A 57671-nucleotide genomic window follows, 5' to 3' on the forward strand; every position below is an offset into this window, starting at 1 on the left:
CCAATGAACGTGTACAAAGAAGGTGCTATTGACTTTAAAAGTCAGGCGCAAAAAACATTGCAGGTTGCATGACATGTATAGGAATAAGAATTTTTAAAAAACTGTATTGACACTTTGGGGTAGAATATTACATGCTGTTCTGGATAAAGACCTATCTGAAGTCTGGCGTTTGTATCTAACCAAGGTAAAATAGCATCCTGCTGCCTTTGTAGTTCATCAAATGTAATTTTAACTCCTTTATTTTCGTAGTTACTATCATCTGGAATTTTATAAGGTTGAAAAAACTCAACTTTATGCCACGCCCTTAATATTGCTATTGAATTATTAATTTGTTCTTGCTTTGTTACATCTACTAATTTTGTCATATTGATTATCTACTCAAATCCATCAAAAAATGAGGGGTATCTTGCCAATTATTAACCACATCAACACCCCACACCACTTAATACACTTTTCCCGCCTGAGATTGGAGTGACCTTAATCTGTGAGCTAATGCGCTCTTTAAGTGCTGGGACATGCGAAATCACTCCGATTAATTTACCATCTTGCTGCAAATGTGATAGTGCTTCCAACGCCATCTCTAGCGCATCTTCATCCAATGTCCCAAAACCTTCATCTAAAAATAAAGAGTCAACACGAACTTTTTGACTTGCCATTTTGGATAAACCAAGTGCCAAAGCTAGGCTCATAATAAAACTCTCACCTCCTGAGAGGTTTTTTGTCGTGCGTATTTCTCCTGCTTGATAATTATCAATCACATTTAACTCTAAAGGCTCATTGCTATCACGCACTAACAGATAGCGATCACTCATCTGTTGTAATTGCTGATTGGCATAATTAACCATCAGCTCAAAAGTTAAGCCTTGGGCAAAGTTGCGATACTTTTTGCCATCTTGTGAACCAATCAAAACTCTAAGATTTGCCCATTTTTGTGCTTGTGTTTTTTGCTTATCAACACTCGCTAGCTTATTTTCAAATGCCAGCACGGCATTATCATGTGCTTGTAATTGTGTGTTTAATGACCCTAAGCTCTCATACGTTTGTTGCTTTTCATTTTGGATAAACTGTTGCTGCTGCAGCAAATTTTCCAGTTTTTCCTCTGTCAATGGCGCATTATGAAGTTGGTTATACTCATTCCTTTTAACGTTCAATTGACTATCGATATCACGCCAATGATTTTGTAATTGCTCCGCTTCCTGTTGCAATGGTTTGATTTGATCTATTTGCTTTAAAAGCTCTTTAAAGGCATCTTCATCCATCATATTGTATGACTTTAGCTGCTCATAAAAATCTTGTTGCCGCTGCCTATACTCATTATCTTTTTCTATTTGCAATGCCTGATAGGTACTTAATTGAGTATTCAATTCAAGTATTTTATCATCAATCGCTTTTACCTCTTTAGCAAAATGATCATATTGCTTTTGAGCCTGATCAACTGCTTGTTGCAATTGCTGCTCATAATCATCGGGATTTTTATCTGCAAATAACTGTTGCCGATCTTGGACAAGCACTTTCTTTTCTTCACTGAGATTAGCTATTGCTTCTTGCTCTTGTCGTATAGACATATTGCTCTGCTTAATTTGCTGTTCAACAAGATTTAGTTGCTCAGTAGACTGTTGTTTTTGTTGTTCATAGTTTTGCAGTGCCTGTTGCGTTTTTTGCCATTGATTCAAACGTTGTTGCAGCTGATCATTGACTTCAGAGAGTTGCTTAACATGTGTTACTACCATGCCATATTTATTTAACACTTCATTAAATTGACACATTGCCTTTGATACGCTTTCTTGCGCTAGTGACAGTTGCTCTTTTGCTTTAGCTAATGCTGATTTGGCATTTGTTACTTTTTCATCTGCCACACGTAACTGTGTCGTTAAATCACCATGCACTTGCCGCTTTTGAGCGACCTGCTTCTCTTGTTCAGCAACTTCTTTTTGCGATGCTTTTATTTTTTTAATCTGTGATTTTAATGCTTTAATGTCATCATCGGCATCAAAGACTGGTAAGCCCTGTGTATAAGGATGATCCAATGCACCACACAAAGGACAAGCCTCACCATCAATGAGCTTGTGGCGCTCTTTCTCTAAATGAATAATGACTTTTTGCTGCTCTTGGATATGCAGTTTAAGCTCCAAAATTTCCTCATAATCTTCAAGCTGCTTACCTACCAATGCACTTTCAAGATTAAGACTTAATGTTGCCAAATAGTGCTTAGCTTGATCTAAATCATTATTAGCAATATTCTCCGTTTGTTGGCATTGATCTTGTTGCTGCACAGCTTGATCTAGTTGCTTTTGCGTCTTTTCAACTTCAGTATGATAATCATTAAGTGCATTGTGCTTATCTGTAATTGAACTGATTTGTAATTGAACACCTTGAAAATCAGCGATTAAATCTTCATCTACCGCATATTGCTGAGTGTATAGCGTATTGGTTTGATTGGCTTTATCAAGCTTAATGATATCTTGTTGGATACTTTCTCTCTGCTGCTGTTGGTTCGTCAAGCCAGTATTTAATGCATTAACTCTCTTTTCAAGCTGCTGCAATTGATCTTGTTTATATTGAATATTATGATCAAGCTTGCGCACGTCTTTAATGATTGGAGTTTGTTCTCCTTGAGCTTCTTTAGCTTGCTGCCAAGCTGCTTTTGCCTCATTAGATTTTTCTACAAATTTATCCGCATCTTTTTGTAACTGTGGATGCTTAAGCTGCAAAGCACCAATCTGATCTTTCACTTTGTTTAGCTCAGCATAAACACTCTGATAGGCCTCATAAATTGGATTAATCTCTTTGACTTGTTGTAAACGGATCAATTGCTGCTGCTTTGGTTTGAATGCGTCTTGCTGTTGCTGTATATGCTCATATTGCTTTTGTAGTTGCGACACCTCATGTTGAAGCTTCTCAATGGTTTGAAGCCAATTCACTTTATCACTCAAGACTTTTTCGCTAATATCTAATCGCTCAATCAATGACTTATTAATGACAAGATCATTATTTAGCTGTGTCAGCTTCTCTTGTGATAATACCTGAATACCCTCTAGCTCTTTCTGTAATAATATGACTTTATCTGTTTCCTGCTTATCACGCGCATACACCATTTTGGATATATCACTATAAATTTCAGAACCCGTCATTTGCTCTAAGATTTCAGAGCGCTCATCTGATGACGCTTTTAAAAAGGCAGTAAAGCCGCCTTGTGCTAACAAAATCGATTTACAAAAGCGCTTAAAGTCCATTCCTGTTTTTTGTTCAACGAGTTCTTTAACTTTTTTAATTTTTGTTTCTAATACTTTAGCTTTATTATAATCACTGATTTCATGCTTTGGTGATTGCAACTTTCCATCTGCTTTGCCTCGCGCTTTGCGTTGACTCCAATGACATTGATACACACCTTCATTCGTCTGAAATGTAATTTCTGCAAAACATTCTCCTGTTTGGCGTGACATCACCTCATTGACCGACTCAGAGATAATTTTCAATCGTGGTGTTTGCCCATAAAGTGCCAAACAAATTGCATCTAATATGGTTGATTTACCCGCTCCCGTTGGGCCTGTGATTGCAAACAAGCCATTATCTAAATAATCAGGATCAGTAAAATCAATTGACCATTCACCATATAAAGAGTTCAAATTTTTGAATCGTAAGTTGAGGATTTTCATGGTTTATCCTTAATTATATTACTGCTTCGTATAATTAGCTTTGCCCTTAACTCGTCATATTCCTAAAATTAGGCTTTGGGATATTAAAAGCATCATTTGGAGATTCAATATGTTTTAGCAAATTTTTGACCTTAGCTTCATTTAGTGGATTCTTTTTAGCAACCTTTTCTAAGGCAGGCTTAATGGTTGCGTTAAAAAAGTTTGTAGCCTGATCATTAACACACCACAACACTCTAGAAAATTCAACATCACATATTACGCTATCACTTAAAAATAAAGTAATGTAGTCATATTCTTTATAAAGTCTAAAGCTAGTAAGCTCAAAAATCCGACCTTGAGTTGTTATTGATTCATTTATAAGTTGAGTTAGTGGTTTTTTGTTAGTCTGCCAATACTTTTCAGATGATCCCTCTAATGCTTTCTTTAGCTCCTGACTTTTTATGCCGCCCATCGGTGTGGGAGGACAAACACTAAGGTTGTTCTCATAAAAATCCACCAACTGTTTAATTAACTGTTCACTAATCTCTTGACATTGCACACTATCAACGAATGCAAGATGACTTAACAACTCATCAACCTGAGCAATAGCGTAAGATGGTAATTGACTAAATTGCTTTTGAAACTCAACTGATAGACTAATAAATTCCTCGCACTTATTGATAAGCATTTCTTCTGTTACGTTAAAGTTACAAAAGAAATAGCTTTTTATTTTCTCTTGCAAATTATTAATTTTTGTTAGCTCAATGCTATATTTAATATCACCTTTAATGGAGTCATTAAGATATGCTTCATCCTCAATATAACCATCTTCTACGGCTTTTCTCAGTAAATTCAATAACGTCCTCTCTTGGTGTGGTAGAACGTGATATTGATATTGTTGCAAAAATTCATAAAATCTTTGATTTATCCACTGAACTTTTTCTTGGCTGGGTTCATCAATAATTCTCTTTGCTACTTCATTACTTAAATGCCTTGCTTGATCCTGCTGATAGTCCTCAAAGATATATTTTAAGCTTGGAATATTATCATCATGCTCAGAATAGTAGCAGTAAGCATATAACGTAAATAGCTTGATAAACTCATCACGAGTATCTTCATCAAAGTCATTAAGTATTTTTGAAAAAAGGTCGACAAATAATTGCGTTATTTTAAATATTATTCTCACATTTTTTATCTCTAAACTACCAATATATTTCCGTATTGCTTTTTTATAGCCTTCTTCAAGATCAGTATGATCAAACGCAAAATCTATATTATCTATACTTCTCTTTAATCGAATATGTCTATCAATTACTTTATCTAAGTAATTAGCGTATGTTTTTGATTTTGTATCATCTAAAATTATAAAAATCTGACAATTGGATTGCCTAAGCTTCTCTACAAGCCCCATAAATAAATTTAAGCTACCTGAAGCCGTATCTTCATTAGTCCTTTGAGTAAAACGCTCAAGATCATCAAAGACAATTACACGATCTTGAATGTTAGTCTGATAATATATTTCCTCCCAAAGCTTACCATATGATCTAACTTGTGGTAAAAGCTTAATATAATATAGAAGCTTAGATAGCCACGACTTTTGCTGATAGTCTGCTGCAATTATTTCTGTTTGCAGCTCATTAACAGTTGCTACACCAAATAGAGAAATATAAATCCATTTGTCTTTTTTATAAGCCATGTGATTTTTTATAAAGTGAGTTTTACCTACACCAACTAAACCCGTAAGTGCACAAACAAATGGCTGGTGACTTTCAAGTATTTTATTAAAACGTTTAATAAAAGCTTGACCACCTATAAATTCATCAACCACTTGTTTCTTTTGAAATAGCCTGACTCCATAAATAATTATCGCCAACAAGATAACCGTAATTAGCCACCAATAAGATAAAATTACTTCACGGAATAGCCAAGTGGATATATTCAATAAGCTTTGTTTAATTCCCCATATCCAAGCAAACACAGTGATGGAAACTATCAGACATAACCATACCTTAACTCTATTATAAAGCTTCAAACTCCACTCCTTTCAATAACCTCAAACAACTGATAAAAATTTGTCATCTGTAGTGCTGTATTATCAAGCATATAACCAATTAGCTGAGCATTATCATATTGCTTAACATCTTGCGGCATCAACTTTATTGAGCTATCAATGGCTATTTGATGCTGTTGAGCAATACCCTCAACGACTGTTGTGTTTGTCTTTTCAAACTTAGGACAAACATCTTTAATTGATTTCTTTTTATCCTCGGTATAATGCAAAGTCAACCAACGCTCAAAGTTTGGCACTGACACAATAATCAAGAAGTTTTTTGCTGATTGAAAAATCTTCTTTTTTTGAGAAAATTCCTTAATTTTCTGCTGATCTCGATCGCCATCAATAACGACAATCACGCTTTGGCTATCATTAAAATCAGTTGTTCTCACTCTATTTTCAATATTCTGAATATTTGCTTTATCATTGCCTTTCATTGGAAAAATTCTTTTTGCATCTATATCTAACTGTTTAAAAATAGATTCAATATAAATCTCTTCTGTCTTACCCTCCACAAAAAACACAAACTGGCGGGTTATTGGCGTCCGTTTATTTGATCTTGCTAAGCGTTTTGTCCTTGCCATCTTCTATGTCCTTAGCTATTAAATAAATGGGGTACCGCCCAAACTGCCACTGAGATAGTATTTACTTAACTTTTTATCAGATTTTAAAATAAATTCATCAAATGCAACAAGTTTAGCACCATTATCTTCTTTCTGAACTAACCAAAACTCATCTTTACGTAAGAACGATAAATCCAATAAATGGGTATCATGTGTGGTAATAATCAACTGACTTTTTGCATTATGATCTAATACTGCCAATATATGTTCACGGATCAACTCCTTGGCTAGTTGAGTATGCAAGCTTCGATCAACCTCATCAATAATCACAACAGTATTTGGGTCATGCTTTAGCTTTAATAGCAAAGGAAGCAGCTCAATGATACGCCTTGTGCCATCAGACTCATCATTAAACTCAAAATTAAGATATTGTCCATCATCTGTTTGATGACGTAACATGATTTTATGCACATCAAGACTATCTGAGTCTATTTTTTTTGTGACATAAACTAAAGAACGGTCTGGGAGAGCTAACATCATTGGGCGATTATTTCTTATATTTTCGACTATAAAGTCATAAAAGGATCGGGGCAACTCCTCCTTTAAAGTTCGCTCTGAGGCAATCTCAAGTTCTATGCTATCGATCCCCAAATCAAATTGTTTTATTGATGCATTTATCTCTTCCAGTTTTAAAGGAATATCATTCATTCCATCTCGAGTGTCTGGACTTACTAAAATCAACTTATCATCAAACCAGTCATAAACTGCCTCAAAATGCTCTTTATTATCGATAGCTTGCTCTACCATATGAGAAACAAATAACTTATTCGTAGGCATCCGCTTAATAAGCGTCATAAACTCTCTATCGCCTTCTAAAAGCGCCCCTGAATAATCACCATCAGCAACATCTCTGACAAATAGTATCTGTTCCGTTGTTGGTTTTAGCAGTAACAATTTTTCATAATAAATTTGAGTTTTATCCAGCGTAAATTCATATTGATATATTTTGTCATTCATAAAAAAGATAAAACTAAAAAAGCTTTTTTCAGTGTGTTCTCCTAAGCAATAGGCTTTTAAGTCACGTATATCGCCATGTTTAAAACATATTAAACGCTTACAAAAAGCTATCGCATCGACAAATGATGTTTTGCCTGAATTATTAGCTCCATACATTGCAGAAAATGGCAATACTGCCTCATGTGACTTACCGGTTTGCTGGTATTTCACCGTTAGCAAATGCTCTTTATTATTTTTAAGACGTGTATTGGCATCCATTGAAAATGTATTTAATTCTTTAAAACATTTCCAATTTTTAAAGGAAAACTCTAATAACATCGCTATATACCACCCAGATAATCACTTATAACAATAATTTTTTATGAAACAAACCTGAATCATACACACATTTTTACCATTTAAAAATCGATTTTTTCGATTTTTAAATAATTTTAGTCTTAACTTGGTCATGTGGCTTTCACTGCGCTTGCACATCTTCCTCAACAAGCTGCATCATAATCTCCTGATAACAACCCATCAAAACAGCTTGCTGATCTTTTGGAATATCATGCGCAGCTAAGCAGCGCTCAAATACTTCTATTTCATCGAGGTCCTCTAGTGTTTCACTACTTTGAGATTGGCTTATTGCTTTATCAATTATGCGTTTGTTTTTGATGCGTCTGATCTCAAGTTCACTGCCTTGAATGTGAGCATTAATTTGCTCTGTCAGATCACTGATGATTTCTTTACCTATATATTCAATCTCAAGCCAACTATTACTTTTATCAGTGATTAACTGTGACAAGGGTGCCAAGATACCTTCCAGATTACCTTTAATGCTAACTAACGGTTGAAAGCATGGAACAGCAATAGGTGTAATGACGCTATTGCCATCTTCAAAGTCGATCATTAACACCTGCTTTTGCTGCTTAGCCTCACCAAAGCCCATAGCAATCGGGGAGCCGCTGTAGCGAATATGATCTTTTTTAGCAACCATTTGCGGCACATGCAAATGCCCCAAGGCAACATAATCAAGATAATCAGGAAATACACTCGCATCAACATGTGCTAACGAGCCAACATACAGCTCACGCACACCATCATCAACTTCAGTCTTGCCTCCGGCGGCAAACAAATGTCCCATACCAATCATTGGCAAGTGTTCAAGCTTATGTGTTTTGCAAAGCTTAATCTGCTTCTCTTTGGCGTACTTACACACCTCATGATAATGCTGCTTAATGCCTGATATTAATTTCTTATTCTTATCATCCAACGTTTCACTAGCTTCAACCTTTCTGATGTCACGATCACGCAAGTAAGGTACCGCACAAATGATTGCTTGAGGAATGTGGCTGTCATTTTTAAGGACGATTACTTCATCTTGTAGGTTGTCACACGCGGCTCCTACCACATAGATATTAAGCGCTTTTAACACACTTTTGGACGCCTCAAGCAAACTTGGTGAGTCGTGATTACCACCAATCACTACGACATGTTGGCAATCCGTGTTTTTAGCGACATCACTTAAAAACTGAAAATACAGCTCTTGAGCATAATTACTTGGCGTTGTTGTATCAAAGACATCACCAGCGATTAATAAGATATCAATCTCTTGCAATTTAATGGTTTCAATTAACCAATTTAAAAATGCTTTAAATTCAGGATAACGCTTTTTGCCATAAAGCATGCGCCCTAAATGCCAATCGGAGGTGTGGAGGATTTTCATGGTGTTATAGCTTCTTGACTTATATTAATAGGGTCATCTTGTTTATTATTAATACCTAACATCATATCAAAATGCTTTTTATGTCCTTCATTAATAAAGATTTGTTTAAAAACTTCAAAGTATCTCCCAATAGTATTTTCTAAACCAGAGATGTATAAGTCATCATAAATAGTATGCGAACCATCATTTATCCATGAAAGCAATGATCGACAGATTTGTTGATCCTGATAGTTTTCAAATCGAGAAATTAAATTTTTATCTTCAAAACCTCCTAAAACCTTAAAATAATACTCTATAATTCTGCGCATCGTGTTTTGAAGAGTTATGCTAGAGAGTTTATCTCGATCTTTTAGCTCATCCCATAACAATTGATAGGAAGTTTGAATAGGGTTTATTTGTTTATATGCCTTAAGCATGGTTTTTTTATCCTGCTTTTTCAAAACCCAAAAGTTTGTATGTTTACAAGTCTCTTGCCCACTCCCATTATATGAAACCTCTTTATGAAAGTAGATATTATGCGTCAATAAAATTAACTGCTTAATTGGGTATTTATTTTCTTGTCGCCTTAAGTCATGAATAAAATCTTTCAATAATGTGCTTACTACAAAAAGAACATCACTGTCCAAACTAGAAATCGGGTCATCAATAACTAAAATGCGCTTCTCAGAAACGTCAGTCTTTTCAACAGAGCCTTTGGCTAGCTGTAAAAAATATAAAAAAGTAATAAATGTCATTTCCCCTTCACTGAGTGTCTCGGTTGCAAGCTCACCATTTTCTCTCTGGATCTGATAGTGATTTTTTTGCTCTCTTGCTGAAACCAATTGAAAGTTCTCAAAACCCATATTTCTTAATAGCCTATTAATTTCATCAACGGTTGGCTGTACACTGGTAATATTTTTTTCTAAATTTTTGATCTCAGCTTTTAACTCAGAATATGCTTTCCTTTTATTATTTAATTGTTCCTCTATTGACTCAATTGCTTTTTTCAAGCCGTTTTTCTTGCCTATATAACTTCTAATTAGGGACTGGTTAACACTTATAATATACATCCACACATCTAAAATTAAACTTTCTTTTTCACGTTCATAATTTTGTACAATATCATTATGCTGTTTAATTTTTTCATTTGTCTTAATAATCAATTGATTCATGTTATATATTACTAAAGAAGGAGTCTCTAAAGATATCAACCTGCTTGGTTCAGTTCTTTTGTTTACCATAGCAGACCCTATATTTCTCAACTTTGCTTCTAACCCCAGCTGATAAGAAGAAAAGATATCTTTATCGAAATAGTCACTATACTCCGTCTCCTGTTGTGTAATTGAATTGAGCTTTGAGAGCAAATTATTACAATATTGCTCAAAACGGTCATATAACTGCACTATTGTATCGATATTCTGCTTATATTCAGTATCAAAATAGTTTTCTAATTTCTTTTTAAATTGATCATCTACTGTATCTTGTTGGCAAAATGGACAAGTATTTGAACTTTCTAACAAATATTCACGTCCTTTATCTACCCAATCATTCATATTAAGTTGTTGGATTAATTTAGCAATATCAACATCACCTTTACCAATTACCCTCTTTTGCCATATCCCATTTTCAATAATAGCAATACCCTCATCAAAGTTAATCGTTATCAGTTCATTTATGTGCTGCGGCGATACATCATTAAAAACAGTCTTTGCTCTTGCCTGTAGTTCATCCAATTTAATATCTTTTAGTTCTCTTATAAACTGATCATATTTACGCACGACTTCCAAACTAAATACTTTTTTGTTTTTGATATGCCCACGAAATGCTGGTTTAAAATCTTGTTCATATTTACGATATGCTAATTGCCAGATTTTATCTGAAAACTCCCCTGTTAGGCTATCTAATTCGCCACCAGAGCCTTTCTTATCATCAAGCGTTTTTTTCTGTTGCTTAGCTTTCCCCTCTAAATCCTCAAGCTCTTTTTGTTTAGCTTGAATCATCTCAATATCTTCTTTAGCTGATTTCCCCAGCGTGAAAACACCTTTAATAGAGCCTTTAAAATTTTCTTCTCGAAATTTTTTATTATACACTAAACATTGATACGGTTGATTATGCTGCCAAACTATATGACAGTATGAATAATCATCATTACTTTGATCTGCTAAATAATTAGAAATAGTTGTCTTACCAGTACCATTAGCACCATAAATAAAGTTGATTTTTTTAAGTCCTGCTAACTCAACACCCTCATCTGTATAGCTAGCAATATTTTTAATGATTAGTTTTTCAATCATGTTACTTCCTTTATTAACTCAACACAGACTCATGAAAATTATACTGGTGAAAAAACCGTCCCTGAATGAGGAATAAACATATTTTTGTATAACAAACTTGCCTCATTATCAGTCATTGACGCCAAATAATCACAAATAACACGACAACTATCTTCTTGCTCTAGCCTCGAATGTAAATTAACAGGTAAAAAACCTTTAGGATTACTTTCTAGTAAGTCAAATAGTTGCTCAAGCATGCGCTTATTTTTATGCTCCAGTCTTTGAACTCTGGGATTAGCTATCACAGTGTTGTATACAAAGTTTTTAATCGTATTTAAAGCTTGTGCTTTTTGGCTTTCTTTTGTCATTGACACGTTGAATCTAAGTAATGGCTCATCAAATTCTATTATTTCTATTATTTCCAATGACCTAATGAGCGATTGAACAGCATTATTAATTCCTTTTTTCATTGTTGACAGATTATCACTACATAAATCTTGAAAAATTCCTAGATTTTTATCATCAATGATTTGTAAGTCATCTTCTAATTCTTCAAGTTTATTTTTACTGATCAACCCCATAGCTAAAGAGTCTTCAAGATCATAAATACCATAGGCGATGTCATCTGCTAATTCCATAATGCTACAGTCAAACGATTTATAAGAAGTTTTCCATTTTTCACCAGACTTCTTTATGCTATTGAATTGTTTTTTATCTTTATAAGCTAATGGCTCGAGAACCCAATCAAATATCTGACTTTCAGTATCATGAATACATTTAAAGGCTCTTTGCTTCACTAATAAGTTTTTCTGCATCCATTCTTGCTGCTCTTTTTTGCATTTAACTTTATCTTTGTCTTTAGACCATTCTTCTCCATCTGATAAAACTGCATTTAAAAATTGAGCGTGTTTTGCTGGGTATTTCATAACCCCTAGTAAAGCTCTTCGAGTTAAGTTAAATCCATTATTTTCATAATACTCTCCAAGTTTTGTAAGCACTCTAAATGTTTGACCATTACCTTCAAAACCTCCTTTTAAAAGCATTTTATCTTGCAAAACTTGCTCACCTGCATGTCCAAAGGCAGGATGACCAATATCGTGAGCCAAACAAATTGATTCAATTAGTTCAATAGATAAATTTGGCGTATCTTTAAATCGTATCTTATCGTTATTTTCTAAATCACGAATAATACGCATGCCAACATCCGCCACCTCGATTGAATGAGTCAATCTAGTTCTAAAAAAATCATGCTCATTTATATTAAATACTTGAGCTTTTGCCTGCAATGCTCTAAAAAATTTTGAGTGCACAATTCGACTTTTATCAATGCCATAATTAGTAATATCAGCATTACCCTGAGTATACTCTCGACCTATGTTCCTACTCCACCAAACATTACTCGTCATAATTAACTCCCTTTACAATTGATTTCCAATAAGGATTTTACCACATATAACGATTATTTATAACCATGATTGCCCATCGCTAAAGTCTAGTATCGAAGAAATTTTTGATGCTTTTAGGTAAGTGATCAGCTTGTAGGTAATAGCAGCTATTAGCAGTTGAAATTATTAGCAACAATCAGCTGATCTAGATTATAACCTTGTTGAATGGCTATCTTTTTCATCAAATCTAACTGCTGTTGACTAATATTTTTTGTGCGACTTAGAAACCACAGATATTCTCTGGAGGGTTCACCAATCACAGCATACCGATAATCATCAGAGACGTATAAGATCCAATACTTACCAGTAAATGGCCAAAAGAACCTAACCTTAAGCTTACTATTATCATCGGCATTGGATCGCCAAGCAGTTGCTGTGGCTTCTTTTAACTTGCCATCTTTATAGCACGTATTGGTAACTGAGATTGTATCTTTATCTAGTACCTTATATTCAGCAGTAGAGCAATGACAACCTTTTTGGAAGCTATTAGGCAGGCGAGCTATCTCATACCACTTACCCATATACTTTTGCAGATCAACACTCTTTGCTGTCTGCATGGGGTTATACGTCGCACATCCGGCAACTAACAATACCATTGAGACCAACCACCACTGCTTTATCCTTTTCATAATGCCGCTTCCTTATAATACTTTTTCAACGCACCAACCACATCTTCCATCTGATTAGCACGTGAGCCCTTAACTAAAATGCGTGAAAGTATATTTTGATTGTTGTTAAGATCATTTCGTAACGCTTCAATTAAAGCATTCTTATGCTCAAAGTATCGTGCATATCCTCCTGCTTCTTGAGCCAGTAATGTCATCCATGCTTTATTGCCATACAAATAGACATAGTCAATACTTGATTGCTTAATCAAGCGCCCAACCTCTTGATGATAATGCTCCGCATGCTCGCCAAGCTCGCCCATATTGCTAAGCACAAGATACTTGTCACCCTTAAATGTCGCTAAATCATTAATTGCCGCTTTAACCGATTGAACACTGGCATTATAAGTATCATCAATCAGTGTCACATAATCATTTAAAGTTACTAAAGAGAAGCGTCCTTTATAAGGTTGATAATTTGCTAATGCATTAAGTGATGACTGAATATCTAATTGCAAGGCATAGATAAACGAAAGTGCTGTTAATGTATTTTGAATATTATGCTGACCAATGACATTCAATCGTGCTTCATAGCGCTTCTTTGCCACGCTCACTGTAAAGCTCAATGCGGTTATTGACTCTTGTTGCGCATATAAATAAATATCAGCAGCTGTGTTATTCATCGAGAATGTGACTTGATCAACCGCTAAAGCTTTAGCAAAAGCATTAATTCTTGGATCATCTAAATTAATAATTGCTTTGCCCTGCGGCTGTATCCCTTGGAGCAAGGCACCCTTTTCAATCATTACACCATCTAAAGATTTTAGCTTTTCTAAGTGTGATGCTGACACATTGGTAATGCCGGCATAATCTGGCTTGATTAACTGTGTTAAATGCGGGATCTCACCTGGTGCATTGGTGCCCGCTTCAATCACTACAAAATCAACATCTTGCGGGGTTGACAACACTGTCATCGGTACACCAAGATCATTATTAAAATTACCATGACTATAATGCACCTTACCAAATGCTTTAAGCATAGACACCAGGATTTCTTTGGTAGTTGTTTTGCCGCAACTGCCCGTTATTGACAACACTGGCAGATTCAGTGTTTTGCGATATAAAAGGGCTAAATCAAACAGCGCTTTACGCGTATCTTTGACGATAATTTGCGGCACGTTAAGATCAGCTTGTTGCTGTGTCACTAGAGCGGCAACAGCCCCATTTTGTATGGAATGTTCAATAAAATCATGCCCATCACGCTCACCTTGTAATGCGACAAAGAGTTGCCCTTGACTAATCTCTTTTGAGTTAATATGCGCGCCAGTAATTGCCACATCTTGTCCAACATACTGACAATCATTTAATTGCAAAGCCAATGACTTTAATGACTTAATCATTTTTTCTCCAAAACTCCAATACCACTTCACGTTCATCAAAATGTGTCTTTTGATGGTTTTTATCTAAATAGGTTTCATGCCCTTTACCGGCAAGCAAGATAACATCATCCGCCTTTGCAATGCTTAATGCATACTCTATCGCCTGTTTACGTTCTTCAATCACAACAAACTCAGTAAATCCATCATTAAATCCCGATGTGATATCTTGAACAATATCTTTAATATCATCGGTGCGACTATTATCCTCTGTCACGATCACAAAATCAGCATATTGTTGTGCTGCTTTTGCCATCAATGGACGTTTGCTATGCTCGCGTGAACCACCACAACCAAACACGCAATAAAGCTTGCCCTTTGTTTGCACACGCACGGCTTGTAAGGCTTTGGCTAAAGCATCTGCAGTATGTGCGTAATCGATAACAACGGTTGCTTTTCCATCATGTATAAGCTTTTCAAGCCGCCCTTTGGGATTATGTAAATCATTCACAGTTTTCAATACGTCGGTAAAAGGATAAGCGTTTGCCAATAAAGCGCAAACTACCGCGGCAATATTGCTGACATTGTATTCACCCATAATGGGGATCGTAATAGCTAATTCCTTGTTATTTTTAAAAAATATATCAACTACAAAACCTTGTGGCGATATCGATGTTATTGGCATATAACAATCAGCTTTACTATTAACAAGGCTAAAACTAAAAACCTCTTTCTCTTGTTGTTCAGTCAACTCAGCATACAAACGACTACCATAGTCATTATCAATATTAATCACACATTTCTTGACACTTGCTAATTTAAATAACTGGCGCTTGGCTTGGAAATATTGCTCCATCGTCTGGTGATAATCCAAATGATCAATATCCAGATTACTGAAAATCGCCGTTTGAATATTGACGTTGAGAATACGTCGCTGACTAATGGCATGTGATGACGCTTCCATGGCAACCGTGTCAGCGTCTTGATCATAAAAGTTTTTAAGCATCCGCTGTAGGCTTAGATTATCCAAAGTCGTTAAAGCGGAATCTTCAAGCTTTGGAAATACACCATTACCAATAGTTCCAAGCACACCGACCTTATGCTTAAGCCTTGACAAGCTTTGCGCCAAGAAATGGCAAATTGAAGTTTTACCATTAGTACCAGTCACTGCAAAGATATTTTGTTGCTCGGATGGGTAATCATAAAACCAACTTGCTAAGCTTGCGGGAATTGATTTTAAATTCCGAATCTCAATAACAAAAGGGATGTCCTGTGGATCGATTAAACTGACGTCTTCAACCAAAATTAAGTTAACGCCTTGGGCTCGCAACTGATTGACATAACGATGCCCATCATGCACTTGTCCTTTAAGCGCAATAAAGCCATCGTTTTTTGTGACCAATCGATGATCTTGATAAAGGTTTTCAATGAGAAAAAAAGGATTCTTATTAAGATCTATTGTCTGATAAGAAGTTAGTTTTAATGCATTAATTTCAATTAGAAAGGCTCTGATTTGAGCAATAGTTTTCACGATGATAAAGAGTAAGTTTATTTTGATTGACGCTTTTCTTTAACAGCAGATGCTAGTTTATCAAGCATCTCAACCGTTTCATCCCAACCAACACAAGCATCGGTAATACTTTTACCATACTCTAGTGGTGTTACAAAAATTGATTGATTGCCTTCTTTCAAATTACTCTCTATCATCACACCGAGAATATCCTGACTACCTGCCTTATATTGATCACAAATATCATCAATCACCAACGATTGTTTTTTATAATCTTTGCTGCTATTACCATGACTGCAATCAATCATCACTTTGTGTGGCAAATGATGCTCTTTTAACGCACCAGCGGTTTGATCAACATATTCCTTGGCATAGTTTGGTCCATCATTGCCACCACGCAAAATAATATGCGCATCGGCATTGCCTGTTGTTTCAAAAATTGCCGTTGTACCTTGCTTGGTCACACCCAAGAAATGATGCTTTGATTTCGCTGCTCTGACCGCGTCAACCGCAATACCAATGCTTCCCTTAGTACCATTTTTAAAACCAATTGGACACGATAAGCCTGACGCTAACTCACGATGCACCTGACTCTCAGTCGTGCGCGCACCAATGGCGCCCCATGCAATGAGATCCGAAATATACTGTGGACTAATCACATCTAGAAACTCAGTCGCGCACGGTAATCCCATATCTGAGATATCTAATAACAACTGGCGCGCCATGCGCAAGCCTTTGTTGATTTTAAAACTATTATCTAAATCAGGGTCATTGATTAAACCTTTCCAGCCCACTGTCGTTCTTGGTTTTTCAAAATAGACACGCATGATCACAACAAGCTCACCTGCATGCTTTTTTGCTTCATTCAATAAAAGCCCTGCATATTCTTTGGCAGCTTTGATATCATGTACTGAACAAGGTCCAACAACGACAATCATACGATCATCTTTGTTTTGTAACACATTGGATACTGCTTTACGTGCGGCAATCACGGTTGCCGTTGCTTCTTTGGTAATCGGATGCTCTTCATGTATAACCCCAGATGGCACTAAGGTGCGTTTGTCTTTGATACGTGTATTATCTGTTTTATCGTGTATGTCTATCACGCTCTCTACTCCACTTTATACTGTTTTTTATTTTTTTACTTTTTATTTTTTGAAATTTTATCCACTATAACATGAATTAAGAACATGCCAACATGTCCCGCTAAATAATACCAAACAATTTGCGCAAAGAATTCATGTAGCTCCTTGATATCATGCAGCAATGAGGCACCAATATAATTGGCAGGAATCACAAGCCAAAGCGTCCCTAATAAAGCGACCAGAAATAATAGCAAAAACCCTAAGCCTTGAATCAGTCCGGCTAACCCACCGAAATCACGATCAGGCAAACGGCAACGACATAGTGTTTTGATATCGGCTATTACTAAACTAAGACCTTTTTTGTTATAAGGGAAAAGATGCCCAAATTTATCCTTTTCAACTAAGCTTGCAGCACGTAATAAATAAGCTAATAACAAGAAAAACACAGTGACACCGAAAATTTCATGAAATAGAAATAGTTTCAATGTCCACGGTTCAACACCTGGTTTTATTTTATGATGCATCCATTGTGCTGATAACAATTGGAAGATAATCATTAACGCAAATAGCCAATGAATTACATGTGCCAATACATCATAATGTGTTTGTTTTTTCATAGAAACTCCATTGTAATGAATAAGAAATAAGTTGTGTTGCAACTTATTTTTTCACCATTACATTATTTAAGATGCCTTTTTATAAACGTAACGCGGCATAATTTCATCCGCTGTAATCTTATTCTCAAAGTCAATCCGAAGCAAAATACCTAATGCAAAGCACATAATAAGTAAGCTGCTACCTCCATAACTAATCAATGGCAATGTTAAGCCTTTAGTTGGCAGAACACCGATATTTACACCAATATTAACGATCACCTGAAAAGCTACCCAAAAGCTTATGCCATAAGCCACATAGCTTTGAAAATGGCGATTAAGAACATAAGCAAGGCTAGCAATCCGCATGCCTTTCCAGATCAAATAAGCATAGACCATCAAAAGGACAATCACACCGACAGCACCGAGCTCTTCAGCGACTACTGACACGATAAAATCAGTATGCGCTTCAGGTAGGAAGAACTGCTTTTGAATACCACTGCCTAAGCCATCACCAAACCAGCCTCCTCGACCATACGAAATAAGTGCTTGCACAAGCTGATAACCAGTATTATTGGCATCCGCCCACGGATTCATAAAGCCATTTAGACGCGCTAAACGATACGGTTCAAACAACACTAGAAACGTTGCCGCAACCCCACCTAATACAATCAGGATAATAAACCATCTCAATTTGACACCCGCCATAAACATAATACCGAAAACACAGGTAAACATCACAACAGATGCGCCAAAGTCAGGCTCTTTAAGCAACAGTCCAGCCATAGCCGCAAGAATTATCAGTGGTTTAACAACACCTTTAAACGTCTCTCTGGCAACATCTCCAAAGCGCACGAGATAAGATGAAAAATACATAATCGCACATAGCTTAACAACTTCCGAAACCTGCACATTAATCACAATCAAAGGAATCCAACGTAGTGAACCATTCACCTCGCGTCCAATATGCGGAATCAATACAGCAACGAGCAAAACAAAGGCAATAATAAGCCATAGTTTATAGATTTTCTGATAGTTATCTGTTGGCACCAGTAATGCGCAAATCATTGCACCTATACCAAGCACCGCAAAGAACCCCTGACGCACACAATAAAAGTAAGGGTTGCCATAATCATAATTTGCATCAACCATCGATGCTGAGGTCACCATAATCCAACCAAATGCTAATAATCCCAACACCAAAAAAACAAATGCCATATCTAGCTCAATGGTCGCTCGAACGCGAACCTTTTTGCTATTGCGCTGACTAAATAAATTACGAATAAAAAAAAGCACGCTGTTACCTTAGCTTATTAACCAATTCTTCAAAATATTCACCACGATGAGCATAGCTTAAAAAGCCATCGAAGCTTGCACATGCCGGTGATAATAACACAATATCATTTTGGCATGCGAGGGTTGTGGCAGCATTAAATGCCTCATCGAAGCTCTGACAAAGCACACAATCAACCTCATTGGCAATGGCTTGATAAATTGACATGCGATCCTGCCCATAAACTACTGCTTTTCTAATATAGGTTTTAAGCACTGATACTAATTCCTTAAAATCAGCACCTTTTGCTAAACCACCTAATAAAATAATAATGTTTTTAGTCTCTTGATTACCTAAGCCGATAAGAGCGGCTTCAGTTGATGCAATATTGGTGGCTTTTGAGTCGTTAATATAGCGGATATGTTTAAACGTTCTAACCAAACGGCAGCGATGCGCAAGCGGATTAAATGTAGCAATTGCTGTTTTAATCTTCACTTTATCACTATCTGACAACCCTATAGTTTGTTCTAAGCTTCCTCCTTCTCCCAACACCCCGCCTCGCATGCTCGGCACCCCTCTTGCAAAGAGGGGAACCTCTACCTCTAAGTCTACTTGATTCCCCTCTTTATAAGAGGGGTGACAGTCGTAGACTGGCGGGGTGTTTTTAAAATCACAAGCTTGTCTTGAGGTTGCTAAAGCACTTGCCATCATTTCTAAAACAACCAGCACTGCTAAGATATTCTCAAGATTATGCTTACCTTGTAATATCAACTCAGACTGCTGACAAAATACCTCATGATGGAATATCGCTTTGTCATCATCGACATAAGTAATGTCATTATTAAAATATGAAAGAGTAGCATCCACTCTATGATTTAATAAATCTTTTTGCTTGGCATTCATTACACGATATTTACCACGCGCGAACAATGCCAACTTAGCATCACAATACGCCTTATAATCAGCATAACGATCTAAATGATCAGGAGATAAATTAAGTACCGCAACAACATCAAACTGTGCATGTTTTAATAAATCAATCTGAAAGCTTGAAATCTCAAGCACATAAACATTAACATTTTCATCGATAAGGCTTAAAGCAGGGGTGCCAATATTGCCGCCTAATGCAGTATTTATTCCAAGGCTTTTAAGCACATGAAAAAGCAAAGAGACAACGGTACTTTTGCCATTTGAACCCGTTACCGCAATCACTTTTTGCCTTTTTTTCTTATGGTTTTTCTCGTCATTGCCTGATGCGATAGCTAATGCAAATAGCTCAATATCACCAACGACTTTATGCCAATGATGATAGAGTTGATTAAATGGTGCTTTATTGACGGGAATGCCCGGAGCTACGACAATTAAATCATAACTTTCAAGGTTGATTTCATCAAAGTTTTGGTAATCAACTATAACACTCACGTTTTTAAGGTTTTGATCGAAGATATCGATCTCTAGCGCATAAGCTTTTAGATAATCAACAACCGCAATCCCTGAAATACCAAGACCCACGACTAATACGCGTTTTATTTGTTGTGTTTGATAATAAAAAGGCTTTGACTCAATCATTTCATCGTCACATTAGCGCACTTTAAGTGCAGCAAGCCCAATTAATACAAAAATAACCGTTAAAATCCAAAAACGCACCACCACTTTGGTTTCAGGCCAACCTTTTAATTCAAAATGATGATGAAGTGGCGCCATTCTAAAAATACGCTTTTTTCTTAGTTTGTACGAGCCAACTTGCAGAATAACTGAAACCGTTTCCATCACAAACAAAAAGCCCATAATAAAAAACACCAACTCTTGACGAATAATAACGGCTATGGTGCCAAGTGTCGCCCCCAATGCTAGCGAACCAACATCGCCCATAAATACTTCCGCAGGATACGCGTTAAACCACAAGAAACCAAAGCCAGCGCCGGCAATCGCGGCACAAAATACAACAAGCTCATCAATGCCAACATTGGGCATATAATCAAACAGCAAATGCCCAGCAAAGGCGCTATTGGTAATGACATAGGCATAAACAGCAAGCCCCATTGCTACAAGCACAATCGGTAAAATTGCCAAACCATCTAAACCATCGGTTAAATTCACCGCATTGCTACTTCCGGTTATCACAAAATATCCCAACAGGATAACCCAAGCACCTAGCGGAATAACCCAATCTTTGCTAAAGGGGATTGATAAACTAAAGTCCATATAGTTATGCAATAAAGCATAAACCCACAGCATTGCCACGATTGCAAAAATCGACTGCATCAAGTATTTGTATTTGGCACGTAAACCTTTAGGGTGCTTTAATACTAGCTTTAGAAAGTCATCTAAAAAACCAATCAAGCCAAAACTGACAAGTACAAAAAGCAATACCCATATAAAAGGACTATTAAGCTTTGCCCATAGTAAAATCGATACAACAATGGAAAAAATAATTAAGCAACCACCCATCGTCGGTGTGTTTTTCTTCACCAAATGCGTTTGCGGTCCATCATCCCTCACTACCTGCCCTATCTGCATTTTACTCAACCAGTTAATCATTGGTTTGCCAACAAACAAACTAATTAAAAGTGCCGTTAATGCTGCCATAAGTGAGCGCACCGTCACATAACTACTAAAAATATGCATAAACGTAAAATATTGTGACAACCAACCGGTTAACCATAATAACATCTAAAAAAACCTTGCCTTAACTACCTAAATTGCACGGTTGAAAAACAGTGCACCACAAATGCAACGTATTCTAGTAAGCCTAATTGCAGAACACAACCAAAGCTATGTTAAAAAAGTAATAAAAAAGGGGCGTCAAGCCCCTTTTTTATTATTTATAGTTGTGGATAGCTGATGATTACATCATGCCAGGCATACCGCCCATTCCACCCATGCCGCCCATTGCAGCAGCTGCGTCAGCTTTATCATCTTTGATCTCACCAACCATTGCTTCTGTTGTAATCATAAGACCGGCAACAGATGCAGCGTGTTGTAATGCTGAGCGCGTTACTTTCGTTGGATCTAAGATACCCATCTCGATCATATCGCCGTAGGTATCATTTGCAGCGTTATAACCATAGCTACCCTCTTTAGCGCGAACGTTATTAACAACGACAGACGCTTCGCCACCTGCGTTTTTAACGATCTGACGTAAAGGCGCTTCCATTGCACGACGCATTAATGCGATACCGTGGTCTTGGTCTTCATTGTCACCTTTTAGCGTCTCAAGAGCAGCTTGTGCACGAAGTAGTGCAACACCACCACCAGCGACAACACCTTCTTCAACCGCAGCGCGCGTTGCATGAAGCGCATCGTCAACACGGTCTTTTTTCTCTTTCATTTCAACTTCAGTCACAGCCCCTACACGGATTACAGCGACACCGCCTGCTAACTTAGCTAAACGCTCTTGAAGCTTCTCACGATCATAGTCAGAGGTTGACTCCTCAACTTGCTTTTTGATTTGAGAAACACGTGCTTCAATATTGCCTTTTTGACCAGCGCCATCGATCACTGTTGTATCATCTTTGGTGATTTGCACGCGTGAAGCCGTACCTAAATGCTCAACTGTTGCTTTTTCTAGTGTTAAACCAACTTCTTCAGCAATAACTGTCGCACCTGTTAGGATAGCGATATCTTCTAGCATTGCTTTACGACGATCACCAAAACCAGGGGCTTTAACAGCCGCGACTTTAACAATACCACGGATATTATTAACAACTAATGTTGCTAATGCTTCACCTTCAACATCTTCAGCGATAATCAATAATGGCTTGCCAGACTTAGCAACACCTTCTAATACTGGTAGTAGGTCACGGATATTAGAGACTTTCTTATCAACGATTAAAATGTATGGATTTTCTAACTCAGCCGTCATATTCTCTTGATTAGTCGCAAAATAAGGAGACAAGTAACCACGATCAAATTGCATACCTTCAACCACGTCTAGCTCATCTTCAAAGCCTTTGCCTTCTTCAACAGTGATCACACCTTCAGGACCAACTTTAGCCATCGCTTTAGCAATTAGCTCACCAACTGTCGCATCAGAGTTTGCGGAAATCGTACCAACTTGCTCAATCGCTTTGTTATCAGCACATGGCTTAGATAGTGCTTTTAATGCATCAACCGCTTTAATGGTTGCTTTATCAATACCACGCTTAAGATCCATAGGATTCATGCCAGCGGCTACTGCCTTCAAACCATCTGTTAATAAAGCTTGCGCTAAAACAGTTGCCGTTGTTGTACCATCACCTGCGATATCAGCAGTTTTTGAGGCAACTTCTTTAACCATTTGCGCACCCATGTTGGCAAACTTATCTTTTAATTCGATTTCTTTAGCAACAGATACACCATCTTTAGTGATTGCAGGAGCGCCAAATGATTTCTCAAGTACGACATTGCGTCCTTTAGGACCTAAAGTGACTTTTACTGCGTTAGCCAATGTATTAACGCCCTCTAGCATACGAGCACGTGCGTCATCTGAAAACATTACTTCTTTAGCGGCCATGTTTCTTTCCTCTTAAATTTCTTTGTTTATTCTTAATTAAAAACTTCGCTTTTAAAATCAATCATATGATGTGGTATCATCCTTAGCATCGGGCGTATACAATACGCCCCTACAGAAGCTCACCAAGAACACTACCACGCCAAAGATTATTCAATCACACCCATGATATCTTCTTCACGCATCATTAATAGCTCTTCACCATCAACTTTAACTTCATTGCCTGCGTACTTACCAAATAGTACTTTATCACCCACTTTAACATCAAGCGCACGAATTCCGCCATCTGTTAAAATCTTGCCGTGACCTGCTGCAATAATCGTACCTTGCATTGGTTTTTCCTTAGCGCTATCCGTTAGGATAATCCCGCCTGCTGATTTTTCTTCTTCCTCAGCGCGACGAACCAACACTCTATCATGTAAAGGGCGAATTGCCATATTTAGACTCCTTTTTTAACCTATTTGTTAAACATTAGTTGTTTATTGCAGGCAAAAATATGGTGATAGCAATTTGCATTTCAAGAATTTTTTTAAAAGTTTTTTGATTTATTTTTTTGGATTAACATTAATGCCCATTTTACACTCAAAAACTCCTCTTAGGTTTATCTTTCATAAAACTAATAAACCATTACAAGTTTAAAATAAAAGTATTACTTTAAGTTCATCAATCCCTTTTAATTCAGCAATTTACAATTTTCTTACAGATTTATGGAGAAATCCCTTCTACCATAGCGTTAATCTTTTATAAAATTAGAGCTTTTCCATGAATCTTACTTCACATACTTTCATCGATGCTATCATATGGGACTACTTGGATAATTTAGGCTTTCTTGCCTTATATTATACCAATAGCAGATACCGTGAAACAATTGATAGGTACTATATTGATAACAATTACTATAGAGCCAACCAAACACAAATCATAAATAGAGCAGACTTTATACGAGGATCAAACAACGTACTAAAACGTTGTATACAAGAAAGAATGAGTGTAGTTGATGCATTTGCTCTATCCACTGAGTACTATTCAGATCAAAAGGGAAAGTTCTCTTGGATTCACAAACCAATAGTAGCCAATTTCTCAGATAAAGCTAAACATGAGTGTATTAAAAACTGGAAAGAATTAAGAGCAATGGTATCTTATGAAGAAAGAAACAAAAACCATGGCGTTAAAATGCATTGGAATAATCTTGAAGATACGCCCACAGACCAATTTCACTTTCATCAATCCATAGGTAGAAATATAGCCTCAAACAGCAGTAAAAAGATCAAATTTAGCCCCAAAAGTCACGTTAGAATTCTTATGATTATCAATGATAGCTTTAATTTACGTAATCTTTCAACCATTAGCTCAGGGCGCATCAAGCATCTTCTAGAAGCATTATCTAAATTAGCACCAGATATCCATTTTAGCTTAAGCGCCGAGTTACAAAAACAAAAGTTTTTTGACCTAGAGTTTTTAGCAACCTTATTTGGGATAAATCCAAAAATAACTATTGGAAACACAATCATAGAGTTTATATTTGCCAAATACTCTGATAACTACCTAGATATTATGCAAAAAAAGCCCGTTGATCGACTCCATTTCTGCCAGTTATATGGCAATAAGTATCATACAAGAGATATAGACATTTATTCTGACGCAAATCACCCTGTATTATTTAATAAACTTTTTAATTATCAGTCACAAGGATTGGCAAACCATATTCAAGAAATCATTAACGCAAATAATAAGCCCATATCGATATTTACGATTCTGAGCGGACAAGCCTCCGATGACTTATTTGAGCATGATTTTTATAAGACTACATTTAAAAAACTACGCTAGCACCCACACATCCCCCACCCAAATATAAAAAGATACATTGTATGTGCCTTGAACTAACATCCGCTTACTCACTCCAGACTTATTAGAATATCTATAGTCTTTATCTACTTCAATTACCAATCTCATACAATACAAAGCTTATATGATATAGGGTTACCAACCAATCGGCAACCTGCTTTTTAACTCCCCCTTTAACTGATCTTTAACAGCATTGGTGCCTGACTCAATTAAGATATTCTGCAATTGGGTATTATCCATCTCGATTACAGGATTGTTCAGGCTACCTTTGACATTAAATTTCAGTGGCAGCTTCGCTAATGACTGATTGACACCACCTGCATTAATCTTCGCATCATAAAATGTAATATTTGCAGGCGCATTAAGTTCAATATCACCAGATTGCCATCCCCAAGATCCGTGCATACTAATATCATATGTCTTAGCCGTGAGATTAAAGCTATTACCAAAGTTAATATCATTTAACAGTTTATCCGCAGGCATATCTTTGAGCATTAAACCAAAGCTTGGCGCAATTCGACTATTATTCGCACTAACAAAATCAACATTCATGGTTTTATCAACACTAACAATATTAATTTTTGTCGGTGCAATGGTAAGCCACGGTTGTGTTGAAAGATTACTTGCTGTGACATTTAATTGTAAGCCATCGTTATAGTGAATATTGTTGACCATAAGCTTAGCAATCACAAGAGTTGGTGATTGCTCAATTAGATGCAACGCCTGCCTTTGTGCATATTGATAGACGGGTATAACATCGTTATTTTCTTTACTAATGGCTTTATCTTCCTGAGCTGCCGACTCAGGTGCCAGCCATTTAATCACGCGTACAAGCTTAGCAAGATAATCATAATATTCGTTGGCATTTTTAATGTAATGACGCACATCAAATTGTTGTGTTTTATCCTTTTCACTCACATCTCCCGCTGAACCTGCTGTTTTTGATTTATCATCAACTGGAGTTATAGTATCACTTTCTGTATTTGTATTAGCATATAATGACGCTTTACTTTGACGTTTGCTATTTGTTAACACACTATCGACAACCACATCACTTAGCTCAAGGCGTTTTGCCAACAGTGCGCTTACATTGACTTCAGCTTCCAACTCTTTTGCAAAAAAACTATTTTGATATAAATCATCAGGATTGGCAAAAGCCAAATCCTTGATCACTATTTTTCCATCTAAAGCATCAATATCAAGTTGACCTATATCTACTGTCGCGCCATTAACTTTGGTTAGCTGTGTAACTAAAATATTTTTGACAACTTGCGACTGCAAGAAGCTATTCATAACAAATAACAAAATAACGATCATAACCGTTACAATCACACCCCACCAACGAAACGGATGCTTAAGCTTTTTATCACGTAACTGAATCCAATGAATTTTATGTGCTGATTTACCAAAGATAGCCCATGATATGACTTTGATAGATCGCTTATTAATGATTCTATTGTACGCTTCTTTTTCAGTCTGTAGTGCTGCCATTTTAACTTTGATATTTTTAGCAGATCGCGCAAGCACAAAGCCCACAATCACACCAAGAATAATTGCTAAGATGAAGCTACCACTCACCAGATAATAATCAAATCCAGCATATGCTAACACTGGCGCGTTAATCATCCATTTAAATAAAGGTTGCAGGAAGCCATCTAATAACCAAGTCCCCAGATGGTAAGAAAGTCCCTCTAAAATAAAGGATAAAATCTCAGCAACCGCAAAAATAATCGCTGCCACGACTAAATTGACATTGAATAACAATAAAAGCAAAACGGCAACAAGATAGATAAGTGGCGCATATTGAAATCCTGGCATAAACCCTAATACAAAACCAAATAACGCGGCTAAAAATAGCTGCATTGGATTAGATTGCCCCGTAATAATTGCTATAAGCTTTTTGATAAATTTCATCGTGATATCCTTTCTAAATCGACTCTCAAAACAAACTGTAGTCTAAAAAGCATATTCACTCAAGCTTGATACGCTTAATGCTTAGCTCTTTATCAGAAAGGCAAGGGTAGAGTAATTTAGCAATTAAAGACTCTCAACACTTGATCAAGCTTCTCATCAAACTCTAAATTAGCATCAATCTTAAATATCGGTTGTTGCCAATTGCGAATCCACGTTAACTGGCGCTTGGCTAGCTGGCGTGTTGCCGCAATTCCCTTGGCAACAAATTCCTTATAATCATACTCGCCATCAAGGTGCTGCCATGCTTGGCGATAACCAACACTGCGCATCGATGGCAGATCAGCATGCATAAGCGCTAGATTTTTAAGCCCTTCAACTTCTTTTAAAAAACCATTATCTAGCATTTGCATAAAGCGCTTTTCAATCATCTGATGCAAATGTTTACGATCATTTGGAACTAATGCACATAAGTTAAGTGATTGACCTAAACCACCCTCTTTGGCATTTTCAGCAATAATATGCGAATAAGGTTGGTCAGTAAGTAATATCACTTCAACGGCACGCTCAATCCGTTGTTGATCATTTGGGTTAAGCTTGTTGGCTGTGAGAGGATCTTTATGCATCAAGAAGTCATGCCAATACGCTAAATCTTGTAACTTTATGGTGTCACGCATTTTATCATCGGTCTCAGGTAGCTTAGATATACCTTCTTGCAATGTTTTAAAGTACATCATCGTGCCACCAACAAGTAATACTTCTTTGTTACGTGCATGGATATCTTGAATCAATCGCTTAGTATCATTGATAAAATCATTGACCGAGTAATTAAACCACGGCTCGATAATGTCAATTAGATGATGGACAACACCCTTCATTTCCAAAAGATTTGGCTTAGCTGAACCAATATCTAATCGCTTGTATACCAACGCTGAATCAACACTGATAATTTCAGCATTCATTTCTTTGGCAAGTTCAATGGAAAGAGACGTTTTTCCTGAGGCAGTAGGACCTGCTAAGGCATAGACTTTTTTTGAAATAACAGACATAGGGTAAATAATTATTGGATCAGTTGATGATTAATCTCAACTTTATATTGTTTCTTTAATGCAGCCAAATAGTCATTTAGCTCGATATTGCTATAGTTATTTTGTAGCACTTGCGTTGGCAACTCATCGGTGCCATCAATAACTTTTGCTACTTCATATACCCAATAAGACTCACCATTTTGTGCGAGTTTATATGACTTCAAACCATCACTGAAAATGGCTGTTTTTAAGTCTTGATCAAGGGTGAAGTCACTGCGTGAAATAGTTTCAGTTTTTGCTTTTACCGTTTTAACTTCTTTTTTATCTTGTAAAGCTTTAAGCGCATCTTGTGCTGCTTTTTGCGCTTGCGCTAATGACTCTGTCGCAATATACGCCGTTTTGACCTTATCTTTAACTTCAGCAAAGCTTAAGGTATGCTTCGGAATCATCTTATCAACTTTGTAGATAATGCCATCGGTTTGACCTTGGGCAATGAAGCCTTGCGTTTTATTGTGATCAAATACCGCTTCTTGTAATTTGGCATTGCCTTCAACATTTGCACTTGTCGTATTTTTATCAAATGCATTTGTCGTTGCAGGTGTTAATTTATTGGCTTTGACTACTTGGTCAAAGCTATTGCTATTAATACTTGTTAACACTTCATTAAACTTAGTCAATGCCGCACGATTTTTAAGAATCTTTTCAATCACAGGCTTTGCTTCTGACAGTGACATCTCAGCAGGTGCTATGATTTTTGTTAATTTAACAAATTCATTATCCGATGTTTCTTTAACAGGTGACTCAAGCGTTAAATTAAACAACGCAAATTGCGCAAAGCCTGAAGCATCTGCTTGTGATAATGGCTTTATCTGTTCAATTTTAACTTCTTTTAGCTCATCAGCCGTTAATGCTTGATTGGCTTTAAGCTTCTCAGCAATTGCTTTGCTATCTTTAGCCTTTTTATCAATCGTGATTGTCTCACCAGATCTTAACTCAGGTGACATAAGTGCATCTTTATTGGCTTGATAATAGCTATTGATTTCACTCTCAGATACTGGCTCTTTGCTCACAAAATCTTGTGATGATAGTTTGACATAAGATACAACGGCTTGCTCAATCTGCTCATATTGCACTTTGTGTTCATCATAATAAGCTTGAAGTTCTTTGTCTGTTGGTTTGATCTTACTGGCATAATCTTTCGCAGCAAAATCATAATAGGTGACTTCACGCTTTTGCCCCATTAATGCACTTAGTGTTTTTTGCTCATCACTTAATACAAACTCACTTTGCAATAGTGGTGTCACAATACTTGAGGTCAGAAGGCTATTGGCGATCAGTGCTTTGATATTGCCGGCACCACCGTATAGCTTAGCCAGTTCATCAAAACGTTTCGCCGAGTATTGTCCATTTTCAACAAACGCTGGATTTTGGAAAATCGCAATGGATACCGCAGATTGTGTGATGGCAATATGCGATGCCGTGGCATCTTGTTGCAATAATGCTTGATCGACCAATTGATTTAATGTTTTCTCTTGCAATGCTTTTTGATCAAGTGAAGGTTGCGCTTGCATATTTTGAGATAAGGATTGCTGATAGCTATTTTGCGAGATTTGTACGTCTCCTACTTTTGCCACAGACTGTGGTGAAACACCACCTGAGACAAAAAAGTAACTGATACCTGTTAACACAAAAACCGCACTCACTGCGATGATGATAATCCACGTAATCCAACCTTTAAATTTATCATTAATCGATTGCAACATATGACACTACTACCTACTTCCATTGAGCTTAAAATTAAATTATCACATCTTAGCATGGGATATACCGCTCGTGAATCATTTTGCGGTGTTTAATAGCCAAAACAAAAAAGGCATGCTAAAAGCATGCCTTTAAAGATGTGGTGGGTGCTGAGGGGTTCGAACCCCCGACCCTCGCCTTGTAAGGGCGATGCTCTCCCAGCTGAGCTAAGCACCCGCGAGCTGAACTATATATTAGTTCACCGCATCTTTCAATAATTTTCCTGCTTTAAATGAAGGTGATTTAGAAGCTTTGATCTTCATTTTCTCACCTGTCTTAGGATTGCGCCCCTCACGCGCCGCTCTTTCACGAACTTGGAATGAACCAAATCCAACAAGCGTCACTGTTTGACCTGCTTTTAATGCTTCAGTTACCGCTTCAGTTGTCGCGTCCAATGCGCGCTGAGCGACATCCTTTGTTACGTCAGCTTTTTCTGCGATTGCTTTTACTAGTTCACTTTTATTCACGATGCTTTCCTCTTTCGTTGTTGAATAACTCAATGTTTAAGCGGCTTGCCGCCGCTTAACTCGCCTAAGTTATAGCAAGCACAGTAACTCACGTCAACACGGTTTATTGCTAATTCATGATTTTTTAACGTTTTTTTGATGTTTTCCCATTTTTTTTAGCTTTTTTTTAGCTTTTCTTGGTTTTTTTTGACATCAGCGCATGCGCTAAAACTTCTTCAATTCGCTTCACTGCAATGATTTCCAAACCATCTTTTACGTTTTGTGGAATCTCTTGCAGATCCTTTTTATTTTCAAATGGAATGAGAACTGTCTTGATACCGCCGCGAAGTGCTGCCAAGAGTTTTTCTTTCAAGCCACCGATAGGTAATACATCACCACGCAAGGTAATTTCACCCGTCATCGCCACATCTTTTTTAACAGCAATACCAGTTAAAGAAGATAAAACCGCCGTACACATCGCAATACCTGCACTTGGTCCATCTTTGGGTGTTGCCCCTTCTGGTACATGGATATGAAAATCACGTTTCTCATAGAAATCATCATCCAAACCATAGTCTTTTGCCATCGTACGCACTACGGTTAGTGCTGCATGAATCGACTCTTGCATCACCTCACCGAGTTTACCCGTGGTCTTAAGCTTACCTTTACCTGCCGTTGTTACCGCTTCAATGGTTAATAGATCACCACCAACTTCAGTCCACGCAAGTCCCGTAACTTGTCCAATTTTATCCTCTTGTTGTGCTAAGCCAAAATCATAGCGTCTAACACCAAGATATTTATCTAAGTTTTTACTGTTAACCGAGACTTTCTTACCGTCTTTAGTCGATAAGATATGCTTAACCGCTTTGCGGCAAATCTTATTAAGCTCTTGCTGCAAGCGACGTACACCCGCTTCACGCGTGTAATAACGAATGATATCCTCGATCACTTTATCGGCAACGGCAATTTCAGCTTCTTTTAAACCATTGTCTTTAATTGCTCGTGGCAATAAATAGTTCTTAGCAATATTCTTTTTTTCATCTTCGGTGTAACCCGATAGATAAATAATTTCCATGCGATCTCTTAAAGCATCGGGAATATTTAAACTATTGGCTGTGGCGACAAACATCACATCAGATAGATCATAATCAACATCTAGATAATGATCATTGAATGTATTGTTTTGCTCTGGATCCAATACCTCAAGCATCGCAGAGGATGGATCGCCGCGAAAATCAGCTGACATCTTATCGATTTCATCTAATAAAAATAATGGGTTATTCACCTGTACTTTATTGATTTTTTGCATAATTTGCCCAGGAAGCGCACCAATATACGTACGTCGATGACCGCGAATTTCCGCTTCATCTTTAACACCCCCCAATGCCATACGCACATATTTACGCCCCGTGGCTTTAGCAATCGATTGCCCAAGGGATGTTTTACCAACACCAGGCGGTCCGACTAAGCACAAAATAGGACCTTTAAGCTTACGCATTCTTTGCTGCACTGCTAGATATTCTAAAATACGCTCTTTGACCTTTTCAAGGCCATAATGATCCGTATTTAAGATATCTTCTGCTTGTGTTAAATCTTTTTTGACCTTGCTGCGCTTTGACCATGGCAGCGACGTTAAAGTCTCAATATAATTACGTGATACGGAGGACTCAGCCGAAGATGGCGGCATGGTTTTAAGCTTCTTAAGCTCCGACAAGGCTTTTTCAGTCGCCTCTTTTGACATCTTAGCCGTATCAATTTTTCCTTTTAATTGCTCAAATTCTTCCGCCTCATCAGCATCACCCATCTCTTTATAGATCGCCTTGATCTGTTCATTAAGATAGTATTCACGTTGATTACGCTCCACTTGCGACTTCACACGATCCTTGATGTTACGCTCAAGCTCCAATACATCGGTTTCTGCCATTAATAGCTTTAATAAAAGTGACGCGCGTTGCTGCAAGCCTTCAGCTTCAAGCACTTCTTGTTTTTTTGAAACTGTCGCATGCGCTTGCGCCACCACAGTGTCAATAATCCGCGTTAAATTAGTATCTGACAAAATTGACGATAGAATTTCTTTGGGAATTTGCCCATTCATATCTGCCAAGGTTTTGAAGCTCGACAAAATCGCACGGATAAATCCACTTTCATCAACATCATTTAAGTCATTTTTTGTCTCAATCAACTGAATTTGAGCAGCGATAAACGGTGTGTCTTCAAAATACTTAAGCACCTTAGCGCGACGAATACCCTCAACAAGCACCTTACACGTGCCATCTGGTAGCTTCATTAACTGCAGAATCTTGGCATAAGTTCCCGTGGTATGTAAATCCTTCACTTTTGGATTATCAATATCATCTGATTTTTGTGTCATCAGTAAGACTTTTTGTCTTGTTGCATGCGCTTCACTAATCGCAGCAATCGATTTTTCTCTACCGACAAAAAGTGGCACAGCCATATAAGGGTAAACGACGATATCCCTTAATGGCACAACCGGAACTAACTCTTCAACACTTTGTTTATCATTAGAATATAATTGCATGCATATTAACCTTATTGAGCTGAAGCTAATCTAAATTGCGCCTGATCTTTTAATACAATCAATGGCTCTTCTTTACCATTAATTGCAGCCTCATCAATCACGACCTTCTCAACATTCTCAATTGATGGTGCTTCAAACATAATATTAAGTAGCGCATTTTCTAAAATTGATCTCAGTCCGCGCGCACCTGTTTTGCGCTTAACGGCTCTATGAGCTGCTGCTTTAATCGCTTCAGGCGTGAACTCAACATTCACTTCTTCAATTTCAAATAGCTTCGTATACTGCTTGATCAAAGCATTTTTCGGCTCAGTTAAGATCTTAACCAACGCTTCTTCATCCAACTCTTCCAAGATAGCCATTACTGGTAAACGACCAATCAACTCAGGAATCAAACCAAATTTAACCAAATCTTCTGGTTCAACTTGCTTAAGTAAACGGTTATGTGACGCTTGATCATTTTTACCGAAAACATCAGCACCAAAACCAATGCCTGACTTCTCAGTTCGTTGTTGAATAACTGATTCAATACCAGCAAATGCACCACCACAGATAAATAAAATATTCGTTGTATCAACCTGCTCTAAATCTTGATTAGGATGCTTTCTACCACCTTTTGGCGGAACAGAGGCAACGGTACCCTCAATTAACTTCAATAAAGCCTGCTGAACGCCTTCACCTGAGACATCACGTGTAATTGATGGATTTTCAGATTTGCGCGCAATTTTATCGATCTCATCGATATAAATAATGCCACGCTCCGCTTTTTTGACATCAAAATCAGCATTTTGCAAAAGCTTTTGAATCACATTTTCAACATCTTCACCGACGTAACCTGCTTCGGTTAAGGTCGTGGCATCAGCAATAGCAAAAGGGACATTAAGCATTTTTGCCAAGGTTTGTGCAAGCAAGGTTTTACCCGACCCTGTTGGTCCTAATAACAAAATATTGCTCTTTGATAACATCACATCATCATCTTGCTTTTGTTTGTTATAAATTCTTTTGTAATGGTTATATACCGCTACTGATAACACTTTCTTTGGCGCATCTTGACCGATGATATATTCATCAAGGTGTTTTTTAATATCAACAGGTTTAGGTAAACTTTGTTTGCCTTCAGCTGTTGATAAATCTGGTTCTTGTGTTGAAGCTTGTGAACCACCTGTTTTAATGATACCTTCACACAAGGTCACACACTCATTACAAATATAAACTGAAGGTCCTGCGATTAACTTACGCACTTCTTGTTGTGACTTTCCACAGAATGAACAATACAGCGTGCGACCACTGCCACTATCACCATCGCCACGTCTTTTTCTTGGCATATTTTCCTCTCTAAAAACAATCAAAATTATAAACGCCCATCGAGTTGCGGGCGATTATGCAGAAATTCAAGCTTTTATTTTTTATTTAGCACTTGGAATATGCGCTCTTGACTCAATCACCTGGTCGATTAAGCCATATTCTTTTGCTTCTTCCGCCATCATGAAATTATCACGATCCGTATCTTTCACCGTCTGCTCATAAGACTGACCGGTATGACGCGCTAGCACATGATTCAAGCGCTCTTTGATTCTTAGCATATTGCGTGCATGGATCTCAACATCAGATGCCTGACCTCTAAAACCACCTAACGGCTGATGAATCATAATTTGTGAGTGTGGCAGGCTATAGCGCTTGCCTTTTTCACCTGCTGCTAATAAAACAGCACCCATACTTGCTGCCAAACCAATACAAATCGTACTTACATTAGGCTTGATAAACTGCATCGTATCATAAACACCCATCCCTGCAGTGACTGAGCCACCTGGTGAGTTGATATAGAAATAAATATCTTTATCAGGATTTTCAGATTCTAAGAATAATAATTGAGCAATAACTAAATTAGCCGATGTATCATTGACTTCGCCATTTAAAAACACGATGCGTTCCTTTAATAAACGCGAATAAATATCATAAGAGCGCTCACCACGCGATGTTTGTTCAACAACCATAGGAACTAAATTATTTGTAATCATATTTTCACCTTATATCCATATTGCAAGTGCGTTTACACTGACAAGTTAATAACAAAAAAGCCACAAACGTGGCTCTTAGTTTAAGTTGATTATTTCATTTTCTCCAGTGCTTTACTGGCACAAATTGCGTTGTTTTAATTCATTGATTAAAACATGCCACCTTGTGGTAAAACTTTCTTGATTAAATCAAAGAAGTCTTCTGTTTTTTCAGTGGCTTGACCTTGCTCAACCACCCAATCAACTAGCTTATTTTCAACAACAACGTTTTTGATGTTCTCTAATTCTTTCTTATTATTTTTAACATGATCACGTACTTCTTGCGCATCTTCATAGACAGATGCCATCTCTTCGATTACAGCATCAATTCCTTCTTGATCAGCTTCAAGTTTTTGATCACGTACAATCGCTTGCAAAATCAAACCTAGCTTGACTGATTTCTCAGCTTTAGCTTTAAACAACTCATCTGGTAAGTCTTCAGCTTTCATTTTTGACTTAGCACCACCCATACGCTCAATAAGATCATGCTTAGAGCGATCGATCTCACGCTGAACTAGTGATTTAGGCACATCAAAGTCAATAATATCAACCAACTGATCAAACACTTGTGTTTTTACCGTTTTATTAATCGCGTTTTTTAGCTCACGCGCCATGTTTTGCTTGATCTCAGCATAAAACTCATCAACACCACCTTTGATACCAAACTGCTCAACGAACTTGTCATCAATCTCTGGCAATTCCGCTTCTTTGATGTTTTTAACGACGATATCAAACTGTGCTGCTTTACCTTTTAGCTCATCATTTTGATAATCTTCAGGGAAAGTCACATCAATGGTTTTTTCTTCATCTTTTTTCATGCCGATAATACCATCTTCAAATCCTGGTATCATTTGACCTGAACCAATCGTCACTTCAGAGGCGTTGGCTGAACCACCTTCAAACACTTCACCATCAACACGACCAACGAAGTCAATTGTGACACGGTCATCAGCTTTTACTTCACGCTCAACATCTTTCCACGTTGCAAGCTGCTTGCGAAGATTGCTGATCATTTTTTCCGTTTGCGCATCGCCTAGCTCAACCACTGGCTTTTCAACAGCAACTTTATCTAAATCTTTAACAACCACCTCAGGGAAAAGCTCAACATTAACATTAAACTTAAGCGCTTCGCCTTCTTTGTTATTTAAAATTTCAATCTCAACACCAGCTGCATTTAGCTTTTGCTCTTGTATTGCTTTGCTATATTTACTTGGTAAAACATCACCTAATACTTCAAAACGTACTTGCTCACCATATTTTTTCTTGATCATACCAGCAGGTACTTTACCCGGTCTAAAACCATCTACTTTTGCAGTTTTAGCGATACGCTGAATACGCTTTGATACCTCTGTATCAATTTCAGCTGCTGGCAGCTCAATATTTAAAACGCAATGAATGCCTTCTTTTTTTTCAACAGATACTTGCATTACTAATCCTTATTTGTACTCTTTAATATTTTCAAGGTTTAAAATTCAGGGTCAGAGTTTATATTTTGCCCGCTCAATTGTCTAGCGCTTTAATGCTCGAATTTAAAGCGCCCGCTTATTTTGTCATTAGAAGCGCTCGACTTTAGCTTAAGAATAGCTACAATAATTTGCATTAAATGCTTGTCATCAAAACAAAATAAGACAAGTACCCACCACAACAAAACAGATATCATGACACATAAAACTTACCAATGGTCTTACTCACCAGTTATTACGGTCTTTTTACTAGCACCCGTTGTATTTAGTTTTGCATTGGCATTAGATACCTATATGCCAGTCATTCCTGAAATGAAAGCCATTTTAAACACCTCTCAGGAAATGGTGCAATTAACCTTATCATTATTCTTTCTTGTTACTGGATTTGGTCAATTGATCTTAGGACCACTCTCAGACCAATTTGGGCGCTATAAAATACTCTTTATATCAGTGAGCTTATTTTTTATCGGCTCATTATTATGCGCACTATCAAACCATATTGGCTGGCTTATTGCTTTTCGTATTCTTCAGGGCTTTGGCGCTTGTGGCATGTCCGTGAGCGCGTTTGCGATTGTTCGCGATGCTTTCTCCGGCAAGAAAAGTGCGATGATTTATAGCTTTCTAAATGCCATGATTTCTATCTCGCCTATTTTGGGCCCCATTATCGGTGTGTTATTAACCGCTTATTTTCCATGGCACGCCGTGTTTTATTTTCTAGCGGGACTTGGTGCATTCACACTGACATTAACCATCTTGTTTGTCAAAGAAAGCTCACATCCTAATAATCGCAAACCTTTTAATTTAAGTCTATTTAGTCGTTATTTTAGCATTTGCAAGAGTCTCACCTTCTGGGCATATACCTTGCCTGCGATCGCGGGTGTTTCTGCTTTTTTCACACTTTTTTCAATGACACCCTACATCATTCAGACGCTTGGTGAGCCACGATCACAAATTGGCGTTTTCTTTGGCATGGCAGGTGGTGCTTTTTTAGTTGGCTCAATCATCTCTGGCGCAATTGTGCATAAACTAGGGGTTTTAAAGACATCTATTCTTGGATCCATATTGATATTATCTTCAGGCATTTTACTTATTGTGATTTATCAACTCTTTGGTTTAAGTCTTTGGGGATTCTTTGGTCCAAGCATGCTTGCAACTTTTGGCTGCGCATTAACCGCAGGCTCAGGTGCCAGTGGCGCGCTTGAGCCTTTTGGCGCCTACCCAGGAGCAGCATCAGCAATGTTTGGCGCACTTGAATTAGGTGGTAGTTCAGTTGTTGGCTCAGTGGCGACACTCTTTGCGATAAATACCTCTTACCCGCTGGCACTAACAATGCTCGCAACGTCAATCACTAGCTTAATCTTATTATCAGCTTTAACCCTTTCTTTAAATAGAAAAAATAAAAACACAGCAAAGACATAAAACATGAGTGACTTTGCCGCGCGTAAAATCATTCATATCGATATGGATTATTTTTTTGCACAAGTTGAGGAAAAAGACAATCCCTCCCTTCGTGATAAGCCTTTTGCTGTTGGAGGAAACAATATCAAGCGTGGTGTGCTGTGCACTTGCAATTATATTGCCCGAAGCTATGGTGTGCACTCTGCGATGCCTACACGTATTGCATTGCAAAAATGCCCCGAGTTAATTTTGCTGCCCACTGATTTTGATAAATATAAGCGTGTTTCAAATATTATTCACGATATTTTTAAAAGCATCAGTCCACTCGTTGAACCCTTATCATTGGATGAAGCCTACATTGATGTAACCAATATCAAAAGCCACGCCAATAGTGCGACATTAATGGCACAAGCTATTAAAGAAGAGATTCTGAAACAAACAGGGCTTACCGCCTCAGCCGGTGTCGCGCCAAACAAACTCTTAGCCAAAATCGCAAGTGACATCAACAAGCCCAATGGCTTATACGTTATTCGCCCCCAGGATGTAGATAAATTTACTCAAGATCTACCCGTTGGTATGCTTTTTGGTGTTGGCAGTGTGACGGAAAATAAAATGCAAAAAATGGGACTTAATACCTGCGCTGATTTACAAAAGCTTGATATCAAAGCACTTGAGCATCATTTCGGTAGGCTTGGCACGAATCTATATGACTATTGTCGCGGCATTGATCGACGTTTGGTAAACCCAAAACGCATCCGCAAGTCATTAGGCGTTGAGCACACCTATCAACACGATCTAACCACAAAAGATGACTGTCTAAAGGCATTAACACAATTGCATCAAGAGCTTTTAGCAAGACTCAAGCCTGAGCATACGCTATGTATTGAGGGTATTTTTATTAAAATTACTGATAACACATTTCATAAAACAAGCATTGAACGCCACACAGAAAGCAGTGAACTTAACCTCTATTTACTTCTTTTTGACAATCTATATCACAAGCAAAGCAACCCTATTCGTTTACTTGGTTTAGGTGTCAAACTCAGTGAACAACCTGTTAAACAAATTCCCTTGGCTTTGTGATAAGCTCTTGACTCGCTAAGAGCTGCTGAATATCATCAACAACACTTTAAGATCTCAACTCATGGAAATATCATGATTGTAAAACCTGAAATTATGCGTGGCGGATTAGTTAAGAACCCTCACCCAATAGGCTGTAAAGCGGTTGTTGAAAAACAAATTAATTATATGAAAAGCTTACCAAAGTTCTCTAATAAAAAGCGTGCACTAATTATTGGCGGCTCATCCGGCTATGGTCTTGCTTCACGCATTGCCCTTGCTTATGGTGCTGATGCTGATACGATTAGCGTATCATTTGAACCCGGCGTTAACGACAAACGCTTAGGCAGTGCTGGCTGGTGGAATAATATCTGGTTTAAAGAGCAAGCTGAAAAGGACGGACTCATTGCTAAAAACATTATTGGCGATGCTTTTTCTGATGAGGTGAGACAACAAACCATCGATATGATCAAAAAAGAATTTGACGGCAAGATTGATATATTAATCTACAGCCTTGCCTCACCAAGACGCACAGATCCAAAAACTGGTATTACACATAGCTCCGTATTGAAAAGTACTGTTGGTGAAATTGCCGCCCCTACCCTTGATCTGAATAAACAGATCATTGTTGATGGCAAGATGATGGCAGCAACAAAGCATGATATTGATGAAACAATTAAAGTCATGGGTGGTGAAGATTGGCAGCTTTGGATTGAGTCACTTAAAGAGGCAGGCGTTTTAGCCGATGGCTTTAAAACCACCGCTTATTCCTATGATGGTGCTGATGGCACTGATGCTATTTACAAAAAAGGCACGATTGGTGCTGCTAAGCGTCATTTAGAAAAGACTGCGTTAACGCTTAACAATGAATTACATGATTTGCAGGGTGAAGCATTTGTTACCGTTGCCAAAGCGTTAGTTACTAAGGCTAGCGCCTTTATCCCGCTATTCCCACTCTATGGTTGTGCACTTTTCAAGGTCATGAAAGAACTTGGCACACATGAGAACACTATCGAGCAAATCGATCGTTTTATGCGTGATATGCTGTATGGCAATAAGCGTATTACCGATGAGGTTGGGCGTGTGCGTCCTGATAACCTTGAAATGGATGACAACACGCAAATCTTGACTAATGCGATCATGTCAAAAATGACCTCTGAGAACTTTAAAGAGATCAGTGATTTTGCTGGTTTTTATCAAGATTTTTTAGAGCTCAATGGCTTTAATGTTGCGGGTGTCAATTATGATGCATCTATCGATATTGATACATTAAAATCAAAGCAACCTTAGCCATTTAATGTTTCTTGCGGTGGTTTTTGAATAATATAGCCAACACCACGCAATGTTTTAATATATTTGTTCTGGATTTTCTTACGCAAGTTATGAATGTGCACTTCTAAGGTGTTGGAATCAACTTCTTCATCCCAACCATAGAGTTTCTCAAGCAGCTTTGTTTTAGAAACCACTTTACCAATGTTCTCTAATAAACACTCCAATAGCGCAAATTCGCGCCGAGATAGTTTAACAAACTCGCCATTAATTGTTAGCGTTTGTGCCGCAGGGTCTAGCTCAAGTGCTTCAAACTTAATCTTAGGTTCACTGCGACCAACAGAGCGCCTCACCAATGCACGCATTCTTGCCAAAAGCTCAGATAAATCAAAGGGCTTTGTCAAATAATCATCCGCTCCTGAATCCAGCCCACGCACCCGATCATCAATTGCATCACGCGCTGTTAATAACAGCACAGGAACCGCATTACCTTTCGCGCGAATACTCTTAACAATGGCAATACCATCCTTATGCGGCAAACCAATATCCATGACTACGGCATCATAAGGTTCAGTATCCAAGGCAAGCTCAGCCATTTTGCCATCACGCATCAAATCAACGGCATAATTATGCTGCCTTAAGCCCTCAACAATACCATCACCTAACATTTCATCATCTTCAACGACTAATATTCGCATGAAATATTCACTTATATTTACTCGACAATGCTTGAAATAGTAGCATTATCAATGCCAAAGGTTGATATGTTTCGCCAACTTTTCATCAATTTAGATATTCTAAACAACCATCTAAACTAAATGGATTTAAGGTTTAATTGAGCTGTAATATAATCTCAGCATCAATAACAAAAAGGATGTATATATGCATAGAATTTTCAATTATTCATCCATCATCAAAATGCTTATTGCGGTTTTGCCTGCTGCTATTTTAAGTTATCTGCTTTCACAACCTATTTATCTATTGTGTGGTTTATATGCTGCTGCAGTGATTATTCCTTTTTGTGATCATTCCAGTAAGCGCATTGCTTTAGCTATGCTTATTTTTTTATTTGTCATCACCTTTGTTTTAGTCAAACTGCTGATGCATAGTGATTTTTATTTTATCAGTATCGTCTCCATCATTGCGATTATGATTGGCATTGTTGAAACCTATAATCCAAGCTTTAAATCCATGGGCGCTTATTTATTTATCGGCATTATCTATACTGCCTTTGAAACAAGAACATATGGTGAGCTTGTCACTTTTACGATCATCGCTAAGCTTTTTGGCATTAGTCTTTTGAGTGTTGTTATTGTTTTCCTTATTAGCCTACGAACAAAAGTAACCAAAGGCTATCAAAACTTTACATTACAGCTACAGTCACAACACAGCATTCATTATTGTGTTTATTTCCTGCCGCTTTTGATCAGCATGCTTGTTTGGCATTTTTCGCAACTAGCTGAACCGCAATGGTTGCTATGGTCATCACTATCCGTCGCCAGTCTGAGCTTTAAAAAAGCACGAGATAAAATTCAAAAACGCATCACTGGCGCATGTATTGGCTTATCATTAGGGATCATCGTCACACTGCTGTTTAACCTTAATAGCCCATTGATTTTTAACTTGAGCTTTATCGGTATTATTTTCAGTTTACGAGGCATTAACAACTATACTGCATCCTTTGCAACACGTTGTTTTTTTATTGTCACTTTTGCCGGTGCACATTACTTATACACCAGCAGTGATCGAATCATTGATGTGTTTATTGGCGGCTTGATCGGTTTGATAAGCAGCGCTGTTTTAAGCTACCTCAATTCCCGGCAAAAAACTCTTTAACATTGTCAAACCAGGATTTTGATTTTGGTGAATGTGTTTGATGCTCACCAATTGAATCACCAAATGCCTCTAATAGCTCGCGCTGCTTGCTATTCAAATTAATCGGTGTCTCCACGGTGACTTTACACATCAAATCACCCATGCTATTACCACGCAAGGCTTTAACACCCTTGCCTCTTAATCTAAACATTTTGCCTGTTTGTGTTTCAGCTGGAATCTTAAGTTTGACTTTACCATCAATCGTTGGCACATCAAGCTCGCCACCTAGGCACGCGGTCATAATGCTAATTGGTACTTCACAATATAGATCCGAACCATTACGCTCAAAAATCGCATGCTGTTTAACATGTACTTGGACGTACAGATCCCCCGCTGGCGCGCCATTTTCACCGGCTTCACCCTCGCCTGATAGTCGGATTCTATCACCGGTATCAACACCTGCTGGAATTTTGACAGAAAGTGATTTGACATCCTGCTTGCGTCCTTGACCATGGCAAGCACGACATGGATCTTTAATGGTATGTCCGCTACCATGACATGTTGGACAGGTTTGTTCCACGGAGAAGAAACCTTGTGACATACGCACAGCACCCGCGCCATGGCATGTACCACAGGCTTGCTTACCAGAACCTCCTGAGCCATGACAGCTATCACATGAAACATAGGTTGGCACTTTGATCTTCTTGGTTGTACCATGTACGGCTTCTTCAAGCGTGATTTCTAGATTATATTGTAAATCATTACCACGCCTGCTTTGCGCACGTGACGAGCGCCCTGACGATCTTTGACCGCCACCACCGCCAAATATATCACCAAATATATCACCAAATATATCGCCAAAGCCTTGTTGTCCGCCACCAAAGCCGCCATGTCCACCACCTTGATTGACACCCGCATGACCAAATTGATCATAGGCAGCACGCTTTTGTGCATCACTTAAAATTTCATAAGCTTCAGATGCTTCCTTAAATTTGGCTTCGGCATCCTTATCATTAGGGTTTCTATCTGGGTGATATTTCATCGCCAATTTACGATATGAACGCTTAAGCTCTTGCTCTGTTGCGCTTTTGGATACCCCTAATATTTCATAATAATCTCTAGGCATAGTACTACCATTATTCTAGTTCAATTCAAAACGATATAAAAAATGCGGGACATGCCCGCATTTTTCAAGTTAAAAGTTATAGTTTCTTGAGATTAACTATTTTTTGTCGTCATCTTTAACTTCTTCAAACTCAGCATCAACCACATTATCATCTGCTTTTTGCTGTTTTGGTTCTTCAGATGAAGCACCTGCTTCAGCATTCGCTTGACCTTGTGCTTGCTCATAGGCTTTTTGTGCAATCGGTGCAAACGCTTCTTCTAATGCTTTAGTTTTTGCTTCGATATTATCTTTATTATCTGTCTTTAACACAGCCTCTAAATCAGTACATGCCGCCTCAACTTTTGCTTTTTCATCTTCAGAGACTTTGCCTTCTAAGTCTTTTAATGACTTACGCGCACTATGTAATAAATTATCACCTGTGTTACGTGCTGAAACTAGCTCATGGAATTTCTTATCTGTTTCAGCATTGGCTTCAGCATCTTGAACCATATTGTTAATATCATCTTCAGATAAACCGCTTGATGCTTTAATCACAATATTTTGCTCTTTGCCAGTTGCTTTATCTTTTGCTGATACATTCAAAATACCATTGGCATCAATATCAAAAGTTACTTCAATTTGTGGCATACCACGTTGTGCTGGTGGAATGTCTGATAAGTCGAAGCGACCCAGTGATTTATTTGCAGACGCCATTTCACGCTCACCTTGCAATACATGAATTGTCACCGCTGGCTGATTATCTTCTGCTGTTGAGAAAACTTGTGATTTTTTTGTTGGAATCGTCGTGTTACGCTCGATCAACTTAGTCATCACACCGCCCATTGTTTCAATACCAAGCGATAATGGCGTTACATCAAGAAGCAATACATCTTTCACATCACCGGCTAATACACCACCTTGAATGGCAGCACCCATTGCAACCGCTTCATCAGGGTTTACATCACGACGTGGCTCTTTACCAAAGAATGCTTTCACTTCTTCTTGTACTTTAGGCATACGTGTCTGACCACCAACCAATAATACATCAGTGATTTCAGAGACTTTAAGACCCGCATCTTGTAATGCTTTTTTGCATGGCTCAATTGAGCGCTTAACTAGATCTTCAACCAATGATTCAAATTTAGCACGCGTTACTTTGATATTTAAATGTTTAGGACCTGTCGCATCCGCTGTGATATATGGCAAGTTAACATCTGTTTGTTGCGCAGATGATAATTCAATCTTCGCTTTTTCAGCTGCTTCACGTAAACGCTGAAGCGCCAAAGTATCATTATGTAGATCAATACCACTGTCTTTCTTGAACTCATCAATTAAATAGTTCATTAATGCGACGTCAAAATCTTCACCACCTAGGAAAGTATCACCATTAGTTGCTAATACCTCGATTTGGCTATCGCCATCAACGTTAGCAATCTCAATGATAGATACGTCAAATGTACCACCACCTAAGTCATAAACAGCAATCGTCTGATCTGCTTTTTGCTTATCCATACCATAAGCAAGTGCCGCTGCTGTTGGCTCATTAATAATACGCTTAACATCTAAGCCAGCAATGCGACCTGCATCTTTTGTTGCTTGGCGCTGCGCATCGTTAAAGTAAGCAGGAACAGTGATTACCGCTTCTGTTACCGTTTCACCTAAAAAATCTTCTGCGGTTTTTTTCATTTTACGCAATACTTCAGCAGATACCTGCGGTGGCGCCATCTTTTTATCTTTTAGTACTTCAACCCAAGCATCACCATTGTCTGCTTTGATTACTTTATAAGGTACCTTTTTAACGATGTCTTCTTGAACCACTTTCTCGTCAAACTTGCGTCCAATTAAACGCTTAACAGCAAATAGTGTATTGTGTGGATTCGTTACTGCTTGGCGCTTAGCCGCTTGCCCTACTAAAATCTCACCACCTTCAGTGTATGCTACGATTGAAGGCGTTGTACGTGCACCCTCTGCATTTTCGATAACACGAGCTGTTTTACCATCCATTACCGCAACACAAGAGTTGGTTGTACCTAAATCTATACCAATAATTTTACCCATTATGATCTCCTTTTATTTCAACGCTCAAAAATATGTTGACGCGTTTTTATTTTTCAAGTTTTTATTTGTTTTTATTTTGTTTGTTTCTTAAGTTTTCCACTTTTTGCACTTAACAATGAAGAAATGAGTTGCTCCATTTCTCACCTCTCCCCCTGCGGGAGAGGTCGTGCAGCTTATGCTGCGCGGGTGAGGGGAATCATTAAAACTCAACTTAATTCCTATTGATTACTTGCAATACGCCCCTACATTTATAACATTGCAACATGCTTACGACAGATATAAAAGCTCTAGTTTTTAACCACTAAAACGCGTGCTGGACGAATAACACGATTATTAAGCTCATATCCCTTTTGAAAGACATTCATCACCATGTTGTCATCCATCTCAGGATTAGGTGACATTGCCATCGCTTCATGTTTATTTGGATCAAATACTTCACCCTCTGGATCAAGCTGTGTCACACCAAATTTCTCAAGTGTGTCGACCAACATCTTCATCGTTAAGATCACACCTTCAGACATTGCTTTAGCTTCCTCAGACTCAGCTGAAACCTCAGTCGCCTTCTCCATACTATCAAGCACAGGTAATAATGCATTCGCGAATTTTTCCAAAGCAAATTTATGTGCATTCTCAACATCTTTCTGGGCACGACGTCGAATATTCTCCATCTCGGCATGGGCACGTAATACTTTATCATCAGCAGTAGCAACGGTGTCTTGCATATTGTCAATTGTTGTTTTGAGGGATTCATTTTCTTTGCGAAGTGCAATAACCTCGTCAATCATATCTTGAGATTCAGCAGCCTCCTGATCAGCAGCTTCCCCTGCCATCAACTTAAAATCTTCTTCGTGCTGTTTTGGATGTTTATGTGACATTGATACACCTTAAATTATTTTTTAAGTTTTTTATTACGGCGTAACAATTGCGGGCGCTTTTGCGCTTTTCAAGAAATTATTTTAATAAATTATCATCTAGCTATTACTAGAAGACATCCCTATCCTGATTTATCCATTGTGCTCTTGCTAGGGAAAGCTTAATTTGTCTCTTGCGTTAAAACGTTATTATTGATGACAAATTTGCCATTAACTACCGCACTTACTGGCGTGTTATTTTGATACTGCCAATACGCTTGCATTTGTGTGCCATTTGGAGCATTTGTTACCACCAAGGTGCACAACCCATCCTTCTGAGAATTATTAACTAGCTTGTATATAGGGTTGCCTGATTGACTTACGTTTGACAACGAACAAAAAGATTGGCTTCCTAGCGATAAAGCCAGCTGCGCTGTCGTATTGTCTAGCGCAAAATACATTGGAGTATTTGCTTGTTCTAAGTTGATATAAGGTTTTACAGTTAGATTATTACCACCTTCAATGCTAAACCGCGTATCAATTAATTCATATTTAATACTCATGCTTTGCTCAACACCATTTATCGTAATTGTGCTTGTGTATGACTGTGTAGATATGCCTTCGTTAGGAATATTATTTCGTGTAATTTGCAATTGACACTCATCACCTTGTGCCTGCAATTCAGTACCACAATTACCATTACTAATTGTAAAATGCTGCGTAAAGTCGGAGCCTGCTAAGGTTTTGATACTTGATATCACTTGCGCAATATTTACAGGCTGATAATTAACACCAACCTTTGACACATCAGATGAGGTTTGCAGACTAATTTGTCCTGATTCATCAGGTGCCAAGGCTGCATCTAGATTTACGCTTAGAGGAGTAACAGAAGCCGCAGAACCACCAGTGCCAGCATCAGAGCCGCCACCACCGCCACAAGCAGTTAGTGTCAAGGCTGCAATAGATATACTTAATAATGAAAATGCCTTAAGAATCGTTTTTTTATGGAATGTCATAAATACGTTTACTTCCTATTTTATTTGATTATCGGAGGGGGGGGGGGTGAAAACAATTTGTATTATTTTCGCGCAACAAATTAACGCATAAAACATATCCAGTCAAATAAAATTTAAATAAATTTTGAGCAAAAACATTATTTTTAATCGCAATATAACTTCACTTAGTTTTGTTACTGCAGAGATCAATCAACACGTATAGTTGTAGTTGCATGATATTTGATATATCTATTGTCCTTTGCTATACCTAGCAATGATCAACTAACCCAAAGGAATATATCTATGGCTATAACAACAAAATTCACCCCTTTATCACTGATTTGCTTAGCCTTTATCCAAACAAGTCATGCTCACGCAGACCAGCAAGGAGGCATCGTAAGTTTATGTGCCGACAATCAAGTCTCGATTTGGAAAAGTACAACGCTTGACCCAGGGAATGCTAAAAATGGTAGCATTAGCTTTGATGTCTCACAGGCGACACTCTATCTTGATATTAGCCAGTCCAAAGCAATTATGGAAAGCATTCACTCAAATGCCATAGAAGGTGTTTATAACAATGGTCAAGAAGACTGTAATAGTGGAAAAATTTGTTTTCAAAGTGCCAAGGATGATGGTCATGATGGCAGGCAGTTCATTTCATCTGATTTCTCAATGACATTTAGTGCTACTATCGTATACACCCCTTTGAGTATTACTTTGGATAACCCAAAAGGTACAATTATACTCACGCCATATACAGTGAATAGTTCCACCTACCCACGAATTTTACAAGCGAACGCTAAACAAAAAAGTACTCCAAGCCAAAATGAAAACTCCAATGATTTCCCTTTTGTATACTGGCAATTTGAAGGTTGTAGTAATGCATTGATAACACAATAAAGCACACCACCCCCAACATCAACTAATTTGAAATCGGCAATAGCTTCCAGCGCACTTTCCGTTTACCATGTTGTCGTTTGATTGTTTGATATTATGGAGCAAAAAAGATGGCACAAAATCATCATAAACTTATTATTTTGGGATCCGGTCCTGCGGGCTATACAGCAGCTATTTATGCCGCACGCGCTAATTTAAACCCAGTGATTATTACTGGTATGCAACCTGGTGGGCAATTAACCACAACAACTGACGTTGATAATTGGCCAGGTGAGGAAAATGGTATTCAAGGACCTGAGCTGATGCAAAAATTGCAAGCCCAAGCTGAGCGCTTTAGCACTCAGATGATTTATGATCATATCAATCAAGTTGATCTTAATAACCGTCCTTTCAAATTAATTGGGGATAATGATCAATACAGCTGTGATGCCTTGATTATTGCCACAGGGGCAAGTGCAAAATACTTAGGTCTTCCCTCTGAAGAGGCGTTTATGGGCAAAGGCGTTTCGGCGTGCGCCACATGTGATGGCTTTTTCTATCGCGGCAAAGATGTCGCAGTTATTGGAGGAGGTAACACAGCTGTTGAGGAAGCGCTTTATTTATCGAATATCGCTAAAACTGTGACATTAATTCATCGCCGTGATGAGTTACGAGCGGAGAAAATTTTGATTGATCAACTAATGAAAAAATCAAAAGAAGGCAACATTCGTTTTGAATGGTTTCACACCCTTGATGAAGTCTTAGGTAATGATGCTGGTGTCACTGGTGTACGTATCAAAGATGTCAAATCAAATACTACCAAAGAGCTTGCCGTTGATGGCGTATTTATCGCCATTGGTCACACGCCAAACACACAGATCTTCAACGATCAACTTCAAATGGAAAATGGCTATATTACGGTTAAATCCGGTCTTGCTGGCAATGCCACGCAAACATCTATCGAAGGCGTTTACGCTGCAGGAGATGTGATGGATCATGTGTATAAACAAGCGGTTACTTCAGCTGGCACGGGGTGCATGGCAGCACTTGATGCTGAGAAATATCTTGATGCGCTGAAGTAAGTCATAATGCAGAAATAATAAGTTGAACTTCAATCACCCCTCACCCGCGCAGCTTAAGCTGCACGAGCAATCCCACAAGGGGAGAGGTACTAATTGATGCAACTTATTCTTTATTCAGTACTAAAAATTCAAATTACGCAATCACACGCGTGACATTCTCAACATAAGCTGTTGAACTCATCTTCTTAGCCAACGTATCCAAGGTTTGCATATCCATCAAAATCAAGCTTAGTTTGATCGTTTTATGTTTATCTGAGTGCGAAGGCTGTAATGCCGCAATCGTTATCTTTTCAATTGTTAAAATACTGGTTACTTCGTGTACTGCCTTTTCAACATCACTACAAATCAACAATAAATCAACTTGATAACGCCTTAGGTCCTTTTTGCCCCACTGCACATCAAGCACACGCTCAGGCGAGCTTAAACTTAAACGTAAAAAATTAGGGCACACCGCTCTATGCACTGTCACACCTCGCCCATGCGTTAGATAACCAACAATATCATCACCTTGCACTGGTTTGCAGCATCCCGCCATATGTGACAATAAATTATCAACACCATAAATCGTTAAATCCGTTTTGCGTGCATTGTCTTTTAAGCTTTGCGTAACATTGACACTTTTAATCGCTACTTCTTCGACCGTTGGCTTTTCAATAAGCTTGTAATGCTCAACAATATAATTAACCACCTGATTAAAACGCAGAGATCCCGTTTCAATACCCGCATACAACGTTTCCTCATCTGCCATATTAAAATGTGAAGCAACTTCAGCATAATCAATGGACTTTAAGCGATGATGCTTTAACTCATCCAAAAGACGCTCGCGACCTAATGCGGCATTCTGCTCTTTATTAAGCTGCTTAAACCACCGTGCGACGCGTGCGCGAATTTTCGCTGAATGAATAAAGCCGCTACCAGCATTTGACCAATCCAAGCTAGGACTTGGTTCCTTGTGAGTGAGAATCTCAACCTTATCCCCTGTACTAAGTTTCGTTGTCAACGGCACAATCTTGCCATTGATTTTAGCCCCCTTGGTGCGATGCCCAATCATCGTATGCACCATATAGGCGAAATCAAGGACAGTCGATCCTAACTCAAGATCAATCACATCACCATTAGGAGTGAATACATACACCCGATTTCCGGCAAGCTCTTTTTTAAGCTCATCGCTTTTTAACTCATCAGCAAGCTCAGTCTCCCAGTCAAGTAACGATCGCAACCAATTAACACGCGCCTCGTAACTTGGGTCATGCTTAACACCTTCTTTATAGCGCCAATGTGCTGCCACCCCCATCTCGGATTCATTATGCATTTGCTGTGTTCTAATTTGAATCTCGAGCGTTAAGTGCTCAGGCCCATAGACAACCGTATGTACTGAACGGTAACCATTAGGCTTAGGTGTGGCAATATAATCAGCAAATTCACTGGCAATTGGTTCCCACAACTGATTAACAATACTCAAAGCACGATAACATTCATCAACCGAATCAACCAAAACACGCATCGCTCGAATATCATATAGCTCATCAAGATTACGCTCTTTTTTGCGTAGCTTGCGCCATATGCTATAAATGTGCTTGACCCGACCAGATAGCTCAAAATGGATATTTTCTTTCTTAAGCTCAGTCGCAAGCATCTCCATCGCATCATGAATATAAGCCTCACGCTGCAAGCGTTTCTTTTTTAATCCTCTGGCGATTTTCTTATATTCAACAGGATATAAACAGGCAAAAGCACGATCCTCAAGCTCCCATTTTGTCTTTGACAAGCCCAAACGATTTGCCAATGGTGCGTATATCTCAAGGATTTCCTTAGCAATTGTCTGCTTATAACTTTCCGTCCAGTTCTTAACCGCACGCATCGTGCATACTCGATCTGCCAACTTAACCAACACGATGCGTACATCTTCAACGATGGTTAATAGCATCTTACGAAAGGTATCAATTTGCGCCTGATTAGGTTTATCATTTTGCAATGCTCTGACTGCCGACATGGCTGTTGCACCATCAAGAATCTTCAACACCGCTTCACCACAAGCTTCAAGTACAAGCTCAGGCTGGATTTTTTGATTATAATGAAGCTCAAACAGCAATGCGGCAGCGACGGATTCCTCATCCGCCTGCAAATCAAAAAGCACTGCCGCCATTTCAACACCATAACCAAAACAAGTGCCACCATGCACCGAAGGCTCGTCAACACCGTATTGCGCTAAAATATCAATTGCACCGGCAATCGTTGCTAATCGTTGTTTTGGATAAAAGTCTTCTAATAAAGGTAACCATTTTTGAAAATCAATCAACCCTTCATCGGTTAAGGCATATTTGTCCGTTACTTGCACCATTGTTATCTATCCAAAAATCATCTTAAAAAATCTAAAGTCCACACTTAGAATTCAAGCATGCACAATCAATAAAATCTGTATTTAAGGATAACGAAAATCAGTGAAAAACCCTAGTGAAAGTATGATAAATATCAAACATCTTGCATTAGGTAAAAAAAGCAAAAAATGCAAAAACAGGTGAAAAATACTAAGTCAATCGATAAGCCGGGTTCTGTCGTGGACAGTCATTTATCTAGGCATTATGTCACCATAATGCTCAAGCAGCCTACCCGGTTGCAGCGCGAGCCACACTATTACAACCCTATTTGGCCTTGCTTCAGATGGGGTTTACCATGCCACTTTTGTTACCAAAAGCGCGGTGCGCTCTTACCACACCGTTTCACCCTTACCTATATAACAATACAGGCGGTCTATTCTCTGTTGCACTTTCCGTAAGCTTACGCCTCCCAGGCGTTACCTGGCATCTTGCTCTTTGAAGCCCGGACTTTCCTCGTCCTACCACTTTTGGCAACTCTAGGCTTTTTCTTTATAAAAACTCTGATTTGCCAAAAGTGGTAAGACGCGACTGTCTGATCAACTTAGCGGGCAGAATTATATACTTAACTGACGACGAATGGCAATAATCTCTTGATCATAAGTTGTTTTCAAGCGACTAAACTCGGTTTGCAATGCTAGTAATTGCTCATTCGCCGTTTTTTGAAAGTCACGCACTTCTTGATCACAGGTCATGCGCGTATTAAGTAACTCATTTTGTGCTGTTTGATAATGCTCTTGTGCCAACAAACGTGTACTTCTAATAATGGCTAACGCCTGAAAAAGCTTCTGGATAATCGCAGGCTCCGCCTTTAAACGCTCCGAAGTCAATGACTCGCGCGGTGCGATTGCCTCATAAGACTCATCAGAATTACCATTACCGATAAACTGCGTTCTTGAGTAAGATTTTCTGTATTCGCTTTGCCCATGAGCAGATTGCTGTTGACGCACAGATTTTTTTGATTTAAAGCCATTCATATCCGGTCTACGCAACGAAGAAGTGCTTGCATTTCTCATATCATCAGATCTTGATTGTGAAAATTTAGGTCTTGCATTTTTATTTTCATGCATTAATTGCGCATTTTCTTTTTGCCACTTACCAAGAAGGACCGCGATCTGTGCATGCGTGCCCTTACCTAACTCGCGACGCACATATTCAAGTGTGACTTTGCGCCCCTCACGACTTAGGCGTTCGGCAACTGCAGCAAGTTCATCATAAGTTATCTGGTTATCTTCCGACATGAATTCCCTTAATTAAGATATTTCATATTTTTGTTTTTTTGTTTTTTAATTTTTTAAAATTTTTTTATTTCTTCTTACTTAGCATTTACTTTTAAGCTTAACTCAATCTCACCAAAGGTTTCGATATTCCAATAAATAGAAACAATCCCTAAACGAGTCACCTAATAGCAAATGAAAAATGTACGCCCATCGAATACGTACAATTTAGTTTTAGCAGAAAATCATTTTAAAGGTAAATGAAAACGGCTGAATTATGACTAAAAATATGCTTAAGCTCAAGAGAAATCATGCTAATACTGCTAAAAGACCAAGACTACTTAATATTTGCAGCACAATAATAAATGCGCCCAATAGGATCAATAATGATAAATATGCTTTACTAAGTAGTGTATTGCGCCCCTCACTATTTCTTAATGACCATGCCATGCACGCCGGCAGTATAATCAGCAAAATACAAACAAAGATGCTGGCGTAGCCTAATGCAGCCAAGAAGCCATTAACGAAAAAAACAGCAAATATCAATGGTGGCACATAGGTGATCACAAAGTTTAAAAGCTTTGCTTTAATCGATTTCTTCAAGCGATAAGCATCTTGATTAAAGTGAAAAAGTGCTAACGTCACGCCAAGAAAAGATGTTGTGACTGCAATATTAGAAAATCCAACAATAAAGCCACTGGCTGCATGCACATTCAGTAGATGATGATACGCCTTACCTAAATCAACACCATGTGTCATCAGATATTTAAACCCATACTCACCCAAAACAGGGACAACACCTAAAGTAACAATAACCCATACCACATAGACGACAAATGGCACACTCGCACCAATGACAACAATGCGCTTTAACTCATGGTCATTTTTAAAATAATTACGGATCGTTGGGATCACAATATGAAACCCAAAAGAGGTAATCAAGATAGGGAAAGCATACCACGCATAGCCAAAACCCATGCTTTGCGTGCTTAATAAACTGGTTTGCACATATGGCACGACGACCACAATAATCCCAACAAAACAAAGTGCTTTAAGGGTGAAAAACAGTTTATTTAAGTGATCAACTGCTGAGGTGCCAAAATATATAACCGCTCCCAATATCACGGTAAATAACAGCGCCCCGTAACCGCCGGAATTACTCACACCTAGTACATATTGATCGAGCAACCCACCACCCATGGCAATATAGGCCGTTGTTAATGCATATAGTAGTAATAGATAAGCCAACCAATTGACAACTTGCCCAAAACGTCCCAAAGTAGCAAACGCCATGGTATTTAGATCTGCCGTTAATGGCTGGCGCACATTGACTTCAACGATCAACAAGGCTGTTGCTAACATAATAATCCAGTTGATAAACAGCAAGATCAACGCGCTTTTAAAACCAACTGCAGCAACAGCGTACGGAATACCGAGCATTCCCGCACCAATCGATGTACCGGCAATTAATAAAATACCCCCAAGTTTTTTCATCCTTGAAACCGTGTGCGGTGTATGATTTTCCAACATATGTTTGAATCAAAAAATTAGCGAAGCTTCATCTTATCATCACCATTCAAACTGACAACTAGTTTTCTTGTATAGTTTCGTAATTCTCTATAGATTAAGGGGTGCTCTTGGCTTCACATTGATTACCATATCCTGATCAACAAAGCCATTTGCCAAGCGATAAGCACCCGCTATGGCAATCATTGCACCATTGTCTGTGCAATACGCCAAAGGCGGATAGTAAACTTGCCAGCGATTTTTGAGTGCTAACTCACTAAGTGCTGATCGCAATCCTTTGTTGGCACTAACACCACCTGAAACGACTAAATTCTTCATGCCGGTATGTTTTAATACACGCTTGCATTTAATCACAATCGTATCAATCAACGCCTCTTGAAAAGCGTAAGCAATGTCCGCTTTAATTTGCCCGCTTTGATCCTCTTGCGCCTGCCAAGTATTTAACACAGCTGTTTTCAAGCCACTAAAACTAAAATCAAACCCAGGACGATCACACATCGGACGCGGGAAAGTAAAAACACCTGCTCGCCCTTGTTCAGCAAGGCTTGCCAAATGTGGGCCACCAGGATAAGGCAATCCCAATAATTTAGCCGTTTTATCAAAGGCTTCACCTGCAGCATCATCAATCGATTCACCTAATAGTTCATATTGCCCAAAGCTTTTAACCGCTATTAACTGGGTGTGCCCACCTGAAACCAATAATGCCACATAAGGGTACTCAGGCTTAGCCTCTTCACTCAATAACGGTGCCAACAAGTGCCCTTCCAAGTGATGAATCGCAATTGCAGGAATATCAAGCATATAGCTTAGTGTTTTAGCAAACGTTGCGCCAACCATTAGCGCACCAACTAGCCCTGGCATTGCCGTGTAAGCAATGGTATCGATATCCTCAAGTGTCAGTCCTGCATGCGCTAATGCTTCTTTAGTTAGTGGAATGAGTTTAGCTACATGATCACGCGAAGCAAGCTCAGGTACCACCCCACCATATTGCGCATGCAAATCAATCTGGCTGAACAATGCATTGGCAAGAAGTTTGTGTTTCAAGCCATCATAAATGGCAATGCCCGTTTCATCACATGATGTTTCAATGCCAAGGACAATCATTCCTTGATTGCCTTATCACGCAGTTTTCTTTTGCGTGACAGTAACATCAAAACCATACCGATAACAAGCCCCAAGACAAAAACCACCAACAGTAGCAATATCAACGGCAAATGAAACGTCCCAATCAAATAATTAAAGGTCACTTCCTGTGCATTCAATACTGCCAATGCCGCAACTAAAACAAATATAATCACTAAGATTATGTATCCCAACAAACGCATCATATCTCCTATAGCATATATACCCGTCACGTCATGCTGTGCATGATAGTATATCTTTATGGGCGTATGCAATACGCCCCTACAAACTTCTGTTTTTACGCTTTTTGTCCTTTTTAAATGACAGATAAAATCTTTTACGTTTTGCCAATACAAGCGTTCGACTTAACAGCGTAGTATAAATAGGGCTTCCCCCCATAAAAATTGCAGCAATCGTTGCACTAAAACACGTAACAATCAATGGCAAAATCAACGCATAATTCATCGTCATCTCAACAACAAGTACGATCCCTGTCAATGGCGCGCTAACCGTCGCGGTGAAAAGTGCACTCATGCCAGCAACAGCAAAAACTTGTGGATTGGTTATAAGATCCGGAAAAAGCGCATGCGCGACAATGCCGAAAAACATACCAAAAATCGTTCCCAATGCCAACATTGGAGCAAATATCCCACCAGGCACACCCGTGCCATAGCTAACCAAGGTTGTGACAAAGCGCAAAATAAATAAAGCAATTAAGGCTGACAAAGCAATCTCACCGTGCAATGCATCGGGCATCACTTTATAACCACCGCCAACCACATGCGGCAAAAAGACAATGAGCAAACCCGTTGCCGTACCAATGAGAATGATCCACTTCCAAAAATCAAAGCCTGAACGCTTAGCAAAAAAATTCAATGAATGCACTAGATATTTATTAAACAACACACCCAACGCGCCAAAAATTGCACCAAAAACGACAAAAAGCCATAAACTTGACAACGGTGGCGCATTGTATGCCGTCATATCGATGTCCATCATTTGGCGAATATTATACCCTCCAGTTTGCAACAATGCTTCAAGCAAAATATCGGCAACAACACAGGCAACAATCACCGTTTGCAAAGATTGAAAGCTGTATTTGAATTGCCGACGCATTTCTTCAATTACAAACAAGATCCCTGCTAAAGGGGCATTAAATGCTGTTGCCAGACCAGCGCCTGCACCTGCTGCGATAAGCACATGCGCATAATCATTATTCAATCTAAAGACACTTTTAACCAACTGACCAATCGCACCACCCATTTGAATGGTGGGACCTTCTCTCCCTAAAACAAGACCACTTGATAAAGACATCACCCCACCGATAAACTTCGCTGGCAACACACGCCACCATCGAAGCTCGCGCACACCTTCAAGTGCCCCTTCAATTTCCTGAACACCACTACCTGAAGCCTCAGGCACCATGTGTCTGACAATAACTAATGATAAGATCAAAAACACACTGGAGAAGAACATGCTAAATAGGCACAGCAAAAACAGATTGTCTTGTAGCGCAGTAAAAGCTGCTTGCTGCCCTGCCAATATCCAATGGATACATAACTGAAAAAGTGCGCCAAGACTTCCCACTAACACACCGACAATGCCGCCATAAACGGTTGATCGTAATACATCCTTTGGGTAATGAACTTTATTCATCCTCGTCCTTAAAATGATTTCATTTTTCTATATCCTAGGCGTTAGCATAGAAACTCTTTAAGATTATTACAAGCATTCGACAATTTAACTTTCATTCACAGTGACCTTTTGCTAAAATACCGCTGTTTTTGCTCGATAATTTTATAGCGCAATAACAAACGACAATTTGATATGGATTTTGACGATTGTACATCGACTGGGAGAAGTCAATTGCGTTAGCGCAATTAGCCAATGACTCATTCATCTACATGACGCTTTGAAGTCCAGCTACACATAGCGTATTGACCTTTGGGTCTTTGTTATGTGTTTTTAAGAGAAAGCATAAAATATGCAAAACAGATTTAGATGATTAATAACTGCGGTTACCTAAAACAACTGCAAGCGATCTTGGAGCGTCTGCTCACAAGAGTTGCACACATTAAACGTTAAATCACACAAAGGTATTAGGACAAGGTTTAAGTGTCCTTAATTTGTGTAAGCACTTATGACAAAGAGCATAAGTGACCATAGCAGAATATTTGCGTTTTTGGTCATATAGGCGCAAACGCAAGATAAGAAAACTATAGGAATCACAAAAAA

The 57671-nt window shown here is 38.4% G+C and carries 44 protein-coding genes, 1 tRNA gene and 1 other RNA gene; 7 read left to right on the top strand and 39 right to left on the bottom strand.

Annotated elements, in window-relative coordinates; genetic code table 11:
* Positions 1 to 41 precede the first annotated feature (41 nt).
* The 18 genes from DNJ75_RS06530 to DNJ75_RS06615 form a co-directional block, all read right to left on the bottom strand.
* Positions 42 to 365: a hypothetical protein gene (locus tag DNJ75_RS06530; protein ID WP_117002464.1), complete on the bottom strand. Its 324-nt coding sequence runs from the start codon at positions 363 to 365 to the stop codon at positions 42 to 44.
* A gap of 60 nt (positions 366 to 425) precedes the next feature.
* The gene (locus DNJ75_RS06535) at positions 426 to 3656 is read right to left on the bottom strand and encodes an SbcC/MukB-like Walker B domain-containing protein (RefSeq protein ID WP_117002466.1); all 3231 of its coding nucleotides are present in this window, start codon (positions 3654 to 3656) and stop codon (positions 426 to 428) included.
* A gap of 46 nt (positions 3657 to 3702) precedes the next feature.
* Positions 3703 to 5667, bottom strand: a complete 1965-nt coding sequence (locus DNJ75_RS06540) for a hypothetical protein (protein ID WP_117002468.1) — start codon at positions 5665 to 5667, stop codon at positions 3703 to 3705.
* Complete coding sequence (locus DNJ75_RS06545; RefSeq protein WP_117002470.1) at positions 5664 to 6272, bottom strand: RloB domain-containing protein; 609 nt, start codon at positions 6270 to 6272, stop codon at positions 5664 to 5666. The genes DNJ75_RS06540 and DNJ75_RS06545 overlap by 4 nt, the downstream gene beginning before the upstream one ends.
* 18 nt (positions 6273 to 6290) lie before the next feature.
* The gene (locus tag DNJ75_RS06550) at positions 6291 to 7586 is read right to left on the bottom strand and encodes an AAA family ATPase (RefSeq protein ID WP_117002473.1); all 1296 of its coding nucleotides are present in this window, start codon (positions 7584 to 7586) and stop codon (positions 6291 to 6293) included.
* A 139-nt stretch (positions 7587 to 7725) separates the two neighbouring features.
* Positions 7726 to 8973, bottom strand: coding sequence for an exonuclease SbcCD subunit D C-terminal domain-containing protein (locus DNJ75_RS06555; RefSeq protein ID WP_117002475.1), 1248 nt, complete (start codon positions 8971 to 8973; stop codon positions 7726 to 7728).
* On the bottom strand, positions 8970 to 11246 hold the full coding sequence (locus tag DNJ75_RS06560; RefSeq protein ID WP_117002477.1) for an AAA family ATPase: 2277 nt from the start codon (positions 11244 to 11246) through the stop codon (positions 8970 to 8972). Before DNJ75_RS06560 ends, DNJ75_RS06555 begins: the two co-directional genes overlap by 4 nt.
* Positions 11247 to 11284: 38 nt before the next feature.
* Positions 11285 to 12631 carry an anti-phage deoxyguanosine triphosphatase gene (locus tag DNJ75_RS06565; RefSeq protein ID WP_117002480.1) on the bottom strand — a complete coding sequence of 449 codons (1347 nt, stop codon included), beginning with the start codon at positions 12629 to 12631 and terminating at the stop codon, positions 11285 to 11287.
* A gap of 149 nt (positions 12632 to 12780) precedes the next feature.
* Positions 12781 to 13299 (bottom strand): lipocalin family protein, encoded by a 519-nt coding sequence (locus DNJ75_RS06570; protein WP_117002482.1) that lies wholly within the window; start codon positions 13297 to 13299, stop codon positions 12781 to 12783.
* Positions 13296 to 14675 (bottom strand): UDP-N-acetylmuramoyl-tripeptide--D-alanyl-D-alanine ligase, encoded by a 1380-nt coding sequence (locus DNJ75_RS06575; protein ID WP_157968241.1) that lies wholly within the window; start codon positions 14673 to 14675, stop codon positions 13296 to 13298. The genes DNJ75_RS06570 and DNJ75_RS06575 overlap by 4 nt, the downstream gene beginning before the upstream one ends.
* Positions 14668 to 16182, bottom strand: coding sequence for a UDP-N-acetylmuramoyl-L-alanyl-D-glutamate--2,6-diaminopimelate ligase (locus DNJ75_RS06580; RefSeq protein ID WP_157968242.1), 1515 nt, complete (start codon positions 16180 to 16182; stop codon positions 14668 to 14670). The genes DNJ75_RS06575 and DNJ75_RS06580 overlap by 8 nt, the downstream gene beginning before the upstream one ends.
* Positions 16183 to 16199: 17 nt before the next feature.
* Entirely contained in the window at positions 16200 to 17267 is a 1068-nt protein-coding gene (locus tag DNJ75_RS06585; RefSeq protein WP_308420250.1) for a 3-deoxy-7-phosphoheptulonate synthase, read from the bottom strand.
* Positions 17268 to 17302: 35 nt separating this feature from the next.
* Positions 17303 to 17863: a cytochrome b/b6 domain-containing protein gene (locus DNJ75_RS06590; protein WP_117002488.1), complete on the bottom strand. Its 561-nt coding sequence runs from the start codon at positions 17861 to 17863 to the stop codon at positions 17303 to 17305.
* A 66-nt stretch (positions 17864 to 17929) separates the two neighbouring features.
* Entirely contained in the window at positions 17930 to 19135 is a 1206-nt protein-coding gene (gene ftsW, locus DNJ75_RS06595; RefSeq protein ID WP_117002490.1) for a putative lipid II flippase FtsW, read from the bottom strand.
* Between the two features lie 4 nt (positions 19136 to 19139).
* The gene (gene murD / locus DNJ75_RS06600; protein ID WP_117002492.1) at positions 19140 to 20681 is read right to left on the bottom strand and encodes a UDP-N-acetylmuramoyl-L-alanine--D-glutamate ligase; all 1542 of its coding nucleotides are present in this window, start codon (positions 20679 to 20681) and stop codon (positions 19140 to 19142) included.
* A gap of 12 nt (positions 20682 to 20693) precedes the next feature.
* Positions 20694 to 21785, bottom strand: coding sequence for a phospho-N-acetylmuramoyl-pentapeptide-transferase (gene mraY / locus DNJ75_RS06605; protein ID WP_117002494.1), 1092 nt, complete (start codon positions 21783 to 21785; stop codon positions 20694 to 20696).
* Between the two features lie 175 nt (positions 21786 to 21960).
* Positions 21961 to 23607, bottom strand: coding sequence for a chaperonin GroEL (groL, locus tag DNJ75_RS06610; protein WP_117002496.1), 1647 nt, complete (start codon positions 23605 to 23607; stop codon positions 21961 to 21963).
* A 146-nt stretch (positions 23608 to 23753) separates the two neighbouring features.
* The gene (locus tag DNJ75_RS06615) at positions 23754 to 24041 is read right to left on the bottom strand and encodes a co-chaperone GroES (RefSeq protein ID WP_117002498.1); all 288 of its coding nucleotides are present in this window, start codon (positions 24039 to 24041) and stop codon (positions 23754 to 23756) included.
* A gap of 373 nt (positions 24042 to 24414) precedes the next feature.
* On the opposite strand from DNJ75_RS06615, the gene DNJ75_RS06620 reads away from it, so the two are divergent.
* Positions 24415 to 25431, top strand: coding sequence for a hypothetical protein (locus DNJ75_RS06620; RefSeq protein WP_157968243.1), 1017 nt, complete (start codon positions 24415 to 24417; stop codon positions 25429 to 25431).
* A gap of 153 nt (positions 25432 to 25584) precedes the next feature.
* Here the strand turns inward: DNJ75_RS06620 and DNJ75_RS06625 are convergent, their stop codons facing one another.
* From DNJ75_RS06625 to tig, 9 genes are all read right to left on the bottom strand, one after another.
* Entirely contained in the window at positions 25585 to 27363 is a 1779-nt protein-coding gene (locus DNJ75_RS06625; protein ID WP_117002502.1) for a TIGR03546 family protein, read from the bottom strand.
* A 116-nt stretch (positions 27364 to 27479) separates the two neighbouring features.
* Positions 27480 to 28400: a tRNA (adenosine(37)-N6)-dimethylallyltransferase MiaA gene (gene miaA, locus DNJ75_RS06630; protein WP_117002577.1), complete on the bottom strand. Its 921-nt coding sequence runs from the start codon at positions 28398 to 28400 to the stop codon at positions 27480 to 27482.
* 20 nt (positions 28401 to 28420) lie between these two features.
* Positions 28421 to 30151, bottom strand: a complete 1731-nt coding sequence (locus DNJ75_RS06635; protein WP_117002504.1) for a SurA N-terminal domain-containing protein — start codon at positions 30149 to 30151, stop codon at positions 28421 to 28423.
* A gap of 138 nt (positions 30152 to 30289) precedes the next feature.
* Positions 30290 to 30365, bottom strand: a tRNA-Val gene (locus DNJ75_RS06640).
* A gap of 17 nt (positions 30366 to 30382) precedes the next feature.
* Entirely contained in the window at positions 30383 to 30688 is a 306-nt protein-coding gene (locus DNJ75_RS06645; RefSeq protein ID WP_263478727.1) for an HU family DNA-binding protein, read from the bottom strand.
* 133 nt (positions 30689 to 30821) lie between these two features.
* Positions 30822 to 33173 carry an endopeptidase La gene (lon, locus tag DNJ75_RS06650; protein ID WP_117002508.1) on the bottom strand — a complete coding sequence of 784 codons (2352 nt, stop codon included), beginning with the start codon at positions 33171 to 33173 and terminating at the stop codon, positions 30822 to 30824.
* 11 nt (positions 33174 to 33184) lie between these two features.
* The gene (gene clpX, locus DNJ75_RS06655; RefSeq protein ID WP_117002510.1) at positions 33185 to 34495 is read right to left on the bottom strand and encodes an ATP-dependent Clp protease ATP-binding subunit ClpX; all 1311 of its coding nucleotides are present in this window, start codon (positions 34493 to 34495) and stop codon (positions 33185 to 33187) included.
* An 81-nt stretch (positions 34496 to 34576) separates the two neighbouring features.
* The gene (gene clpP / locus DNJ75_RS06660) at positions 34577 to 35188 is read right to left on the bottom strand and encodes an ATP-dependent Clp endopeptidase proteolytic subunit ClpP (RefSeq protein WP_117002513.1); all 612 of its coding nucleotides are present in this window, start codon (positions 35186 to 35188) and stop codon (positions 34577 to 34579) included.
* Positions 35189 to 35334: 146 nt separating this feature from the next.
* The gene (tig, locus tag DNJ75_RS06665; protein WP_117002516.1) at positions 35335 to 36651 is read right to left on the bottom strand and encodes a trigger factor; all 1317 of its coding nucleotides are present in this window, start codon (positions 36649 to 36651) and stop codon (positions 35335 to 35337) included.
* Positions 36652 to 36882: 231 nt separating this feature from the next.
* Between tig and DNJ75_RS06670 the strand changes: the two genes are divergently transcribed.
* From DNJ75_RS06670 to fabV, 3 genes are all read left to right on the top strand, one after another.
* Positions 36883 to 38106, top strand: coding sequence for a multidrug effflux MFS transporter (locus DNJ75_RS06670; protein WP_117002518.1), 1224 nt, complete (start codon positions 36883 to 36885; stop codon positions 38104 to 38106).
* Positions 38107 to 38109: 3 nt separating this feature from the next.
* The gene (gene dinB, locus DNJ75_RS06675) at positions 38110 to 39168 is read left to right on the top strand and encodes a DNA polymerase IV (protein WP_117002520.1); all 1059 of its coding nucleotides are present in this window, start codon (positions 38110 to 38112) and stop codon (positions 39166 to 39168) included.
* Between the two features lie 72 nt (positions 39169 to 39240).
* Entirely contained in the window at positions 39241 to 40434 is a 1194-nt protein-coding gene (gene fabV, locus DNJ75_RS06680) for an enoyl-ACP reductase FabV (protein ID WP_117002522.1), read from the top strand.
* On the opposite strand, the gene DNJ75_RS06685 is transcribed toward fabV, so the two are convergent.
* Positions 40431 to 41111 (bottom strand): response regulator, encoded by a 681-nt coding sequence (locus DNJ75_RS06685; protein WP_117002524.1) that lies wholly within the window; start codon positions 41109 to 41111, stop codon positions 40431 to 40433. The genes fabV and DNJ75_RS06685 overlap by 4 nt on opposite strands.
* A gap of 184 nt (positions 41112 to 41295) precedes the next feature.
* Here DNJ75_RS06685 and DNJ75_RS06690 point away from each other — a divergent pair, with 184 nt between their 5' ends.
* Entirely contained in the window at positions 41296 to 42249 is a 954-nt protein-coding gene (locus DNJ75_RS06690; RefSeq protein ID WP_117002526.1) for an FUSC family protein, read from the top strand.
* On the opposite strand, the gene dnaJ is transcribed toward DNJ75_RS06690, so the two are convergent.
* The 4 genes from dnaJ to DNJ75_RS06710 form a co-directional block, all read right to left on the bottom strand.
* A complete protein-coding gene (dnaJ, locus tag DNJ75_RS06695; RefSeq protein WP_117002528.1) occupies positions 42224 to 43354 on the bottom strand; it encodes a molecular chaperone DnaJ in 1131 nt (376 codons plus the stop codon). The two genes, DNJ75_RS06690 and dnaJ, sit on opposite strands and share 26 nt — an antisense overlap.
* Before the next feature lie 96 nt (positions 43355 to 43450).
* Positions 43451 to 45391, bottom strand: coding sequence for a molecular chaperone DnaK (dnaK, locus tag DNJ75_RS06700; protein ID WP_117002531.1), 1941 nt, complete (start codon positions 45389 to 45391; stop codon positions 43451 to 43453).
* Positions 45392 to 45678: 287 nt separating this feature from the next.
* On the bottom strand, positions 45679 to 46266 hold the full coding sequence (gene grpE, locus DNJ75_RS06705; protein WP_117002532.1) for a nucleotide exchange factor GrpE: 588 nt from the start codon (positions 46264 to 46266) through the stop codon (positions 45679 to 45681).
* Positions 46267 to 46424: 158 nt separating this feature from the next.
* Entirely contained in the window at positions 46425 to 47258 is an 834-nt protein-coding gene (locus tag DNJ75_RS06710) for a hypothetical protein (protein ID WP_117002535.1), read from the bottom strand.
* A gap of 282 nt (positions 47259 to 47540) precedes the next feature.
* Here DNJ75_RS06710 and DNJ75_RS06715 point away from each other — a divergent pair, with 282 nt between their 5' ends.
* Positions 47541 to 48137 (top strand): hypothetical protein, encoded by a 597-nt coding sequence (locus tag DNJ75_RS06715; protein WP_117002537.1) that lies wholly within the window; start codon positions 47541 to 47543, stop codon positions 48135 to 48137.
* Positions 48138 to 48244: 107 nt separating this feature from the next.
* The gene (gene trxB / locus DNJ75_RS06720; RefSeq protein ID WP_117002539.1) at positions 48245 to 49195 is read left to right on the top strand and encodes a thioredoxin-disulfide reductase; all 951 of its coding nucleotides are present in this window, start codon (positions 48245 to 48247) and stop codon (positions 49193 to 49195) included.
* A 133-nt stretch (positions 49196 to 49328) separates the two neighbouring features.
* Here the strand turns inward: trxB and DNJ75_RS06725 are convergent, their stop codons facing one another.
* The 7 genes from DNJ75_RS06725 to clcA form a co-directional block, all read right to left on the bottom strand.
* Positions 49329 to 51536, bottom strand: a complete 2208-nt coding sequence (locus tag DNJ75_RS06725; protein ID WP_117002541.1) for a RelA/SpoT family protein — start codon at positions 51534 to 51536, stop codon at positions 49329 to 49331.
* A 184-nt stretch (positions 51537 to 51720) separates the two neighbouring features.
* Positions 51721 to 52117: RNase P RNA component class A (gene rnpB, locus DNJ75_RS06730), an RNA gene on the bottom strand.
* Positions 52118 to 52127: 10 nt separating this feature from the next.
* The gene (locus tag DNJ75_RS06735) at positions 52128 to 52811 is read right to left on the bottom strand and encodes a DNA-binding protein (protein ID WP_117002544.1); all 684 of its coding nucleotides are present in this window, start codon (positions 52809 to 52811) and stop codon (positions 52128 to 52130) included.
* Positions 52812 to 53096: 285 nt separating this feature from the next.
* The gene (locus DNJ75_RS06740) at positions 53097 to 54281 is read right to left on the bottom strand and encodes an amino acid permease (RefSeq protein ID WP_224742224.1); all 1185 of its coding nucleotides are present in this window, start codon (positions 54279 to 54281) and stop codon (positions 53097 to 53099) included.
* Between the two features lie 123 nt (positions 54282 to 54404).
* Positions 54405 to 55418 carry a tRNA (adenosine(37)-N6)-threonylcarbamoyltransferase complex transferase subunit TsaD gene (gene tsaD, locus DNJ75_RS06745; protein ID WP_117002549.1) on the bottom strand — a complete coding sequence of 338 codons (1014 nt, stop codon included), beginning with the start codon at positions 55416 to 55418 and terminating at the stop codon, positions 54405 to 54407.
* Positions 55415 to 55630, bottom strand: a complete 216-nt coding sequence (locus DNJ75_RS06750; protein ID WP_206609096.1) for a lipopolysaccharide assembly protein LapA domain-containing protein — start codon at positions 55628 to 55630, stop codon at positions 55415 to 55417. Before DNJ75_RS06750 ends, tsaD begins: the two co-directional genes overlap by 4 nt.
* 88 nt (positions 55631 to 55718) lie before the next feature.
* Positions 55719 to 57092 (bottom strand): H(+)/Cl(-) exchange transporter ClcA, encoded by a 1374-nt coding sequence (clcA, locus tag DNJ75_RS06755; protein ID WP_117002553.1) that lies wholly within the window; start codon positions 57090 to 57092, stop codon positions 55719 to 55721.
* Between the last annotated feature and the right edge of the window lie 579 nt (positions 57093 to 57671).

Source organism: Cysteiniphilum litorale (genome assembly GCF_003428165.1).
Lineage (GTDB): Bacteria > Pseudomonadota > Gammaproteobacteria > Francisellales > Francisellaceae > Caedibacter > Caedibacter litoralis.

Excerpts from the sequence above, each read along its gene's own strand:
- DNJ75_RS06560 (WP_117002477.1), bottom strand. The coding sequence starts at position 11,246 with ATGATTGAAAAACTAATCATTAAAAATATTGCTAGCTATACAGATGAG.
- DNJ75_RS06550 (WP_117002473.1), bottom strand. The coding sequence starts at position 7,586 with ATGTTATTAGAGTTTTCCTTTAAAAATTGGAAATGTTTTAAAGAATTA.
- DNJ75_RS06535 (WP_117002466.1), bottom strand. The coding sequence starts at position 3,656 with ATGAAAATCCTCAACTTACGATTCAAAAATTTGAACTCTTTATATGGT.
- DNJ75_RS06625 (WP_117002502.1), bottom strand. The coding sequence starts at position 27,363 with ATGAAATTTATCAAAAAGCTTATAGCAATTATTACGGGGCAATCTAAT.
- DNJ75_RS06545 (WP_117002470.1), bottom strand. The coding sequence starts at position 6,272 with ATGGCAAGGACAAAACGCTTAGCAAGATCAAATAAACGGACGCCAATA.
- dinB (WP_117002520.1), top strand. The coding sequence starts at position 38,110 with ATGAGTGACTTTGCCGCGCGTAAAATCATTCATATCGATATGGATTAT.
- DNJ75_RS06575 (WP_157968241.1), bottom strand. The coding sequence starts at position 14,675 with ATGATTAAGTCATTAAAGTCATTGGCTTTGCAATTAAATGATTGTCAG.
- DNJ75_RS06670 (WP_117002518.1), top strand. The coding sequence starts at position 36,883 with ATGACACATAAAACTTACCAATGGTCTTACTCACCAGTTATTACGGTC.
- murD (WP_117002492.1), bottom strand. The coding sequence starts at position 20,681 with ATGATTGAGTCAAAGCCTTTTTATTATCAAACACAACAAATAAAACGC.
- DNJ75_RS06690 (WP_117002526.1), top strand. The coding sequence starts at position 41,296 with ATGCATAGAATTTTCAATTATTCATCCATCATCAAAATGCTTATTGCG.
- lon (WP_117002508.1), bottom strand. The coding sequence starts at position 33,173 with ATGCAATTATATTCTAATGATAAACAAAGTGTTGAAGAGTTAGTTCCG.
- DNJ75_RS06615 (WP_117002498.1), bottom strand. The coding sequence starts at position 24,041 with ATGGCAATTCGCCCTTTACATGATAGAGTGTTGGTTCGTCGCGCTGAG.
- tig (WP_117002516.1), bottom strand. The coding sequence starts at position 36,651 with ATGCAAGTATCTGTTGAAAAAAAAGAAGGCATTCATTGCGTTTTAAAT.
- clcA (WP_117002553.1), bottom strand. The coding sequence starts at position 57,092 with ATGAATAAAGTTCATTACCCAAAGGATGTATTACGATCAACCGTTTAT.
- grpE (WP_117002532.1), bottom strand. The coding sequence starts at position 46,266 with ATGTCACATAAACATCCAAAACAGCACGAAGAAGATTTTAAGTTGATG.
- mraY (WP_117002494.1), bottom strand. The coding sequence starts at position 21,785 with ATGTTATTATGGTTAACCGGTTGGTTGTCACAATATTTTACGTTTATG.
- DNJ75_RS06570 (WP_117002482.1), bottom strand. The coding sequence starts at position 13,299 with ATGAAAAGGATAAAGCAGTGGTGGTTGGTCTCAATGGTATTGTTAGTT.
- DNJ75_RS06635 (WP_117002504.1), bottom strand. The coding sequence starts at position 30,151 with ATGTTGCAATCGATTAATGATAAATTTAAAGGTTGGATTACGTGGATT.
- tsaD (WP_117002549.1), bottom strand. The coding sequence starts at position 55,418 with ATGATTGTCCTTGGCATTGAAACATCATGTGATGAAACGGGCATTGCC.
- DNJ75_RS06685 (WP_117002524.1), bottom strand. The coding sequence starts at position 41,111 with ATGCGAATATTAGTCGTTGAAGATGATGAAATGTTAGGTGATGGTATT.
- DNJ75_RS06565 (WP_117002480.1), bottom strand. The coding sequence starts at position 12,631 with ATGACGAGTAATGTTTGGTGGAGTAGGAACATAGGTCGAGAGTATACT.
- clpP (WP_117002513.1), bottom strand. The coding sequence starts at position 35,188 with ATGATTACAAATAATTTAGTTCCTATGGTTGTTGAACAAACATCGCGT.
- DNJ75_RS06530 (WP_117002464.1), bottom strand. The coding sequence starts at position 365 with ATGACAAAATTAGTAGATGTAACAAAGCAAGAACAAATTAATAATTCA.
- DNJ75_RS06555 (WP_117002475.1), bottom strand. The coding sequence starts at position 8,973 with ATGAAAATCCTCCACACCTCCGATTGGCATTTAGGGCGCATGCTTTAT.
- dnaJ (WP_117002528.1), bottom strand. The coding sequence starts at position 43,354 with ATGCCTAGAGATTATTATGAAATATTAGGGGTATCCAAAAGCGCAACA.
- dnaK (WP_117002531.1), bottom strand. The coding sequence starts at position 45,391 with ATGGGTAAAATTATTGGTATAGATTTAGGTACAACCAACTCTTGTGTT.
- DNJ75_RS06740 (WP_224742224.1), bottom strand. The coding sequence starts at position 54,281 with ATGAAAAAACTTGGGGGTATTTTATTAATTGCCGGTACATCGATTGGT.
- trxB (WP_117002539.1), top strand. The coding sequence starts at position 48,245 with ATGGCACAAAATCATCATAAACTTATTATTTTGGGATCCGGTCCTGCG.
- DNJ75_RS06590 (WP_117002488.1), bottom strand. The coding sequence starts at position 17,863 with ATGAAAAAACAAACACATTATGATGTATTGGCACATGTAATTCATTGG.
- DNJ75_RS06710 (WP_117002535.1), bottom strand. The coding sequence starts at position 47,258 with ATGACATTCCATAAAAAAACGATTCTTAAGGCATTTTCATTATTAAGT.
- DNJ75_RS06725 (WP_117002541.1), bottom strand. The coding sequence starts at position 51,536 with ATGGTGCAAGTAACGGACAAATATGCCTTAACCGATGAAGGGTTGATT.
- DNJ75_RS06715 (WP_117002537.1), top strand. The coding sequence starts at position 47,541 with ATGGCTATAACAACAAAATTCACCCCTTTATCACTGATTTGCTTAGCC.
- DNJ75_RS06735 (WP_117002544.1), bottom strand. The coding sequence starts at position 52,811 with ATGTCGGAAGATAACCAGATAACTTATGATGAACTTGCTGCAGTTGCC.
- groL (WP_117002496.1), bottom strand. The coding sequence starts at position 23,607 with ATGGCCGCTAAAGAAGTAATGTTTTCAGATGACGCACGTGCTCGTATG.
- clpX (WP_117002510.1), bottom strand. The coding sequence starts at position 34,495 with ATGCCAAGAAAAAGACGTGGCGATGGTGATAGTGGCAGTGGTCGCACG.
- fabV (WP_117002522.1), top strand. The coding sequence starts at position 39,241 with ATGATTGTAAAACCTGAAATTATGCGTGGCGGATTAGTTAAGAACCCT.